The sequence below is a fragment of the Sorangium sp. So ce590 genome (assembly GCF_051521365.1).
Classification (GTDB): Bacteria; Myxococcota_A; Polyangia; order Polyangiales; family Polyangiaceae; genus Sorangium.
The window spans coordinates 5,254,094-5,311,764 of sequence record NZ_CP150346.1; the positions used below are offsets into that span (position 1 = coordinate 5,254,094).

44 protein-coding genes and 3 pseudogenes (2 of these 47 running past the window's edge) are annotated in these 57,671 nt (G+C 71.5%); 19 read left to right on the plus strand and 28 right to left on the minus strand.

Annotated features, from left to right (window positions below):
* Positions 1–1,092: the 5' portion of a radical SAM protein gene (locus WMF28_RS19885; RefSeq protein ID WP_437603832.1), read on the minus strand. Its footprint begins 462 nt before the window's first position; only the first 1,092 of its 1,554 coding nucleotides appear in the window; it begins with the start codon at positions 1,090–1,092; the stop codon falls past the left edge of the window.
* Positions 1,093–1,226: 134 nt separating this feature from the next.
* Here WMF28_RS19885 and WMF28_RS19890 point away from each other — a divergent pair, with 134 nt between their 5' ends.
* The gene (locus WMF28_RS19890; RefSeq protein WP_437603833.1) at positions 1,227–1,628 is read left to right on the plus strand and encodes a PEGA domain-containing protein; all 402 of its coding nucleotides are present in this window, start codon (positions 1,227–1,229) and stop codon (positions 1,626–1,628) included.
* Positions 1,629–1,702: 74 nt separating this feature from the next.
* On the opposite strand, the gene WMF28_RS19895 is transcribed toward WMF28_RS19890, so the two are convergent.
* Entirely contained in the window at positions 1,703–3,757 is a 2,055-nt protein-coding gene (locus WMF28_RS19895; protein WP_437603834.1) for a hypothetical protein, read from the minus strand.
* A gap of 480 nt (positions 3,758–4,237) precedes the next feature.
* On the opposite strand from WMF28_RS19895, the gene WMF28_RS19900 reads away from it, so the two are divergent.
* The gene (locus tag WMF28_RS19900) at positions 4,238–5,158 is read left to right on the plus strand and encodes a transposase (RefSeq protein WP_437603835.1); all 921 of its coding nucleotides are present in this window, start codon (positions 4,238–4,240) and stop codon (positions 5,156–5,158) included.
* Positions 5,159–5,669: 511 nt separating this feature from the next.
* A complete protein-coding gene (locus WMF28_RS19905; protein WP_437604280.1) occupies positions 5,670–6,098 on the plus strand; it encodes a helix-turn-helix domain-containing protein in 429 nt (142 codons plus the stop codon).
* Positions 6,099–6,613: 515 nt separating this feature from the next.
* On the opposite strand, the pseudogene WMF28_RS19910 reads toward WMF28_RS19905, so the two are convergent.
* The 4 genes and pseudogenes from WMF28_RS19910 to WMF28_RS19925 all read right to left on the minus strand — a co-directional run.
* A pseudogene (locus WMF28_RS19910) lies at positions 6,614–6,691 on the minus strand (sigma factor-like helix-turn-helix DNA-binding protein); the annotation flags it as partial.
* Positions 6,685–7,041 (minus strand): sigma factor, encoded by a 357-nt coding sequence (locus WMF28_RS19915; RefSeq protein ID WP_437603836.1) that lies wholly within the window; start codon positions 7,039–7,041, stop codon positions 6,685–6,687. The gene WMF28_RS19915 and the pseudogene WMF28_RS19910, both read right to left, overlap by 7 nt.
* Before the next feature lies 1 nt (position 7,042).
* Positions 7,043–7,474 (minus strand): carboxymuconolactone decarboxylase family protein, encoded by a 432-nt coding sequence (locus WMF28_RS19920; RefSeq protein WP_437603837.1) that lies wholly within the window; start codon positions 7,472–7,474, stop codon positions 7,043–7,045.
* A gap of 171 nt (positions 7,475–7,645) precedes the next feature.
* Positions 7,646–7,960, minus strand: a complete 315-nt coding sequence (locus WMF28_RS19925; RefSeq protein WP_437603838.1) for a hypothetical protein — start codon at positions 7,958–7,960, stop codon at positions 7,646–7,648.
* A gap of 393 nt (positions 7,961–8,353) precedes the next feature.
* On the opposite strand from WMF28_RS19925, the pseudogene WMF28_RS19930 reads away from it, so the two are divergent.
* Positions 8,354–8,873, plus strand: a pseudogene (locus WMF28_RS19930) (NADH:flavin oxidoreductase/NADH oxidase); the annotation flags it as partial.
* A gap of 115 nt (positions 8,874–8,988) precedes the next feature.
* Here the strand turns inward: WMF28_RS19930 and WMF28_RS19935 are convergent.
* Positions 8,989–9,807: a hypothetical protein gene (locus tag WMF28_RS19935; protein WP_437603839.1), complete on the minus strand. Its 819-nt coding sequence runs from the start codon at positions 9,805–9,807 to the stop codon at positions 8,989–8,991.
* Positions 9,808–10,031: 224 nt separating this feature from the next.
* On the opposite strand from WMF28_RS19935, the gene WMF28_RS19940 reads away from it, so the two are divergent.
* Positions 10,032–11,582, plus strand: a complete 1,551-nt coding sequence (locus WMF28_RS19940) for an Hsp70 family protein (protein ID WP_437603840.1) — start codon at positions 10,032–10,034, stop codon at positions 11,580–11,582.
* 60 nt (positions 11,583–11,642) lie between these two features.
* Here WMF28_RS19940 and WMF28_RS19945 read toward each other — a convergent pair whose 3' ends face one another.
* Together WMF28_RS19945 and tkt are read right to left on the minus strand one after the other, a co-directional pair.
* Positions 11,643–12,581: an AEC family transporter gene (locus WMF28_RS19945; protein ID WP_437603841.1), complete on the minus strand. Its 939-nt coding sequence runs from the start codon at positions 12,579–12,581 to the stop codon at positions 11,643–11,645.
* A gap of 155 nt (positions 12,582–12,736) precedes the next feature.
* Positions 12,737–14,725 carry a transketolase gene (gene tkt, locus WMF28_RS19950; RefSeq protein WP_437603842.1) on the minus strand — a complete coding sequence of 663 codons (1,989 nt, stop codon included), beginning with the start codon at positions 14,723–14,725 and terminating at the stop codon, positions 12,737–12,739.
* Between the two features lie 1,040 nt (positions 14,726–15,765).
* Between tkt and WMF28_RS19955 the strand changes: the two genes are divergently transcribed.
* The 3 genes from WMF28_RS19955 (at position 15,766) to WMF28_RS19965 (ending at position 23,972) form a co-directional block, all read left to right on the plus strand.
* Entirely contained in the window at positions 15,766–16,575 is an 810-nt protein-coding gene (locus WMF28_RS19955) for a hypothetical protein (protein ID WP_437603843.1), read from the plus strand.
* 343 nt (positions 16,576–16,918) lie between these two features.
* On the plus strand, positions 16,919–17,905 hold the full coding sequence (locus tag WMF28_RS19960) for a response regulator (RefSeq protein ID WP_437603844.1): 987 nt from the start codon (positions 16,919–16,921) through the stop codon (positions 17,903–17,905).
* Positions 17,906–17,912: 7 nt separating this feature from the next.
* A complete protein-coding gene (locus WMF28_RS19965; RefSeq protein WP_437603845.1) occupies positions 17,913–23,972 on the plus strand; it encodes an AAA family ATPase in 6,060 nt (2,019 codons plus the stop codon).
* A gap of 66 nt (positions 23,973–24,038) precedes the next feature.
* Here the strand turns inward: WMF28_RS19965 and WMF28_RS19970 are convergent, their stop codons facing one another.
* The 6 genes from WMF28_RS19970 to WMF28_RS19995 are packed head-to-tail and all read right to left on the minus strand — an operon-like array spanning position 24,039 to position 28,656.
* The gene (locus tag WMF28_RS19970; RefSeq protein WP_437603846.1) at positions 24,039–24,260 is read right to left on the minus strand and encodes a hypothetical protein; all 222 of its coding nucleotides are present in this window, start codon (positions 24,258–24,260) and stop codon (positions 24,039–24,041) included.
* Positions 24,257–24,616 (minus strand): hypothetical protein, encoded by a 360-nt coding sequence (locus WMF28_RS19975; RefSeq protein WP_437603847.1) that lies wholly within the window; start codon positions 24,614–24,616, stop codon positions 24,257–24,259. Before WMF28_RS19975 ends, WMF28_RS19970 begins: the two co-directional genes overlap by 4 nt.
* A 2-nt stretch (positions 24,617–24,618) precedes the next feature.
* Complete coding sequence (locus tag WMF28_RS19980) at positions 24,619–25,245, minus strand: YdcF family protein (RefSeq protein ID WP_437603848.1); 627 nt, start codon at positions 25,243–25,245, stop codon at positions 24,619–24,621.
* Positions 25,246–25,280: 35 nt separating this feature from the next.
* Positions 25,281–26,447, minus strand: a complete 1,167-nt coding sequence (locus WMF28_RS19985) for a DegT/DnrJ/EryC1/StrS family aminotransferase (RefSeq protein ID WP_437603849.1) — start codon at positions 26,445–26,447, stop codon at positions 25,281–25,283.
* On the minus strand, positions 26,444–27,229 hold the full coding sequence (locus WMF28_RS19990) for a WecB/TagA/CpsF family glycosyltransferase (protein WP_437603850.1): 786 nt from the start codon (positions 27,227–27,229) through the stop codon (positions 26,444–26,446). The genes WMF28_RS19985 and WMF28_RS19990 overlap by 4 nt, the downstream gene beginning before the upstream one ends.
* Positions 27,226–28,656 carry a radical SAM protein gene (locus WMF28_RS19995; RefSeq protein ID WP_437603851.1) on the minus strand — a complete coding sequence of 477 codons (1,431 nt, stop codon included), beginning with the start codon at positions 28,654–28,656 and terminating at the stop codon, positions 27,226–27,228. The genes WMF28_RS19990 and WMF28_RS19995 overlap by 4 nt, the downstream gene beginning before the upstream one ends.
* A gap of 290 nt (positions 28,657–28,946) precedes the next feature.
* Between WMF28_RS19995 and WMF28_RS20000 the strand changes: the two genes are divergently transcribed.
* The gene (locus WMF28_RS20000; RefSeq protein ID WP_437603852.1) at positions 28,947–30,149 is read left to right on the plus strand and encodes an oligosaccharide flippase family protein; all 1,203 of its coding nucleotides are present in this window, start codon (positions 28,947–28,949) and stop codon (positions 30,147–30,149) included.
* 51 nt (positions 30,150–30,200) lie between these two features.
* On the opposite strand, the gene WMF28_RS20005 is transcribed toward WMF28_RS20000, so the two are convergent.
* From WMF28_RS20005 to WMF28_RS20015, 3 genes are all read right to left on the minus strand, one after another.
* The gene (locus WMF28_RS20005; RefSeq protein ID WP_437603853.1) at positions 30,201–31,088 is read right to left on the minus strand and encodes a sugar transferase; all 888 of its coding nucleotides are present in this window, start codon (positions 31,086–31,088) and stop codon (positions 30,201–30,203) included.
* A 73-nt stretch (positions 31,089–31,161) separates the two neighbouring features.
* Positions 31,162–31,962 (minus strand): SDR family NAD(P)-dependent oxidoreductase, encoded by an 801-nt coding sequence (locus WMF28_RS20010; RefSeq protein WP_437603854.1) that lies wholly within the window; start codon positions 31,960–31,962, stop codon positions 31,162–31,164.
* Positions 31,955–32,923, minus strand: coding sequence for a radical SAM/SPASM domain-containing protein (locus tag WMF28_RS20015; RefSeq protein ID WP_437603855.1), 969 nt, complete (start codon positions 32,921–32,923; stop codon positions 31,955–31,957). The genes WMF28_RS20010 and WMF28_RS20015 overlap by 8 nt, the downstream gene beginning before the upstream one ends.
* A 216-nt stretch (positions 32,924–33,139) precedes the next feature.
* Between WMF28_RS20015 and WMF28_RS20020 the strand changes: the two genes are divergently transcribed.
* Complete coding sequence (locus tag WMF28_RS20020) at positions 33,140–34,078, plus strand: UDP-glucuronic acid decarboxylase family protein (protein ID WP_437603856.1); 939 nt, start codon at positions 33,140–33,142, stop codon at positions 34,076–34,078.
* Positions 34,079–34,161: 83 nt separating this feature from the next.
* On the opposite strand, the gene WMF28_RS20025 is transcribed toward WMF28_RS20020, so the two are convergent.
* Entirely contained in the window at positions 34,162–35,109 is a 948-nt protein-coding gene (locus WMF28_RS20025; protein WP_437603857.1) for a glycosyltransferase family 2 protein, read from the minus strand.
* Between the two features lie 217 nt (positions 35,110–35,326).
* Here WMF28_RS20025 and WMF28_RS20030 point away from each other — a divergent pair, with 217 nt between their 5' ends.
* Complete coding sequence (locus tag WMF28_RS20030; protein WP_437603858.1) at positions 35,327–36,034, plus strand: DUF4336 domain-containing protein; 708 nt, start codon at positions 35,327–35,329, stop codon at positions 36,032–36,034.
* Positions 36,035–36,189: 155 nt separating this feature from the next.
* On the opposite strand, the gene WMF28_RS20035 is transcribed toward WMF28_RS20030, so the two are convergent.
* The gene (locus tag WMF28_RS20035) at positions 36,190–38,988 is read right to left on the minus strand and encodes an RICIN domain-containing protein (protein WP_437603859.1); all 2,799 of its coding nucleotides are present in this window, start codon (positions 38,986–38,988) and stop codon (positions 36,190–36,192) included.
* Positions 38,989–39,795: 807 nt separating this feature from the next.
* Here WMF28_RS20035 and WMF28_RS20040 point away from each other — a divergent pair.
* Both WMF28_RS20040 and gstA read left to right on the plus strand, forming a co-directional pair.
* Positions 39,796–40,302, plus strand: a complete 507-nt coding sequence (locus WMF28_RS20040; protein ID WP_437603860.1) for a GNAT family N-acetyltransferase — start codon at positions 39,796–39,798, stop codon at positions 40,300–40,302.
* Between the two features lie 181 nt (positions 40,303–40,483).
* Positions 40,484–41,089, plus strand: a complete 606-nt coding sequence (gstA, locus tag WMF28_RS20045) for a glutathione transferase GstA (protein WP_437603861.1) — start codon at positions 40,484–40,486, stop codon at positions 41,087–41,089.
* A gap of 108 nt (positions 41,090–41,197) precedes the next feature.
* On the opposite strand, the gene WMF28_RS20050 is transcribed toward gstA, so the two are convergent.
* Together WMF28_RS20050 and WMF28_RS20055 are read right to left on the minus strand one after the other, a co-directional pair.
* Positions 41,198–42,682, minus strand: coding sequence for a serine/threonine-protein kinase (locus tag WMF28_RS20050; RefSeq protein WP_437603862.1), 1,485 nt, complete (start codon positions 42,680–42,682; stop codon positions 41,198–41,200).
* Between the two features lie 548 nt (positions 42,683–43,230).
* Positions 43,231–44,130, minus strand: a complete 900-nt coding sequence (locus WMF28_RS20055; protein ID WP_437603863.1) for an S-adenosylmethionine decarboxylase — start codon at positions 44,128–44,130, stop codon at positions 43,231–43,233.
* Between the two features lie 844 nt (positions 44,131–44,974).
* On the opposite strand from WMF28_RS20055, the gene WMF28_RS20060 reads away from it, so the two are divergent.
* Positions 44,975–47,308, plus strand: a complete 2,334-nt coding sequence (locus tag WMF28_RS20060; protein WP_437603864.1) for a response regulator — start codon at positions 44,975–44,977, stop codon at positions 47,306–47,308.
* Positions 47,309–47,383: 75 nt separating this feature from the next.
* On the opposite strand, the gene WMF28_RS20065 is transcribed toward WMF28_RS20060, so the two are convergent.
* Positions 47,384–48,373 (minus strand): zinc-dependent alcohol dehydrogenase family protein, encoded by a 990-nt coding sequence (locus WMF28_RS20065; RefSeq protein WP_437604281.1) that lies wholly within the window; start codon positions 48,371–48,373, stop codon positions 47,384–47,386.
* Positions 48,374–48,528: 155 nt separating this feature from the next.
* On the opposite strand from WMF28_RS20065, the pseudogene WMF28_RS20070 reads away from it, so the two are divergent.
* A pseudogene (locus tag WMF28_RS20070) lies at positions 48,529–48,685 on the plus strand (helix-turn-helix domain-containing protein); the annotation flags it as partial.
* A 570-nt stretch (positions 48,686–49,255) separates the two neighbouring features.
* A complete protein-coding gene (locus WMF28_RS20075) occupies positions 49,256–49,414 on the plus strand; it encodes a hypothetical protein (protein ID WP_437603865.1) in 159 nt (52 codons plus the stop codon).
* Between the two features lie 75 nt (positions 49,415–49,489).
* Here the strand turns inward: WMF28_RS20075 and WMF28_RS20080 are convergent, their stop codons facing one another.
* On the minus strand, positions 49,490–50,017 hold the full coding sequence (locus tag WMF28_RS20080) for a hypothetical protein (protein ID WP_437603866.1): 528 nt from the start codon (positions 50,015–50,017) through the stop codon (positions 49,490–49,492).
* 286 nt (positions 50,018–50,303) lie between these two features.
* Here WMF28_RS20080 and WMF28_RS20085 point away from each other — a divergent pair, with 286 nt between their 5' ends.
* Positions 50,304–50,924 carry a class I SAM-dependent methyltransferase gene (locus WMF28_RS20085; RefSeq protein WP_437603867.1) on the plus strand — a complete coding sequence of 207 codons (621 nt, stop codon included), beginning with the start codon at positions 50,304–50,306 and terminating at the stop codon, positions 50,922–50,924.
* 63 nt (positions 50,925–50,987) lie between these two features.
* On the opposite strand, the gene WMF28_RS20090 is transcribed toward WMF28_RS20085, so the two are convergent.
* Complete coding sequence (locus WMF28_RS20090; RefSeq protein ID WP_437603868.1) at positions 50,988–52,217, minus strand: MFS transporter; 1,230 nt, start codon at positions 52,215–52,217, stop codon at positions 50,988–50,990.
* 196 nt (positions 52,218–52,413) lie between these two features.
* Here WMF28_RS20090 and WMF28_RS20095 point away from each other — a divergent pair, with 196 nt between their 5' ends.
* Positions 52,414–53,214, plus strand: coding sequence for a DeoR/GlpR family DNA-binding transcription regulator (locus WMF28_RS20095; protein WP_437603869.1), 801 nt, complete (start codon positions 52,414–52,416; stop codon positions 53,212–53,214).
* Positions 53,215–53,282: 68 nt separating this feature from the next.
* Here the strand turns inward: WMF28_RS20095 and WMF28_RS20100 are convergent, their stop codons facing one another.
* A complete protein-coding gene (locus WMF28_RS20100; protein WP_437603870.1) occupies positions 53,283–53,603 on the minus strand; it encodes a hypothetical protein in 321 nt (106 codons plus the stop codon).
* 282 nt (positions 53,604–53,885) lie between these two features.
* A complete protein-coding gene (locus tag WMF28_RS20105; RefSeq protein WP_437603871.1) occupies positions 53,886–54,521 on the minus strand; it encodes a cadmium resistance transporter in 636 nt (211 codons plus the stop codon).
* 202 nt (positions 54,522–54,723) lie between these two features.
* Here WMF28_RS20105 and WMF28_RS20110 point away from each other — a divergent pair, with 202 nt between their 5' ends.
* Positions 54,724–57,123, plus strand: a complete 2,400-nt coding sequence (locus WMF28_RS20110) for a heavy metal translocating P-type ATPase (RefSeq protein WP_437603872.1) — start codon at positions 54,724–54,726, stop codon at positions 57,121–57,123.
* 38 nt (positions 57,124–57,161) lie between these two features.
* Here WMF28_RS20110 and WMF28_RS20115 read toward each other — a convergent pair whose 3' ends face one another.
* On the minus strand, positions 57,162–57,671 hold the final stretch of the coding sequence (locus WMF28_RS20115) for a patatin-like phospholipase family protein (RefSeq protein WP_437603873.1). It continues 2,916 nt past the right edge of the window; 510 of the gene's 3,426 nt are visible here — the last part of the coding sequence; the start codon falls outside the window, past its right edge — the gene reads right to left on this strand; its stop codon occupies positions 57,162–57,164.

Genomic DNA, 57,671 nt, shown 5'->3' on the forward strand with positions numbered 1-57,671 from the left:
GAGCAGCTCGAAGAGCTTGTCCCGGCCCATGAAGCGCGCGAACGGGGCGAGGCCGCCGCCGTCGAGCACGAGCAGGTAGCAGATCGAGTAGCAGTGCGGGTGGGCGAGCGGCGAAGGGACGAAGTCGCGCGCGGCGATGGCGCCGCCGGTGTGCTCCTCGAGGAGCCGGTGGAGATCGGGCGTGGTGATGCGCGCGGCGCGGTCGAACCCGGCGCCGCCCTGGCCCGTGAACGTGAGCGTGTGGAGCTCGAGCGAGACGATGTTCGGCTTGCGCATCATCAGGTCGAAGAGCTTGCCGAGGTCCTTGTCGTTCAGGCCGGCCGCGATCGCGGGCAGGAGCGTCGTCGTGACGTCGTGCTCCTCGAGGAGCTCGAGCGCCTCGAGCTTGGCCCGCACGGTGTTGGCGCCGAGCATCCGCTGGTCGATCTCGGGGTCGAAGGTGTCGAGCGACAGCACGATGCGCGCGTCGAGGGCGGCGAGCTCGCGAACGTAGGCCTCGTTCCGCAGCTTGAGCCCGTTGGTCGAGATGGTGAGGCGGCGGATCCCCGCCTCGGACGCCATGCGGAGGAGCTTCGGGAGCTCGGGGTGCATGGTGGGCTCGCCGCCCGTGAAGTTGATGATGTCGAGCTCGTCGTGCTGGGCGCGGAGGTGGCCGAGGATCGCGGCGAACTCGCCCTCGCTCATCTGGTGCGCCCCCTCGTTCTTGTTGACCGTGTAGCAGATGGGACAATCGAGGTTGCACGCCGACGTGATGGGGACGACGGGCATGTACACCTTCTGCTGGTGCGAGGCGCACGGGCCGCAGTCGAAGGGACAGCCGCTCCGCACGGCGTGGATCTCGCCGCGCGGCGGCGTGTGCGGCGCAAGGAAGGAGAGCGCGTCGAGGTACCATTCGACGCTGGAGGCGACGAGCACCCGCTGGTGGCCGTGTTCAGGGCAGAATTTGTCGAAATATACCGCCCCACCAGAAAACTGGATCTTGGCATCGACGGCCTGCTTGCAGGTCTTGCAGAGGCTCTTCGTCGACGAGAAGTAGACGTGCTCCGTCGGCTGTCGCTGGTTTCCCGTTCCGCAGATCGCCACGGTCGACATGGCGACCAGAAGTACCTGGGCTGGTCGGGCAGCGCAACGCCCGGCCTCCCGGCGCTGGCACCGCGCGCGCGCCGCGCAGGCGCGGTGTCGCCGGGCCATTCCCCCGCGCGTGATTCGTGTCTAGCCTCCGCCGCATGCTCCGTGTCGCCGCTCCTCTCCTCGTCATCGCGCTCGCCGGCTGCGGCGGGGCCGCGAGCCCGCCGCCGCCGGTCGAGCCCACGCCTCCGCCGGCCGTCACCCCACCCGAGCCCGAGCCCGAGCCGCCGCTCGACGACGCGCCGATGCTCGACGTCGTGTCGGCGCAGCCCACCGAGATCCTGCTCGACGGCAAGCCGATCGGGACGACGCCGATCTCGGGGCGCAAGGTCGCGCCCGGCACGCACGAGGTGACCTTCGTGGATCCGGAGCGCGGCAACCGCACGATGATGGTGACGCTCGAGCCCGGTGACGCGAAGACGGTCCAGTCGGACCCGCCGCCCTCCATCCGGGAGAACGCTGGCGACGCCAAGGGCGAGAAGCCCGAAGAGAAGAAGTAGCGCCGCGCTCGCGCGGCGTCGCCGGTCCTGCGCAGGCCAGCGCCGCGAGCTCCCGCGATGACGGGCGATCGAGCCTACGGCCCGAGATCGCACAGGACGGCGGCGTTCGCCAGGCCGCCGTAGTGGCGCCGCGCACCCAGGTTGACCGTGGTGGCCACCCAGCGGCCGTCGCTCCAGAGCCGGGAAGGGAGCTCCGTCTCGCTGTTCGACGAGAAATGCATCCAGTCGTGGTTGCGGGTCCACGAGGTGCCGTCCGTCCGGCCGAGGTACTGGTCGAACGGCTCTGCGTTGTGCAAGGAGGCGCTCGCGACGAGCCGCCCGGGCGTGCCCGCGAGATCCTCGATGTGCATCGTGGGAGGCAAGGCGCCGAGCCCCCAGCCGAGGCCATCGCGCACGCGGTACACGCCCAGTCCCTGCGCCTTCTCCCACGCGTAGGCCTCCAGCGCGTCGGGCGGGCCGATCTGCGCGAGGGAGTCTCCGGTCGCGGGCGACTCGGACCAGGCGGCGCCGTCCCATTCCACGAACGACGGTCCCCGGGAGTCGTCCAGCGCGTGCCTGTCGCACAGCGCGACCACGGCTTGCGCGCCCGCGAGCGCGAGGCGCGCCATGATCGGATCCCGCCCGCCGCACGGCGACGCGCCCAGCGACGACCACGCGGCGCCGTCCCAGCGGTGGAGGGTGTTGTCCAGCGCGACGTAGACCTCGGACGACGCTCGCCCCACGATGTTCGAGGTCGACGCGGCCGGCAGCGACAGGTCGCGCGTCCATGCCGCGCCGTCGTGTCGCCAGATCGAGCTCACGCCGGCGTCCATCGCGAGGACGAAGAGCGCGCCGTCCGGCGCCTGCCACGCCGAGCGGCCGCGGATGGCCTCGGAGCCGGCGACCGGCACGCACGTGAAGCCGTCCGCCGAGAGTCGGGCGACGCCGTCGCCGATGGCGTAGAGCTCGTCGCGCGTGCGGCCCGCGAACGACCTCCACGTCGGCGCGGGCGCCTCCACGAGCGATGTCCAGCCGGTCGGATCGAGCCGCTGGATCTGCCCGTCGGCCGCGCTGGCATAGACGACGCCCGCCGGGTCGACCCGGAGGGCCGGGGCGTCGTTCGTGGGCGGTTGCAACGGGATCGGCGCCGGGAGCGCGGGCGTCGCGACCCACGCGCCGCCGCTCCGGAGGAAGACCCGGAACATCAACGCGTCCGAGCTGGCGGCGCGGCATTTCACGCTGAGGGCCAGCGTCCCGCCCCCGGCCGCCAGGTCGGCGTAGGATGTGACGACGGCGCCGTCTCCGCAGTCCGGCGCGGGCTGCTGTACGAGCGAATCGCCCGAGACCAGGTAAAGCTCCTCGGTGGCGGAGACGAACACCTCGGTCCCGCTCCCCGCGATCGCGGCGTAGCGCTGCGGCGCCGGGCCGGAGAGCTCTCGCCAGCTGGAACCGTCCCACCGCCGGACGCCGGTGTCGTAGGTCTCGAAGAGGTCCGCCGGATCGCCCCAGAGCGCGTGCGGATTCCCGGTGCCCGCCGGGAGGATCCGGCGCCAGCCGGTCAACGGGTCGTACAGGTCGATCGTCCCCCCGAACGTGGTGAGCGCCAGGATCCCACCGACGTTGTGGACACGGCCGGTGCCGGCTCCGGGCTCCGGATGAGCGAGGTTGTACCAGGTCCCGCCGCGGCGGTACGGGAGCTGGGTGCTGTCGCTGGTGGAGGTCGCAACCCAGTCCGTCCCGGCAGCGACGTTGTAGAGCGACAGGCGCGGTCCGAAGCCCGTCATCGTCCAGCCGCAGCGCGTGAGATGCAGGACGTGCGAGGAGCTCAGGTACTGGCCGCTGACGATCCACAGGCCTTCGTCCGAGATGGCAGGCGCGGGGTAATCGTAGACGGGCGGGACCTGCGACCAGCCGGTGCACGAGCCCGCGCGCCACGGGGGGCGCTGCTCGTAGGGCGCATCCGGAGGAAAGACCCACGGCGTGGCGCCGACGGGCGGCACCGGGTCCTCGGCGGGCGTCTCCACGACGACGCAGCCCCCGCCCTCGCCGCCCTCGCCGCCGGTGCCGCCGCCGCCGTCCGCACCCCCGTCGCCGCCCTGCGGCGAGCCGCCCCCCGCCGCCCGTGTGGCCGGCGTCGGGAGGCGCGGCACCGCTGGCGGCACCGCTGCCGCCGTCGCCGGCCAGCGGCGAGCCACCGCCGCCGCCCGACGGGGACGACGAGCACGCGGCCCAGGCCCCGATCAGCCCGAGCAGCAGGGCAGTTGTTCGACAGGAGAGATACATCACGGGGCGAGCCATAGGCGGACATTCCAGCAGATGTCCGTCGCCCTCGCCCCCGGCACAACCCGACCCAGGTTGGGAACCGCGGTCAGCAACCCGACCCAGGTTGGGAACCGCAACCGCAGCAACCCGACCCAGGTTAGGCGGGGCAACCCGACCCAGGTTGGGAACGCTGCCGACCCGACCCAGGTTGGGAACCGCCGCCGACCCGACCCAGGTTGGGAACCGCCGCGCCGGCCCAGGGTGGCGGAAACTGGCGGAATCCCGCCGCCGCCACCCTGAGAGCGGAGCAAACCCTTGAAATGATTCACACCGACTCACGGCGCGGCGTTTGTCTCTGCGCTCCGGCCATGAGCCAGCCTCGCGCGATCGCCCCAGGCGCTACTTACCTGCTCACCCGTCGCGTCCTGCGCCGTCACTTCCTGTTGCGCCCCGATGTGGCCATGAACCAGCTGTTGGTCTACGCCCTCGCTGTCTCAGCGCGCCGCTACGGCGTCGAGGTTCACGCTCTTTGCGCGATGTCGACGCATCTGCACCTCGTGGTGACCGATGTGCACGGCGTATTGCCGCGCTTCTTGCAGCTCTTCCACCGCCTCGTCGCGCTGGGCACGAAGGTGCTGCGCAAGTGGGAAGGGCCAGTATGGGACCACGAGGCCACGAGCGTGGTACGGCTGCTGACGCCGGCGGCGGTGGTGGAGAAGATCGCCTACGTGCTCGCAAACCCAGTGGCCGCTGGTCTGGTCCGACATGCGAGGGAATGGCCGGGCGTCAAGGTGGATGTGGGCGAGCTCGGCTGTGGCGTGCTGCGCGCGACACGTCCCTCAGTGTATCTCGATCCGGAGAATCCGCAGTGGGTCGAGGAAGCAACGCTGCCCCTGGCGCTGCCGCCGGGCATCGAACAGGAGAACGCGGAGAGCCTTCGCCATCAGATCGCTGCCGAACTCGAGCGTCTGGAAGCGCAGGCCCGTGCGGAGGCGGAGCGGCAAGGGCTCCGTTTCTTGGGCGCCGAGCGAGTCAGCAGGGTCTCCCCCTACGAGCGAGCCACGAGTTCCGAGGAATTGCGCGGGCGCAATCCGACATTCGCCGTCGGCCGTGACCAGGGTGACTCGTGGCAAACCGCTGCTACCGCTGTACGTGCGTTTCGCGCGTCGTACCGTGCTGCGCTCGAACGATGGCGAGCTGGCGTGCGCAGCGTCCTTTTCCCGGTAGGGACGTGGTGGATGCGCACGTTTCACGGCGCCAGCGTCAATGACGTGGTGCTCACGGGATAGCACCTCGCGCGGGGGCGCGACAGCGAGACGGGCAGGAGGGGACAGCTTCTAGGCGTCGTCATCGGGAACGCCCGTTTGGCGGAGACGGAGCGGATGGCGGATCCGCCATGCTGCGTTGCGTGAATGGATGAGCATGCGTCATGCCGCGCCGAGCGTGCATGACGCGGAGCGAACCACCGCGCCTCTGCTCGGCCGAACGGAACCGTTCAGCCACCAGCCGACGCCCCAGATCGATGGGTCAATCCGGGTCGGGTCGCGCGCGCGCGGATCAACCCGGGTCGCGCGCGCGGATCAACCCGGGTCGGGTCGCGCCGGGTCGCGCGCCGGGTTCGCGGACGTCTGGGCGGAGGACGACGCCAGCACGTCGCTCCTGCGGCAGCTGCCCGCTTCGCTCCTGCGCCGCGCGGCGATGGACATGGGGCGCGACCCCGACACGGCCGGCCTCCATCTGCGCCACAAGCTCCGGGATCCGCAGATCGAGCACATCGCCTGGGCGCTGGACGCCGAGCGCATGGCCGGCCATCCGAACGGCCTCCTCTACGCCGAGAGCCTCGGCCTTGCCCTCGCCGTGCGCCTGCTCGGCCGCTTCGCGGCGCCGAGCCGGCCACCCCCGCGGGCTGTCAGCGCTGCAGCTGCGGCGCCTCACGGCGTACATCGAGGAGCACCTCGACCAGAGCCTGTCCCTGGACCGGCTGGCCGGCGTCGCCGAGATCAGCGCGTCCTACCTCAAGACCAGCGGTCGACGGGTCTACCGGTGCACGAGTACGTCGTCCGGCGCCGGGTGGAGCGCGTGAAGGCGCTGCTCTCGCGCGGCGACCTGCCCGCCAGCCAGGTGGCGATCGAGGCGGGGTTCGCGCACCAGAGCCACATGGCGCGGTGCATGCGCCGCGTCCCCGGCGTGACGCCGACGGCGCTGGCGCGCCGCTCGCCCAGGCGCTGATTCGCCCGGTCACCGCGCCTCGCGCCCGCCCCCTGCCCGCCCCCACCTGCGCCGTCCCTGCCCAGGCGAGCGAGCTTATCGGGGTTGCGCACGATGTAGATGTTCGTCGCCGCGCCGTGCTCGTCGTAGGCGAAGGACACGCAGGCCGCGGCCGAGCCGTCCTTCCACAGGACGACGCCCCGGCCCCCGTTGATGTCCGTCGCCTCGCACGCATAGTCGCCCCAGTACGCGTGCAGCGCGCGGCCGATGAAATCGAGCACCTCGACCTTCCCCTGCAGGACTTCAAGGAGGCTGGACACCTTGTCACCCCCGTCGGCGCAGAGCTCGATCTCGTCCGAGAGCAGCGCCGACAGGTGCTCCGTGCCGCCGCTCGCCACGGCCGTCTGGAAGGCGGCGAGCAGCTGCTCCTGTCGGTGCAGCGGGGTGGTGTGCCGCACCTTCGACTGACCCACGTTGGCGCGCGCCCTCGAGACGAGCTTGCGGCACGTGGTCTCCTGGATGCCGAGCGTCGCCGCGATCTCCGGATAGGAGACGTCGAAGACCTCGTGGAGCAGGTACGCCGCCCGCTCCTTCGGGGTGAGGCGTTCTAGCACCAGCAGAAACGCCGTCTGGAGCGACGCCGCCAGCGACAGCCGCTCGCTCGGCTCCGCTCGCTCGGCTCAACCTCGGTCGGCGCGTGGATGGGCTCTGGCAGGCACGCGCCCACGTAGTCGACCCTGGCGTTGCGGGCGGCCCGCAGCAGATCGATGCACCGGCGCGTGCAGAGGGTCGTGAACCACGAAGCCGGGTTCTCGATCGTGCTCCTGTCGGCGTCCTGCCATTTCAGGTACGTGTCTTGCTCCGCGTCCTCGGCCTCCGCGCGCGAGCCGAGGATGCGGTAGGCGAGGCCGAGGAGCATCGGCCTCGTGGCCTCGAACGGCGAGACGTCGTTCTCTTGCGCCATCTCAGTGCTTCGACACCTGGATGCGGTTCCACAGGTTGATCATGGCGACGGCGGAGGTCAGGACACCGATCTCCTCCTCCGAGAAGTGCTCCCGCAACCGCGCGCGGAGGGCCGCGTAGTCGGTCCGCCGATCGAGGACGGTCAGCGCCTCGGTCCAGGCGAGCGCGGCCCGCTCACGCTCGCTGAAATCGCTGACGTGCTCCCACACGACCACCCGGTCCAGCCGGTCGTTCGTCTCGCCGTCCTGCCGCGCCTCCCTCGTGTGCATCTTCACGCAGAAGGCGCACTGGTTGATCTGCGACGCGCGCAGCTGCACGAGGTGGATGATCTTCCTGTCGAAGCCGTGCCGGTTCATCACCTCGTGCACACCGGCCAGCGCCTGCAGCACATCGGGGATCACCTGCTCGTACTTCACGGGGGATTGCTCGCTCATCGTCGCTCTCCTTGTCATGGGCCCGCGGGCCCCTCCATCTGATGACGATCCAGCCTTCCCGTCTGTGACGCCTGGCCGACGCGCGCGCTCGCGGAGCAAAAAATTCCTCCCTCACGAGAATTTCACGTCGACCCATCGGGAGGTTCAGGGCTACCTCGGTCTCAGGATTGATCATATTTTCCCTTCTTTCTTCGCGGCACTCCAGCCCTGGACGAGGATGCGGAGCTGCTCGTGGCCACGCCCCAAGGTCTGCCAGCCGGGCTCGCCGTTTCTCCGGAGGTGTCCGGCGAGCGCGGCGCTCGCCAGGAAGGCATCGCTGGCCGTGGCGTTCTCGGGGAGCGGCTTGCGGGCGAAGACCCGCAGCATGTCGAGTTGGGTGGGCGTGAGCATGGCGCTCGCCGGCTGCTCTGGAGCGCGCCGGGCCTCGCTGCGCAGCAGCAGCAACTGCCAGGCGATGGGAGCGAAGAGCGCCAGCACGTTGCGCAAGCCGTGCAGGTCTTCGCTCTGGCGCTTTTCGTAGGCGCATCCGGTCTTCGCTCCCAGACGCGTACGACCTGGAGCGAGAGCGTCGCAGGCAGCTCGCGCGGCTGGGATCTCGGTCGTCGTAGCGTCACGCGCGTGCTGCCGAGGGCCAGCCTCGCCAAGCCACCCGCTGCCCCTCCGGTTCGTCCCGGCGAGCGCCAGCGCGGCGCGGGTGGCGCACGCGCACGAAGCAGGCCTGTGCTGCCTCGCGCCGCCCGCGCCGCCGCGCAAGGACATGGGCGTTCAGACCATGATCGAACATGCCAGGAGAGGACCGGCCGATGGCGGAGCGCGCCTCCGCTTGCCCCCGCGCGTCCGGGCGTACGAAGCTGCGCCGCCGTCGGCAAGGAGGTCTTCATGGCCAGGTTGTTCGAGCCGCTTCGCTTGAAGGACGTGACGCTGCGCAACCGCGTGGTCGTCTCTCCCATGTGCCAGTACTCCTCGAAGGACGGGTATGCCACCGACTGGCACCTTGCTCACCTGGGCTCGCTGGCGAGGGGCGGCGTCGGCCTCGCGATCGCGGAGGCGACGGCGGTCTCCCCGGAGGGCCGCATCAGCCCAGGGGACGCCGGCCTCCGGGAAGACGGGCAGATCGCGCCGCTCCGGCGGATCGTCGCGTTCGTCAAGGAGCAGGGCGCGGTCCCGGGGATCCAGCTCGCGCACGCGGGGAGATAAGGCGAGCGCCAACCGGCCCTGGGAGGGCGATGATCACCTGGCGCCGCAGGAGGGCGCGTGGGAGACGCTGGCGCCGTCGGCGAAGGCGTTCGGCGCGAACCTCCCCCAGATGCCGAAGGAGATGACGAAGGCCGATATCGCGCGCGTGAAGGCCAGCTTCGTCGCCGCCGCGCGGCGGGCCCGCGAGGCAGGCTACGCGTGGCGCTCCCGTACGCCGGGCGCATCCGCAAGGAGGCGGGCGTGCCGGTCGCGGGCGGGTGGTCACGGCCGGGATCACGGCGCCGTGAACGACCGGGCGCCTCGCGAGCGACGCCGGCTCACGGGACCTCGGAGAACGCAAGCCAGTAGGCGAACTCGTGGCCCGGCTCCGCGTACTCGAATGAGCGGAGATTGCGGAACGTGTAATCCCCCGCGTGCGCGCCGGTGATGAGGATCGAGGCTTCCTCGCCGGCGTTCAATGTCACGGAGGACGGGCTCGCGTCCGCCATCGAGAACCGCAGGGCATAGACCGGGTTGCCGGCCTCGGTCGAGAAGCAGACGTCCAGGCGCTCCACGGTGAAGGGGTCGAACGCGGCGGTGAGCGCGTTGGGCCCGCCGGTGACGAAGCGCTCGTGCGCCGCCAGCCACACGCGGTCGTCCGTGGCCACCGGGTTGGAGAGGCCGCGCCATTCGGAGAGATTCTCGACGGTAAGGTGCATCGCGGTGTAGTCGTCGTAGTCGCCGTAGCCGCTCCGCTCGCGCTGGGCCTGGAAGTCGAACCGCACGAAGGCGCCCTCCGGGACGAGCACGTCGGGCAACCCACTTGCGGCGAGCGTCAGCGTGGTGAGCGCCTGGTCGCAATCCGCGTCGGGAGAGCATGAGTCGATGGCGATCTCGCCCGGTGCGGAGGAGACGATCTGCCCCTCGATCGAGCGCTGCGCCGGAGGGTCGCCCGCCTCGCCGACCGGATCCTCGGAAGAAAAGGTGGTGCCATCCGCGGTGGTCAGCGACCACGTGATCTGGTCCATCGCGGGAATCGAGCACTCGGCGGCGCCGCCGCCACCGCCCGCGCCGCCGTCGATGACCTCGGAAGCCGTGCAGCCGGCGAGGAGAGAGAGCGAGAGCATGCCCAGAAGAAGGTCGTGTTGAATTGACATGACCTGCAACGGAGCAACCGTTGTACCGCCCGAGGGCTCCCTCCCTCGCCGCGGATGGCGCCGTATTCAGCCATGAGCAACGACGACCGCCCGGCTGTGCCATGGTGTGTCGTGGCACAATATGCCCCTCGGCCTGGCCCCTGTGGCCGCCGGGCCGCCGGGCGCAGCGGAGTTGCACCGGGGGCGGCCGGGTGTGGCAGCATGCGGGCCGGAGGAACTCTACCGTGCGCCTCGGGATCGATTTCGGAACCACGCGGACCGTGGTCGCGTGCTGCGACCGCGGAAACTACCCCGTCATCAGCTTCCTGGATGCGGCGGGGGACACCGTGGACTTTTACCCCTCCGTGGCGGCCGAGCGGCAGGGGGAGCTCCGGTTCGGCTTCGACGCCCTCGCTGTCGCCTCGGACCCGGAGTGGACCGTCCTCCGCTCGTTCAAGCGCGTGCTCTCGGGCCCGCGCGCGTCGCCCGACGTCGAGGTCGAGATCGGCGCGACCAAGCTCCGGGTGCTCGACCTCCTGACCCTGTTCCTGAGGTCGCTCCGCGACGCCGTGCTGCACCGGTCGAACCGGCCGAAGAAGAAGGACGACGACGGGCGCCTCATCTGCGTCGTCGCGACCCCGGCGAACGCGCACGGGACGCAGCGCTTCGTGACGCTCGACGCCTTCCGCCGCGCCGGCTTCGAGGTCATCGCCCTCCTGAACGAGCCCTCGGCCGCCGGCTTCGAGTACACGCACCGCCACCGCAGCACCATCACGTCGAAGCGCGAGCACATCGTCGTGTACGACCTCGGGGGCGGCACCTTCGACGCGTCGCTCGTCCACATGACCGGGCGCAGCCACGACGCCGTGACGACCGCGGGGCTGAACCACCTCGGCGGCGACGACTTCGACGCCGTGCTGGCCTCGACGGCGCTCGCGGCGGCCAAGGTCGAGCGCGAGGAGCTGCCGGCGCGCGCGCTCGCCGCGCTCGCGGACCAGTGCCGCGAGGCGAAGGAGCGGCTCAACCCGAACTCCCGGCGGATCGTGATCGACCTGGAGGCGTGCCTCGGCGACCTTTCGCCTGCCCACGAGGTGACGATCTCGGCCTCCGACTTCTACGACCGGTGCGCGCCGCTCGTGGAGGAGACGATCACCGCGATGCAGCCGGTGATCGCGCGCCTCGACGCCGGCGCGGGCGAGGCGCTGGCCGACATCGCGGGGATCTACGTCGTCGGCGGCGCGAGCTCGTTGCCCGTCGTCGCGCGGACGCTGCGCGAGCGCTTCGGGCGCCGCGTCCATCGCTCCCCCTACCCTTCGGCGGCGATCGCGATGGGCCTCGCCATCGCCGTCGACGAGGACGCGGGCTTCGAGCTCTCCGACCGGCTGTCGCGCCACTTCGGGGTCTTCCGGGAGAGCGGCGGCGGGGACGAGGTGGTGTTCGACCCGATCTTCGACCGGGAGGCGCGCATCCCGTCGAGCCATGAGGCGCCGGTGGTCTCGCGCCGCGTGTACCGGGCGGCGCACAACGTCGGTCGCTACCGGTTCGTCGAGTGCGCCGCGCTCGACCGGCTCGGCGTGCCCCACGGCGACATCACGGCGTTCAACGAGGTCGTGTTCCCCTTCGACCGGCGGCTCCGCGACCGCGCCGCCGAGCTCGCCGCCGTGCCCGTGCAGCGCGTGAGCGACGAGGGGCCGCTGATCGAGGAGCAGTACGCGATCACCTCGCACGGCATCGTCGAGGTGACGATCACCGACGTGGAGGCGGGCTACCAGCGCGTCTATCAGGTCGGGGCGTGAGCGCGCCGGGCGCGGCCTGAATCATCCGCGCTCGGCCGCGGCTGCGCGCGTTCTTCGACGTCACGGGAGGAGCCGGCGCAGCACCTCGATCACGGCCGGCAGGGTCGCCAGCGCCGCGATCGTCGTCACGACCGCGGTGGCCGCGGCGAACTCGCCGTCGCAGCCGTACCGCGCGGCGACGATCACGGACACCATGGAGGTCGGCATGGCGGACTGCAGCACCGCCACCTCCGACACGGGGCGCTTCAGGCCGAGCGCGAGCGCGACGCCGAGCGCGACGGCGGGGGACAGGAGCAGCTTGACCGCGGCGACGGCCGCGAGCGGCCGCATGCGGCCGCGGAGGGAGCGCAGGTCGAGGCTCAGGCCGAGCGCGAGGAACACGAGCGTCGGGGTCGCGCTGCCGAGCGCGTCGAGCGCGCGCTCCACCCACACCGGCAGCGGGATCGGCAGGGCGTGGAGCGCGAGGCCGAGGGCGATCGACATCACGTTGGGTTGCAGGAGCACCGTGAGCAGGCTCCGCGCGTCCACACCACCCCCTCCGCCCATGCGCGCGACGAGCGCGACGCCGAACGTCCAGAGCAGCAGCGTCGTGACGATGCTGTCGACGAGGATCGCCGTCCCCGCCGCGCTGCCGGCGTGGCCGTAGAGGGCCAGCACGACGGGGACGCCGAGGAAGCCGGTGTTGGAGAAGCTGCTGACGACGCCGGCGGCGCCCTGCGCGGCGCGCGGCAGCCCGAGCGCGCGCGCGACCGTGACGCCCGCGAGGGCGCACGCGAAGAGCGCGACCGACGAGGCGGCGACCGCGCCCCAGGCGCCGTGGCCGAGGCCCGAGCGGCGCAGCACGGAGACGATCAGCGCGGGCGTGGTGACGTCGATGACCAGCCGGTGGAGGACGGCGGCGTCCGCCTGGCCGCCGCGGCCGAGCGCGCGCAGCAGCACGCCGACCCCGAGCACCGCGAAGAGGGCGAGGAGCTGCGAGATCAGGTCGCCCGACGGCACGGGCGGCTTCTAGCTCCGCGGCGGGCGGCGTCCAGCGATTAGGAGGAGCACGCGCGCACGCACGAGAGAGGGGGGACCGAAGCGGGAGACGGGGGACGCGGGAGGTGACCGGCGCGGGCGACGCGGCAACCCGCGCCGATCCTCTCCTCGGATGCTCAGGGCACGAGCTCCTGCACCGCCTGCACGATCGCCTGCGGATTCATGCCCAGCCGGTCCAGCACGATGTCGCCGGGAGCGCTCGTGCCGTAGCGATCGATCCCGAGGGCGAGCCCCTTGGAGCCGACCCAGCGGTGCCAGCCGAAGGTGATGCCGGCCTCGAGGGACACGCGCCGCGCACACGCGGCGGGCAGCACGGCCTCCTGGTAGCCGCGGTCCTGGCGCGCGAACCGCTCGACGCAGGGCATCGACACGACGCGGACGCCGGGGCCGAGCCGCTTCGCGGCCTCGACCGCGTGCTGCACCTCGCTGCCCGTCGCGATCACGATCGTCTCGAGCGCCGCCGTCTCCTTGACGAGGACGTAAGCGCCGCGCCGCACGCCCTCGCGCTTCGCGGCGGCGTCGCCCGGCAGCATCGGGACGGCCTGCCTCGTGAGCGCGAGGACCGTCGGGCCGTCGGCGCGCTCCAGCGCGGAGATCCACGCGCCGGCCGTCTCCTCGGCGTCCGCCGGCCGGATGACGTCCAGATCGACGATGGCGCGCAGCCCGGCGACGGTCTCCACGGGCTGGTGCGTCGGCCCGTCCTCGCCCACGCCCACCGAGTCGTGCGTGAAGACGTAGATGACCGGCAGGTGCGACAGCGCCGCCAGGCGGATGCTCGGCCGCAGGTAGTCGGCGAACACGAGGAACGTCGCGCCGCTCGGGCGCAGGCCGCCGTGGTAGGCGATGCCGTTCATGATCGCGCCCATGCCGTGCTCGCGGATGCCGGCGCGGATGTTCCGGCCGCCCGGGTGCTCCGGATCGAAGTCGGTGCTCGACGCGATGTAGTTGAACGTCGAGCCGTAGAGATCCGCGCTCGACCCGATGAGCGCCGGCACCGCCTCGGCGACGGCCTGCAGCACGGTCTCGCCGGCCTTGCGCGTGGCCACCTTGGTGCCGGCGGCGAAGGCGGGGACACGCGCGTCGAGGTCCGCCGGCACCTTCCTCGATGTGCCCTCGTCGAGCTGCCGGGCGAGCTCCGGGTTCTTCGCGCGCCACGCCTGGAACGTCGCCTCCCACGCCCCGCGCACCTTGCCGAGCGCTTCCTTGCGCTTCGCGAAGAACTGCTTGACCTCCTCGCTGACGTAGAAGTGCTCCGGGGGCAGCCCCAGGTTCTTGCGCGCCTGATCCACGAACTTGGCGCCGCCCTCGCCGTGCGCCTTCTGCGTGCCGGCGACCTCGGGGATCCCCTTGCCGATCTGGGTGTGGGCCACGACGAACCTGGGCTTTCCGCTCTTCGACGCCCGCGCCTGGCTGAGCACCCGGTGGACGGCCTCCAGATCGTTGCCCTGGTCGATGTGGAGCACCTCGAAGCCGTAGGCCTCGAAGCGCTTGGCCGTGTCCTCGCTCTGGGTCTTCACGGCCATCGCGTCGAGGGTGACGTCGTTGGCGTCGTAGATGAGGACCAGGTTGTCGAGCTTGAAGTGGCCCGCGAAGGAGGCCGCCTCGGCGGCCACGCCCTCCTGGAGGCAGCCGTCGCCGGCGAGGCAGTAGACGTTCAGATCGAAGATCGTGTGCTCCGGCGTGTTGTAGCGGGCGGCCAGCATCTTGGCGGCCACCGCGTGCCCCACCGCGTTGCCCACGCCCTGGCCGAGCGGGCCCGTCGTCGCCTCGACCCCCTCGGTGTAGTGGTACTCCGGGTGGCCGGGCGTCTTCGACTCCCACTGCCGGAAGCGCCGGATGTCGTCGATGGACACCGGGTAGCCCGAGAGGTGCAGCCAGCCGTACAGGAACATGCTGCCATGGCCGGCGGACAGGATGAAGCGATCGCGGTTCAACCAGTGCGGTTCGCCCGGATCGTGGCGGAGGAGGTCGCCATAGAGAGCGGCTCCGATCTCGGCGGCCCCGAGCGGCAGGCCGAGGTGACCGGACGAGCAGGCGTGGACGGCGTCCATGGCGAGGCCGCGGGCCATCGTGCACGCGGCGGCGAGCTTGACGAAATCAGGCATGGCGCGCACTCTAACCTACTTCGTCACGAAGCGCGCCCTTTCGCGCACCCTCCCCCCCCCGCCCGGACGGCGTCGGGTCTGCCTGGAGAGTGCCCCTCGGCGCGCGCTCGATGTCCACGATTTCTCGAGAGGCGCGAGGATCGCCGGTCGCCGGCTTGGCTGACCGCGACCCGACCCAGGTTGACCGCGACCCGACCCAGGTTGACCGCGACCCGACCCAGGTTGGCCGCGACCCGACCCAGGTTGGCAGGGCCGCGCGGGTGGGTGCTGCGTGGCGAGCTCCGGCCCGGCGTGGCGTGGTGGAAGCTCGCGGGCGCCGGCGGCCGCGACGGCGTAGGCGGCGTCAGCGCCGGCGCCGCCCAGAGCGGCGGACCACAGCGGCAGAGGCGAGCATTGCCCCACGCCATCGCAGTCCTCGTCGGCGTCCGCGGCGCAGTCTTCAGCAGAGGGCGTGTTCTCACCGGTACACGGGCCATCGCCGGATCCGTCTGACAGGCAGGTTTGAGCGCCGGAGGTACAGAGTCCTACCCCTTGCGTCCCCGGGGGCCCCGAATAGCAGCTCAGCTGCGACCCCGGCACGCAAACAGCTGTGCCGCCTCCCTGCCCGCCTCCCCCGGTCGCCGGCTCTCCTCCGCCGCCTCCCTGGCCCCCGCCGCCGCCACCCCCGCTCGTGCAGCCGATGGCCAGCGACATCGCCAGCATCGCGCCCCCTCTGAACCCCTGCCACACTCCGGCGCCTCTGTATCCCATGCGCTCCATCTTTCGTTGACAGGCAACACGTCTCCGAACGCTCCCCTGGTGCTGGACGCGGGGGAGCGCAGACCACGATGTGCTAGATGCCGCGATGCGCGCGCATTCATCCCCTGCTCATCGACCCTGGAGGTTCCGGCTTGCCCATGTCTGAACAGAAGTCTGCTCGGCCTACCCCCTCCGCCGGTCTGCTCGAAGGGACCGCCCCGGCGTGGCGTTCCCGCTGGCTCAGCGCGTCCTGGGGGCTGACGCTCGCGGTCGGCGGGGTCGCGTGTGAGGATCAGCACGTCGTGATCGGCGCATTCGCGCCGGAGCGGCCGCGGTTCGCGGCACCGCAGAAGGTCGCCACGCTCAACGACGACACCGCCAGGGACGAAGACCCGACCCTCACCGGCGATCTGCTCGAGATCCACTTCATGTCCGAGCGCGGCGCGAGCCAGGATATCTGGGTCTCGCGGCGGGCGGACCTGGGTTCGCCCTGGGAGACGCCGACCGTCGACCTCGCGGAGAAGCTCAACAGCGCGGACGACGACGACACGCCTGCCATCTCGAACGACGGGCTCAGGATGTGGTTCCTCCGCAAGAGCGAGCAACAATCAGGCATCTGGATGTCCGAGCGCGCGAGCCGGGGCGACCCCTGGGGCGAGCCCTCCTACGTCGACGCGCTCAACCCCGGCCACGACGATGGCACGCAGGCGATGAGCCCTCACGTCGATCTGCCCGAGCTCCGCGCCGTGGTCGGCCTGAAAGGGCCTGAGACCCAGGGCTGGGACCTCGCCATCGCGTCCCGCGAGAGGCCGGAGGACGACTGGGGCGAGTTCGTTCCGCTCGCCGAGCTGAGCGACGCGGGAGACCAGCTCGCGCCCTTCCTGTTCGACGACGGCCGGCAGATCCTGTTCCGTTCGGGGGATGACCTGTTCTGGGCTCGACGGCCAGGGACGAACGACGCCTTCGAGCCGCCGCAGGCGCTCGACGAGGTGAACGTACCGGATGCGCGCGAGAACGATCCTTACCTGTCGCCGGACGGGTCCATCCTGTTCTTCTCCTCGGAGCGGAGCGGCGGGACCGACATCTACGAGGCCCGCCGCATCGCACCATGAACGGCCGGCGCGTCGAAGCGACCCGATCCGGGTCGGGGTAGCAGCCAGCCGTACGTCGCCCCGCCCGAACCTGGGTCGGGTCGCTTCTTCAGAGCGACGCCGACGACCCGAAGGAGGTAATCATCGACGACCTGTGTGGCGCAGCCCACCCTCCTCTTCCGCCCACAAAACACGTGTAAAAGCCGATCGTCCCGTGATACGAGAGGAAAAGGTCAGGGGGAATGTCCTCTGCGGCAGAGCCGCACTGCTCACAGTGCAGGTGTCTGCTCGCTCGCTGTCCGGCGGGACATGCCGACCGGGCGCGGGAGGCTCGTTCAGGCGTACCCGAGACCGGCAGAGATCGATGCAAGAGCAAGAAACGCCGCCGTCTGGGCTCGTCCTCATCGTGGACGACAGCGCGGACAACCTGAACGTGCTGTCGGACGCGCTGATGTCCGATGGACTGGAGATCGCCGTCGCGCGCGACGGCGAGGAGGCGATCGAGCTCGCCGGCCGGTCTCAGCCGGACCTCATCTTGCTCGACGCGCTGATGCCCGGCCTCGGCGGGTTCGAGGCGTGCCGGCGGATCAAGGCCGATCCGGCGACGCGGAGCATCCCCGTCATCTTCATGACGGCGCTCGCGGAAGCGAAGTTCAGGATCCAGGGCTTTCGCGTGGGCGCCGTGGACTATGTGACCAAGCCGTTCGAGAAGACCGAGCTGCTCGCGCGGGTGCACACCCAGCTCTCGCTCCGGCACGCGACGCGGGCCCTCGAGGAGCAGAATGCGAGGCTCTCGGAGGAGGTCCAGGAGCGCGTCAAGGCGGAGGAGGCGCTGGCGGAGGCCGTGCTGGGGCTGCGCGACGCGAACGCACGGCTCTCGCATCAGCTGACGCAGAACGAGCGCGCCGAAGCGGCCAGGGCGGCGCTGCAGGAGCAGGTCATCGCGGTCCAGCGGGAGCGGCTCCTCGAGCTCTCCGCTCCGCTCATGCCGATCATCGATGGCATCCTCGTGATGCCCCTCGTCGGCGCGGTGGACGTCGAGCGTGCCAGGCAAGCCATCCAGACAGCGCTGCACGGAGCGAGCGAGCGCGGGGCAAACCATCTCATCATCGACATCACCGGTGTCAAGGCGGTGGATGAGACCGTCGCGCGCATGCTCGTCCAGGCGGCGATGGGGCTCTCCCTGCTCGGCACGCGGACGATCGTCACCGGCATCCACGGCGAGGTGGCGCGGACGCTCGTGGGGCTCGACCTGCACCTCGATTGCCTCGTGACGAAGGCCACCCTTCAGGCGGGCGTGGAGCACGCGCTGCGGACGCGCGGTCGTCGCTGGGGCCAGGGCGAGCCCTGAGGACCCGATGAATCCGTCGTTCCCCGGCGTCTCCGCCGGGCTTGAAGAGGAGCTCAACCGGATGGATCCGAGAGACTACGTCGTGGGGGAGGTGCTGCACGAAGGGGCCGAGACCCGCGTGTGCCGCGCGGTCCATCGTCCCTCGGGCGACAGGGTGGTGCTCAAGCTCCCCGCGGCGGCCGCGTCGAGCTCGCGCGTGACGGGGCGCATCCTGCATGAGCATCACATCCTGACGCTGCTCGGGGCGGTGCCAGGGATAGCGCGGGCGCGGGAGCTCGTGCAGCGGGACGGCACGGTCGCGCTGGTGCTCGAGGACCCCGGCTTCCGGTCGCTGGATCGCCTGCTCGCCGAGCGCGGGCGCCTGCCGGTGGAAGCGGGGCTGAGGCTGGGCGCGCTCGTCGCGCGGGTGCTCGAGGCCGTGCACGCGGCGGGCGTGACGCACAAGGATATCAAGCCGCAGAACGTGCTCGTCGATGCGGCGTATACGCAGGTCAAGCTGCTCGACTTCGGCATCGCCTCGTCGCTGCCGCTGGAGGCGACGGCGGCGAGCATCCCCGAGGGGCTCGAGGGGACGCTGGCGTACATGTCACCGGAGCAGACGGGCCGCACCGCGCGGGCGATCGACGCGCGCACCGACCTCTACTCGCTCGGCGTGACGCTCTTCGAGGCGCTGTCAGGGCGGCTGCCGTTCACCGAGCGCGACCCGCTCTCGCTTGTGCACGCGCACCTGGCCAGAGAGCCCCCTCCCCTCGACGAGGTCGCCCCGGGCGTGCCTCCGGGGCTCGCGGCGATCGCGTCCAGGCTCCTGGCGAAGAACCCCGACCGGCGGTACCAGACGGCCAGGGGGGCGGCGGAGGATCTGGAGCAAGCGCTTCGCGCGTGGCGCGAGCGCGGCACGGTGGAGCGCTTCCCGCTCGGGAACAAGGACTTCTCGCGCAAGCTACGGCTGCCGGACGTGCTCGTCGGGCGCGAGCGCGAGCGCGATCTGCTGAGCGCCTCCTTCGCCCGAGCCGCCGAGGGCGCGGTGGAGCTCGTGCTCCTCGGCGGCCCGTCCGGCATCGGCAAGACGGCGCTGGTGCGCACCGTCTACCGGGACATCGCGCGCGCGGGGCGCGGTCTCTTGATCTCGGGCAAGCACGACCAGCTCGCGCGGTCGACGCCCTACGCGGCCATGGCGCAGGCGTTCGGGGCGTTGATGCAGCAGTGGCTGGCGAGCCCGAAGCCTGTGCTCACGGCATGGCAGGAGCGAATCAAGGCGGACGTGGGGGACAACGCGCGGCTCATCGCCGACGTGGTGCCGGAGCTCGATCGGATCATGGGCGAGCTCGCGCCGGTGCCGCCGGTGCACGGCGAGCAGGTGCTCGCCCGCCAGCGGCTGACCTGGCTGAGCTTCGTGCGGGCGGTCACGACGCCGAACGCGCCGCTCGTGATGTTCCTCGACGACATGCAGTGGGCCGACAGCGCCACGCTGGAGATCCTGAAGACGCTGCTGACCGACGCGGAGCGAAGAGAGCTCCTGGTGATCGCGGCGTACCGCGACAACGAGGCGCCGCCGGAGCATCCTCTGTGGCGGCTCGTGGCGTCGGTGGACGAGAGCGGGGCGAAGGTGTCGAGGATGTCGGTGCGCCCCCTGCCGGAAGAGCACGTGCAGGCGTGGGTGGCGCAGACGCTGAGCAGCGAGGCGGCGCGGGTGGAGCCGCTCTCTCGGGTCCTGTGGCAAAAGACGCGAGGAAACCCGTTCTTCATGGAGCAGCTGCTGCTCTCCTTGCACAGGCAGGGCAAGGTGGTCCGGGACCCGGAGAGCGGCGCGTGGCGCTGGGACCCGAGGGAGCTCGCGCAGGTGCAGGTCACGGACAACGTCGTGGCCCTCCTGACGGACAAGGTGCTCGAGATGCCCGAAGCGACCCAGCAGCTCCTGGGGCTCGCGGCGTGCGCGGGGCACACGTTCCACCTCCACGATCTGGAGCGGCTCAGCGGATGGGAGCGCGCCCGGGTGACCGGGGCGCTGTGGCCCGCCCTGCAGGAGGAGCTCCTTGTGCCCGCCGATGGGGCCTACCGGCCCGCGCAGGCGCTGGGACAGGTCGGGGACGGAGCGCTGGACGCGGAATACCGGTTCTTGCACGACCGCGTGCAACAGGCGAGCTACGAGCGGGCCCCGCCCGAGCAGCGCGTCCTGGCGCACCTGGAGATCGGCCGGCGGCTCTGGGCGCGGCACCGGACGCAGGCGGGCACACCGCAGCAGCTCCTCGAGCTGGTGCGGCACCTGAACCTCGGCTCGTCGCGGATGGACGCCGTGGACGAGCGCGAGGCGCTGGCGCGGCTGAACCTCGAGGCCGCGCTCGCCGCGAAGGCGGCGAGCTCGCACCGGCTCATGGCGAGCCTCACCGAGACCGCGCAGGCCCTGCTCGGCGACGACGCCCCCCGCAAGGACGCGGCGCTGTCCGCGCAGCTCGCGCTGGAGCGGCTCGAGGCGGCCTTCCTGATGCGGGAGTTCGACGACGTCGAGGCGCGGTCGGCGCGGCTGCTCGCGACGCCGCTGCCGGCGCTCGCCAGGCTCTCGGTGCAGGAGATCCGCGTCCGCTGCTCCCAGGCGGCAGGCCAGTTCGCGCGAGGGGTCGAGCTGGGGCTCGCCGCGCTCGCCGAGCAGGACATCGTCTTTCCGGACACGGACGAGGCGCGCCGCGCCGCGCTCCTCGAGGAGTCCGCCGAGCTGGATCGATGGTTCGAGCGCGACCCCGACGCGTTCGACCGGATGCCCGCGGATCCATCCCCGGAGCGCGTGCTCGTCGATGCGCTGACGATGCACCTGATGGTGTGCGCGGCGATCGGCGGCCAGCCGATCCTGTCCGGGCTCGTGATAGTCCGCGCCGTGCTGAGGGTGCGACGACAGGGCGTGCTCACGCCGGTCTCTCCCTTCATCATCGTCTGCTTCGCGAACGTGTGGTCGTTGACCACGGGGCTGTATCGCCGCTCCGCGGACTGGGTCGGGCCGGGGGTGCGCGCGGCCGAGCGCGTCGCGTCGCCCTTCCTGGCAGAGTGCCTGTCCTTCCAGGGGCAGTACACGGCCTACGCCCGCCCCGCGGATGAGATGGCGCCCATCTTCGAGCGGACCTGCGCGACCGGGCTGAAGATCGGCTCGTTCCAGGGGACGAGCTGGGGGCTGGAAGGCGACCTGTTCTATTACCGGGTGTGGCGTGGCCAGCCGCTCGGACAGATCGAGGCGCACCGGGCGGCTCGCTCAGGGCTCGTGCAGCGCGCGGGGACCGCGCTCGGGGCCCACTATTTCGAGGCGATCGCCTCGTGGTGCGATCTCCTGATGACGGCGGGCGGCGCGGCGCAGCTCCTCTCGGAGCAGCCCTTCTCACGCGGGTCGCGCTCCCTGCTGGCCGACGGCGATGGGATGGCCGCCGAGCTCGCGCGCATCCTCGAGGCCCACCTGTTCATCGTCGCCGGCGCGTACCCGATGGCGCTCTCGCGGGCTCGGGAGGCCGAGCAGCACCGCATGTCCATCTTCGGCTTTCCCCCGGTGACGGACGTGCCGCTCTGGCTCGCGCTCGCGGCCGCGAGGTGCTGGCCGGGGACAACGGACGCGGAGGAGCGGCAAAGGCTCGGCGAGCACATCGAGCAAGGCCTCGCGCGGCTCTCGTATTTCGCCGAGGGGAGCGCGGACAACTTCCTGCACAAGCTGCGCCTCCTCCAGGCCGAGCACGCCCGCGTGCAAGGCAGGACCGAGGAGGCCATGGCCAGGTACGACGAGGCCATCGACCTTGCCCGCGGGCAGCGCTTCTTGCACATCGAGGCCCTCGCCGCCCAGCTCTGCGCCGAGCTCCACCTCGAGGCGGGCAGGAGCCGTATCGCCGCGATGTACCTGCGCGAGGCGAGGGACGCCTATGTCCGCTGGGACGCGCGCGCGGTGGTGGCCCACCTGGAGGCGAGGTGGCCCGCCCTGCTCCGCGCGCCTGCCCAGCCCGCGACGCCTGCGAGCGCCGAGCGCCGCCTCGCGACGGGCGCCTCCGCGCTGACCACCACGGGCGTCGACGGCGGCGCGCAGCTCGACGTGAACACCGCGGTGCGCGCGGCGCAGGCGCTGTCGAGCGAGCTCGATCCGGAGCGGGTCGTCGGCCGGCTGATGGAGCTCGTGCTGGAGAGCGCCGGGGCGCAGCGCGGCGTCCTCCTGCTGGTCGAAGGAGAAGAGCTCTCGGTCGTGGCGCGGCTCTCGGTGGAGGGGGCCCGCATCGAGACGGGCCTGTCCGAGCCGCTCGCGCAGAGCGACGAGGTGGCGAGGACGGTCGTGCGCTACGTGGCGCGCACGAGCGAGCCGGTCGTGCTGGACGACGCCAGGGCCGACGCCCGCTTCGCGGCCGATCCGTACCTCGCGTCGCACCCCGTCCTCTCGCTCCTCTCGCTTCCCCTTGCGCATCGAGGGCGCCTCCGCGGCGTGCTGTACCTCGAGCACCGCGAGGCGCCTGCGGCGTTCCCCGAGAGGCGGGTAGAGCTCCTGTCGGTGCTCGCCGCGCAGGCCGCCATCGCCGTGGAGAACGCCCTCCTGTACCGGGACCTGGAGGCCAAGGTCAAGGAGCGCACCATCGAGCTTTGCGTCGCCAAGGAGGCGGCGGAGCGCGCCAGCCAGGCCAAGAGCGACTTTCTCTCCAGCATGAGCCACGAGCTGCGCACTCCGCTCAACGGGATCATCGGCTATGCTCAGATCCTGGAGCGAACGCCCGACATCGCGCCGGCGTGGCGGGAAGGGCTGCACGTCATCCAGAAGTCGGGCGAGCATCTGCTCTCGCTCATCAATGACCTGCTGCACCTCGCCAAGATCGAGGCGGGCAAGCTGGACTCTGTCCTGACGGAGTTCCGGTTGCCTGCCCTCGTGCAGATGGTTGTCGACCTGTGCCGGGTGCGCGCCCAGGCGAAGGGGATCGCGTTCGCCCACGAGCTGCGCGGCCCCGCGCTCCGGGCCGTCCACGCCGACGAGAAGCGGCTGATGCAGGTGCTCTTGAACCTCCTCGGCAATGCCATCAAGTTCACCGAGCGGGGGGCCGTATCCCTCCATGTCGAGGCGCTGGAGGAGAGCGTCCCTGCGGGCCGGATGGTGCGCTTCCGCGTCGAGGATACGGGGCCTGGCATCGCCTCGGAGCACCTGTCGCGCATCTTCGAGCCGTTCGAGCAGGTGGGGGAGCAGAGCGCGAGGAGCGAGGGCACGGGGCTTGGGCTCGCCATCACGAAGAAGCTCGTGGAGCAGATGGGTGGAGCGGTCGAGGTGCAGAGCGAGGTCGGCGTGGGCAGCGTCTTCACCGTGACGCTCCCGCTCGCCGAGGTGCAGCCGGCGGCGAGCCCGGGCGATGCCCGGGGGTGGGACACGATCGTCGGCTATCGGGGGGAGCGCCGCACGATCCTCATCGTGGACGACAACGCCGACAATCGCGCGGTGGCGCGCGGGCTCCTCGGCCCGCTCGGCTTCGACCTGTGCGAGGCGGACGGCGGCGAAGCGGCGCTGCGCATGGGCGCGCTGCACGCGCCGGCGCTCGTCCTGATGGACGTGTACATGCGGGGCATGGATGGCTACGAGACAGCGCGCCGCCTCAGGCTCGTGCCCGAGCTCCGGCGGACCGTCATCGTGGCCTCGTCGGCGAGCGTCTCCGAGGCCGAGCGGCAGAAGTGCGCCCGTGCCGGCTGCGATGATTTCCTGCCCAAGCCCATCCAGGCGAGCGCGCTCCTGGACAGGATATCGCGCCTGCTGGGCATCGAGTGGCTCCGCCGCGAAGAGGCCCCCTCTCCGGATTCACCGGCAGAGGTCCCCACGGACGGCGAACCCCTCGCGCCGCCTCCGGCCGAGGAGCTGGCCCTGCTGTCGGCGCTCGCGAACAGGGGGCTCGTCCACAAGATCCTGGCAGAGGCGGAGCGGATGAGGCAGCGCGACCCGCGACTCAGGCCCTGGCTCGATCAGCTCGTGACGCTCGCGCGTGGCTACCAGACCCGGAAGCTGCGGGAGTTTCTCGATGCGTACGGCCCAGGCGGCGCGGTCGGCGCCGACGGCCCCGCGGATCCGCAGGCATCGATGTAGGTAAAACGACGAACGGGTCCGGGGCATCCGGCGAGGGGCGGCGGAGGGTGCGCAGACGCTACAGTCTCACAAGATTCGTTCAATGAAACGGTCGTCTACAGCCTCCGGGTTGAGTTTCAACTCTCCCCGGACCCTCTCGGCAGCCTCCGGCTTGAGTTTCAACTCTCCCCGGACCCTCTCGACAACCTCCGGGTTGAGTTTCAACTCTCCCCGGACCCTCTCGACAGCCTCCGGCTTGAGTTTCAACTCTCCCCGGACCCTCTCGACAGCCTCCGGCTTGAGTTTCAACTCTCCCCGGACCCTCCCGGACCGCCTCCGGCGGTCGGCCGCCCCCGATCGAGGTCGTGCTGGGTGCGCCACGCCTCGAAGATCAGCGCCTGGAACGCGGAGAGGACCAGGACGGACACGTCGGTGTTGACGTAGAGCCAGATGAACCCCAGCCCGAGGCCGCGCACGAGCAGGGCCACCCCCACCCCGACCGCGACGTTGCCGCCCCAGAACAGGAGGCACACGCCCGCAAGCCGGATCGCCCGCCGGACCGCGAGCGGCAGGAGCCCGGCGCGCATCCCTCGGCGGCGCCCCACCGCGTAGGCCGCGCACGACGTGGCCGCGACGACGCCCAGGATGTAGAGCGAGTCCGACATCGCTATACGTCCCCCCGGAGCCAGGAGAGCGCGCGCGCCGCGAGTTCCTGGAGCAGCCCGCCGATCGTCGAGAGGCGCTCGCCCGGGAGGCTCGAGGTCGGCGCCCCCTCGCGCACCGGCGCGGCGAGGACCTCGAAGCCCGCGCGCTCGAAGAGCCGGCGTGCCCGCCAGACGCGGTGCTCGCCGGTGACGAGCAGGATCCTCCTCGCGCCCCTTCCCAGCAGGAGCTCCGCGCTGCGCTGCGCCTCCACCGCCGTCGTCAGCCCCCGCGGCTCCGTGAGGAGGGCCGACGCGGGGACGCCGAGGCCCTGCGCGAGGCGGGCGCGCGACTCGGCCTCGCTGGCCGCCCCGTTGCGGCTGCCGAGCATCAGCACGAGCGGCGCGCGCCCCTGATGGTACAGCGCGACCGCCTCGGCGGCGCGCCGGAGCGAATCCTCCGGCAGCCGCCCGTCCGGGTCGACGTCCGCTCCGAGGACGACCACGGCGTCGGCCTGCCCGGCGTCGGGCGCCGACGCCATCCAGCGATCGAGCGGCGCGGCGGCCGGGGTGAACGCGGCGACGGCGAAGACCGCCAGCCCGACCCCGCCGGCCGCCGTGCTCAGGCGGTCCCACGCTGCTCCCATGCGCATGACGCTGATCCCGGAACCGATCCCTGCGCCGTGCCCTACGTCGTGGCCAGGAGGGCTGGCCTCGAAGGACGCACGGCGAGCCGCGGCGCCTCCAGCTCCTCCGCGACGCCGTGGATGGCGGCCTCGATGCGCTCGAGCGTCTCCTCGCTCATGTGGCTGTGCAGGGGCAGGCAGACCTGGCCCGCGCAGAGCCGGTCCGTGTTCGGCAGCGCGTCGCCCGCCGGGGCGCAGCTCAGCTCGTGCAACGGCGGGTAGAAGTACCGGCGCGCCTCGACGCCGCGCCGGGCGAAGGCGGCGACCGCGTCGTCGATCGGGACGTCGGCCAGCCCGACCCCGAGGTTCTGTCCATTGACGCGCACGCCCGGCGGGATGCGCTGGGTGCGGTACACCTGCGGATGCCGGGACAGGGCCGCGCGCAGCCGCTCGAGGTACGTCCGCCGGCGAGCCAGCGCCTCGGGGAGCCGGCGGAGCGACGCCAGCGCCAGCGCGGCGCGTAGCTCGTCGATCTTGGCGTTCATCCCCGGGACCGACGCCCGCAGCGGCTGCGCGAGCCCGTGGTTGCGCAGCTGGCGCATCGCCGCGCTCACCTCCCGATCCGGGGAGACGACCACGCCGCCCTCCGCGGCCACGAGGATCTTCGTGGCGTGCAGCGAGTAGGTCGTCGCCGTGAGGAGCGCCTCGGCCTCCCGGCTCGCCGTCTCGGTGCCCATGCCGTGCGCGTTGTCGTAGATGACGGCCGCCCCGGCGGCCCGCGCCTGCCGCGCGACGCCGGCCAGGTCGGGCGGGACGCCGAACACGTTGACCGGGAGGACCAGCGTCACGTCGTGCTTCGCGAGCAGGCCGCGCAGGTGCTCCGGATCCAGCGTCCAGGTCTCCGGATCGATGTCGCAGAAGATCGGCTCGAAGCCCGCATGGACCGCGGCGTTGAGCGTCGCGATGAACGTGAAGGCGGGGAGGATCGCCTTGCCCCGCCGCACCGCCGCGGCCTCGATGGCGAGGCTGATCGCGACGGCGCCGTTCGAGACGACCACGGCCTCCTCGACGCCGAGGAACGCCGCGATCGCCCGCTCGAAGCCCTCCGCGAACGGGCCGCCGTTGCTCAGCCGCCCCGAGCGCAGGACCTCGGCGAGCTGCGCCGCGATCGCGTCCGGATCGTCCACCTGCGGCAGGACCATGGGGATCAAGGGGCGCTGATCGCTCATGCTTGTCGCTCCAGAGATAGGCGCTGCAGCGCAACGCGGCCGATGAACTCCGGGATGCCGAGCAGGTACCGCCGCCAGAGCCGCCTCGGCTCGACCACCAGGCGGTAAAGCCAGTGGACGTGATGTCGACGGACCCACTCGGGCGGATAGGCCACCGCCCCGGCCACCTGATCCAGCAGCCCGCCCATGCACCAGGCGGCGTGCACCTGCAGCGCCGCGAGGTGCCGGTCCACCCACAGCTCCTGCTTGGGCGGGCCGAGGCCGACGATGAGCAAGGCCGCGCCCGAGTCGTTGATCTTCCGGACCACCGCCGCCTCCTCCTCGGGGCCGAAGTACCCGTGGTGAGCCCCCGCGATCCGGAGGCCCGGACGCTGCGCGACGAGGCGGCGGGCGACCTCGTCGGCGATCCCGGGCGCCCCCCCGAGCAGGAAGACAGAGGCCCCGCGCTCGGCGCACAGGTCCACGATCCTCCCCAGCTCGACCGGGCCCACGTTGATGCGCTCGGGACACGGTCCGCCCAGCAGGCGAGCCGCCCAGACCACCCCGATGCCGTCGGCGTACACGACGTCGGCGCGGCCGACAGCGTCGCGGTACGACGCCTCGCGCTCCGCCAGCGTGGCGCAGTACGCGTTGACATAGGTGTAGTACGCCGGCCTGCCGCCGGCCTTCGACGACCCGAGCAAGGCGTCGTCCAGATCGAGCAGCAGCTGCTCGAACGTGAGCCGTGCGACGGGGACGCCGAGCACGTCGACCCGGGGCGCCGCGGGCGGGTCCGCGATCATGCAGCACCTCCGGCCGGCGCCACCTTGGCCTGGGTGCCGATGAACGCGCGCGGATCGGTGACCGGCCCGCGATCGAGGACGGGCCGCGCCTCGTCGGTGCCGAACATCGCGACGTAGTCCCCGTGGAACCCGTCGCAGATGTCACGGAGCGCGCAGCTCCGGCATCCGGCGCCCTTCGCGTAGCCGTTGTGCTCGACGCGGTTCAGCGCGTCGCCGCGGTAGGCGGCGTCCTGATCCCCGCGGCGACGGAAGAGCCGGTAGGAGAGCCCTTCCAGCTTCCTCAGCGAGGGGCCGAGCCGCGAGCTCACGTCGGCGCGGAGCAGCCGGCCCCGGAGGTCGAGCGCGTCGGCCAGGCGGAGGAGCGGCTGCCGGAGCGGCCCGAGGCGCGGCCGCGCGCCGAGCGGGACGGGCGGCGACAGGAGACCGCCCCGCATCCGTTGCGGTCCCTTGTTGGTCCAGGTCCAGCTCGCGAAATCCCACTCGTGCGGGTCGTACGGGAGCTGCTGGTAGTCGTAGACCGAGGGCCAGTGGCGCTCGGACACGACGCAGTGAGGCAGGTACCGGACGTTCGCCTCCACGCCGGCGCGCGCGAGCACGTCCAGGGCCTCGTCGAGCGGCTCCCGCAGCTCGGCGTAGCGAGGCACGTTCTCGGCGGTGCGGACCCCCGCGTTGCGCTGATCCGCGAACGGGTTGAAGGCGAGGAAGTTGACGGCGCGCGCGCCCACCTCGACCGAAAGCTTCGCGACCGCCGGGAGCTGGGGCACCGCGCGCTTCGACATCACGCAGTTCACCCGGAACGGCACCTCGAGCGCGATGAGGTGGTTCAGCGCGCGCATCTGGCGCACGTGCGCGCCGTCCGCTCCCACGGCCAGGTCGTGCGCCTTCCCGAGCCCCTGGACGCTGACCAAAAAGTCGGCGACGCCGGAGTCCTTGAACTGCTGCACCTTGTCGCGCTTGTCGAGCACCAGCGCGTTGGTGATGAGCGTCGGCGAGAGGCCGATCCCGACGCAGTACCGGACCAGCGCGTGGATGTCGCGCCAGATGGTCGGCTCGCCGCCCTGGATGTCGATCGCCGTGTTCCCGTAGAAATCGACGAGCGTCCGGCAGATGGCCTGCGCCTTCTCCAGCGACATGAACGGGTGCTCGGGGTGCTCCTTGTCCTCGATCCGATCGAGGAAGTAGCAGAAGTGGCAGCGGAGATTGCATGTCTGCCCGAGCCACAGCACGCCACGGCGCGTGATCCCGCGGCCCTGGGCGTAGAGCGGCGGCGCGGCGGCCGGGCGCGCGTCCGGCACCGCCAGGGCGAGGGCCCGCTCGAGCAGGACCTCCGGCGGCTCGATCTCCACGGGGGCCTGCGGCACCGAGCCCTGCGACCCCTTGCGCTTGAGCTGCACCAATGAACCGTTACCATCCGTGCTGGTCTTCACTTGGGCCTCACCTGGGTTCCATCCTTCACGCGCGGCAACGCGCCGCGCGCTGCGAAGGCGCCGACACGGCTCGGGGGATCGTATCTCGACGGCCGCGACGTGGCGTTGCGCGCCGCGCCCTGCCGCTCGCCGGATCCGCTGACGGGCAGTTGAACTGCTCCGCGATCAGGGCGATAGAGGAGCGCCATGCTCACGCCACGACCCCCGGCGAAGGCGCTCCTCCACCCGTGACGGCGCCGGCCCCGCGCGAGGCCCCCCCGCCTCCGGCGAGGAGGAGCGTCTCCGGCAGCATGGCGCTGAAGACCGCGAGCGATCTCGTCTCGCGCGGCGTCCGCATGCTCCTCGCCGTGGTCGCCGCGCGGCAGCTCGGGCCGGCGGGCTTCGGCGACTACAGCTACGCCTTCGCGGTGGGCTTCCTGCTCGGCGAGCTCGCGGACCTCGGCCTGCACCTCTTCATCGCGCGGGAGGTCGCCCGGGATCCGGGCGCTCCCATCGGCCCGCTCGTGCGCCTCAAGCTCGCGGTGACGCTGGCGGCGGGCGGCGTCGGGCTCGGGGTCGGCCTCCTCGCGGACGCGGCCTCGCCGCGCCGCGCGCTCGTGTGGCTGCTGACCGCCGCGTGGCTGATGGCCTCGTTCGTCGAGATGCTGAACCAGGTGTTCCGCGGGCACCAGCGGATGGAGCGCGAGGTGCTCGTGGCGCTCACCATGGCGATCGCGTCCTTCGGGCTGGGGACGGCGGCGCTGCTCTCGGGTCTGGGCGCGCTCGGCCTCGCGTGGGCCCTCGTCGCGGGCCACCTGCTCGCCCTCGCGCTCGCCGTGGCCCTCGCCGCCCAGCTCCTCGAGCGCCGGCCGGGGTCCGGCGGGGGCGCGATGCTCCCGCGGGGCTTCCTCCGGGAGGCTGCGCCTCTCGCGGTGGTGATGCTCGCCAGCCCCACCTACTTCCAGATCGATCTCCTGATGCTGGGCTGGATGAGCACCCCCGGGGCGGTCGGCGACATGAGCGCCGTCCAGCGCGTCATCGGCGGCGCCATGGTGCTGCCGGGCGTCGTGCGCGCGGCGGTCTTCCCCGCCTTCGTCGCCAGCCGCTCGGCGAGCGTCCGCAGGCGCCTCGCCGCGTCCACCTTCCTCGGCCTCATGGCCGCAGGCGTGCTCCTGAGCGCCGCGGTGTGGTGGCTCGGCGCGCCGCTCGTCCGGCTCGTGTTCGGCGCGGAGTACGCGGGCGCCGTGCTGCCGCTGCAGCTCCTGACGACGGCGCTCGTGTGGATGCTGCCGGAGTTCGCCATCGGCCCGATGCTGTTCGCGACGGGCCAGCAGCGCCCGTACGCCGCCCTCTGGGTGGCGAGCGTGCTCCTCATCGCGGCCGGCAACCTGTGGGCGATCCCGGCGCACGGCGCCGCCGGCGCCGCCCTGGTGAAGCTCGTTGTCACGTTCGGCCTTGTGGCAGGCGAGGTGATCGTCCTCTGGCGCGCCCGGGACCGCCTCGGGGCCCCGTGAGCGGCCGCGGAGCGGGCCTCTCCCGCGCTCGTCGATCGCCCGGCGCACGGGTCAGTAGCTCCCCACGCCGAAGAGCATGCGCAGCGGCGTGAGCGCGATGATCTTCAGGTCGAGCCAGAAGCTGGCGTTGGCCAGGTAATAGATGTCGAGGAGGACGCTCTGGTCGAAGGTGACCTGGTTGCGCGCCGCGACCTGCCACAGGCCGGTGATCCCGGGCCGGCCGTCGCTGCGAAGCCGGTGCCACGCCTTCAGCGCGTCGAACTCCGCCATCGGATAGGGCCTGGGGCCCACGAGGGCCATGTCGCCGGTGAGGACGTGGAGAAGCTGGGGGACCTCGTCGAGGCACAGCCAGCGGAGGACGCCGCCCAGCCGCGTGATGCGCGGATCCCTGGGGTGCTTGGGGATGACGACCCCGTCCTCGCGCACGAAGCCGGGGATGTCGCCGCGGATGACCGAGAGCCGCGCGGCGTCGCCCTCATCCTCGCCGTCCCGGCGCCGCGCCCGCATCGTCCGGTACTTGAAGAAAGCGAACGGCTCCCCGCCCAGCCCTGCGCGCGGGGCGACGTGGAACGCCCCGCCCGGGGACTCGATGCGGATCAGCAGCGCGATCGTGAGCCACAGCGGCGCGCCCCCGAGCAGCACCGACAGGGCCACGAGCTTCTCGACGGCCCGGGTCGCGGCGGCGTCGAGGCCGCTCCGCTCGCCCGAGCCGAATCGGATAACCGGGATCCCCTCCGCGGTCCGCTCGGTGAGGCCGAGGCGCGCCGCGAGCCACTCGAGGTCCCGCGACGCGATCGCGACGGGCCGCGCCTGTCCGCCCGCCCGCCGCAGCACCTCCCCGATGGCGTCGAGGCCCTCGACGGCGATGGGAGCGCTCGGATCCAGCGGAGGAGGCGACGCGGTCTCCCTGCCAGCGAAGGACGTCGGTGCACAGCTCAAGCAAACCTCCTGGGGGTGTCCGGTCCGGCGTCGCGACGGTGCCCCGCGCTGCCGGACGCGCTGCCGTCTCGTCTCAGCCCTCTCTCAGCTGCTCCCCGAACGCCCGGCGTGTTCGCCACCGCGCCCACGCCGGGAAGAGCTCTCCCACCGCGCTGCGGAGGCGGAGCCGCAGCGCGGCGCTCCCGCGCGCCCGCGGCGCGCGCCAGAGCGCGGCCACGCTCTCGGCGACCCGGTCCACCGGGACGCCGCCGTCCTGCGGTCGAGACACCGCCCCCCGGCGCCGCCGCTCGTCCTCGTGCAGGCCCGTATCCACCCAGCCGGGGTGCACCTGCGAGACCCGGATCCCCCGGGGCGCGAGCTCGAGCTCGAGCGCGTCGCTGAGGCCACGGACGGCGAACTTCGTGGCGCAGTAGACGCTCTTCAGCGGCACGGCGCGGAACGAGACCTCGGATCCCACGTTGATGATGTGCCCTCCCCCGCCGCCCATGGCCTGCACCGCGTGCCGGCAGCCGAGGAGGACGCCGACGAGGTTGGTGCGGACGATCGACTCGACCTCCTCGAGAGCCATCTCGTCGAGGCGCCCGTAGCCCTCCCGGGCAGCGTTGTTGACGACGACGTCGATCCCGCCCAGGAAAGCGCGCGCCGCGCCGAAGAAGGCGCCCTGGGAGGCGTCGTCGCCGACGTCCACCGCGCCCGTGCCGAGCCGGCGGCCCGCGTGCTCCGACGCGAAGCGCTGCTGCAGGGCGAGGAGCCCCTCCTCGCCCCGCGCGCCGGCGAAGACCCGGTGTCCCTCCTGCAGCGCGCGCGCCACGACGGCCCGCCCGATCCCGCGCGAGCCGCCGAGCACGACGATGGCGAGGGCGCGCTCAGGCACGCGCGACCCGCGCCAGCAGATCTCGCCCCAGGCTGCGCACGAGGAGCTGTTCGTTGCTCACGAGGTGCTGCTGGTTGAGCCACGGCGCCGCGCACGCGAAGCAGCCATGATCGCTCAGGTGCTCCCACGCGGCCCGGAAGCCGACCTCCAGCACGTTCTTCGCGGGGAAGTCCGAGAGCCGCTGGTTGCACGGATACATGCGTCCATCTCCGTCGATGAACGCATAGTACCGGCCCGCGCTGCACGGGAGGTACGGGAAGCTCGCCCGCCGCGCCTCCTCGGTGACGCGGTCCTCGCCGTGGTGCTCCCACCAGCGCGCCATGTTCTCCCAGACGCGCTCGCGGAAGACCAGGGGCGCCCCCTCGCGCTTGAGGGCGAGCAGGGCGTCGGCCAGGACCTGGCGCTCGCCCGCGTCGAGGGAGTTGTCGCCGTGGATGCGCAGCTGACGGTCGGACTGCGGGGCGTAGCTCATCACGACCTCGAGCCGCGCGTCGAAGCGGGTCGCGAGGTCGAGGAGCCAGGGCACCTGATCCTTGTTCCGGCGGTTCAGCACCGCCTTCACGATGCGCGGGATGCCGCGCGCCTGGCATACCTCCAGCGCCCCGACCGAAACGGCGAAGGTCCCCTCGCCGCGATTCAGATCGTTGATAGGCGCTGGCCCGTCGACGCTCACGACGATCGAGCTCAGATGCACGAGCTCGTCCACGCGCTCCTTGACGCGGAATCCGCTGGTGACCATCCCCACCGAGATCCCTCGGCTCACCGCCCGATCGACGATCCGGCCGATCGATTTGTGCAGCATCGGCTCACCGCCCGTGAGCGTCATGACAGCAGTCCCGAGCTCCGCCGCATCGTCTACAATGGCGCACAGCTGCTCATAGTGAAACTGCCCGATGCTGTCCCGCCGGTGGTGGTAGTCTCCGTAGCAGTACTCGCAGCTCAGGTGGCACCGGTTGGTCACGGAAACGTCCACCCAGACGGGACGCGCTTCGCGGGCGAGCTTGGCGCGAACGAGTGAGCCCAGGTACCGAGGAGAGCGGTGCACGCCCGGCAGTATAGGGAACTGGCACCCGGATGTCATCCACTCTTTATAATTACATTTTCCTATGGTAAAGGTTCGAGGGTTCAAGATGTTCCGGAGCTCTTACCGAGCGGCCGTCAAGGAGGCATTTTTGCGATGAGCGCGAGCAAGCGAATCCTGGTCACTGGTGGGGCAGGTTTCCTCGGGTCGCACCTCTGCGCTCGGCTGCTGGCCGAGGGCAACACCGTGATCTGCGTCGACAGCATGGTGACGGGGCGCGAGGAGAACCTCGCGCCGCTGATCAAGAACCCACGGTTCCAGTGGCATCGCTGCGACGTCAGCGAGCCGTACCATTTCGAGGTCGACCAGATCTACAACATGGCCTGCGCGGCATCACCGCCGAAGTACCGGGCCGATCCGGTGCACACGCTCAACACGAACGTCTTCGGCGCGATCAACGTCCTCCGGCTCGCCGAGAAGCTGGGAGCCCGCGTCCTGCAGGCCTCCACGTCCGAGGTCTATGGCGACGCGCTGGTCCACCCCCAGCACGAGGATTACTGGGGGAACGTCAACCCGATCGGGCCGCGGGCCTGTTACGACGAGAGCAAGCGGGTGGCGGAGACCTACTTCTGGGAGTACCGCCAGACCCGGAACGTCGACACCGTCATCGTCCGCATCTTCAACACCTACGGGCCGAACATGGCCCGGGACGACGGCCGGGTCATCGCCAATTTCGTGGTCAAGGCGCTGCGCGGCGAGGCGCTGGAGCTGTACGGCGGCGGCGATCGCACGCGCTCGTTCTGCTTCGTGAGCGACCTGATCGAGGGGCTGGTTCGCGTGATGAACGCCGGGGACCTGACCGGGCCCGTCAACCTCGGGAATCCGGCCGAGACGACGATGACGGCGCTCGCCGAGCTCATCATCCGCAAGACCGGCGGGCGCGCGAAGCTGACGATGGGCGCTGCCGTGATCGACGACCCCCACCGGCGCAGGCCCGACATTTCCCGGGTCAGCGAGCTCCTCGGCTGGCGTCCGGTCGTGGATCTCGAGTCGGGCCTCGATCGCACGATCGACTGGTTCCGCCCGCGCGTCTGACGTGTCGACCCGGGCGGGCGAGCCTGTCGATGCGCTCGCCCGCCACCCTCCATCGATGGGTCCGCGCTCCGGCCGCGCTGCGCTCAGCCGCCCTTCGAGGGGAGGCGACCGGAGGTGGCCATGACGCGCCCGCCGCGGCCGGCGCGGACGTCCGCCAGGATCCGATCGCGTCGCGCCGTGATCTGCCGTCCGAGCGCGCGGTGGAGCACGGCCCTGAGGGCCATCCCTCCCAGCCCGCGCACGACGGCGCCCGGCCCGGGAGCCGACTTCAACCGTTCCATGAGGATCCGCGGCGCGGTCTGCATCGAGAGCAGGCGGGCGTCGTCACGCCGATAGAGCTCCGGGTAGCTCGAGCGGAGCTGCTCTCTCGCGGCGGCGTTGCGCGCCAGCGCGCGGACGACGTCGGCCATGCTGTCGACCTCGAAATGGATGGGCGCCTCGGGGACCACGACAAGCGTGTCGCCCGCGACGAGCGCGGTGAGCCACGAGTCCTCGGTGACGAGATCGATGGGCAGCCGAGGGAGCGTTCCCTCGCACGGCAGCCCTCGGTCCGCCATCACCGCGCCCAGGCGGTCGCGGTCGATGGCGTAGAGGCGACCGGAGATGTAGTCCTGACCGAGGCTCGTCGTGAGCAGGCGGATGACGGTGCCGAGCGGCGCCGGCGGCACCCCGCGCGGCTGCTCGAACGCCGCGGCGACGGCGGCGCGCGGCGAGCGCTCCAGGGCGCGCAGCAGGGCCGAGATGGCGCCCGGGGTCGGGCGCACGTCCGCGTCCGTGAACACGAGGCGGCTGTTGCGCGCCCGGGTCACAAGGGCGTTCCAGGCGTGGTTCTTGCCAAGGTCGCTCTGGATGACGGCGAGTCGCGGCTCCCGCCCTCGAAAGGCGTCGACGACGCCCTCGGTGCCGTCGGTGCATCCGTTGAGGCAGACGAGGATCTCGTCCACGTCGGGACCGAGCCGCGACAGCTCGGTGAGGGTCGCCTCGATGGTGCAGACTTCGTTGTACGCCGGCAGGCAAACACTGGCTGGCATCGGCTCCGACGCATAGCACCGCGCCGGCTCGGATGTCACGCGGAGCGCGGCCCGCACCGGCGTCTCCCGGGGTGCGTCGGCGAATCGGCAATGACGCCCAGGGGACGACCACCGAATCGGCGATCAGCATCGCCGGTCTACCTGGGGTCGTCGTGTCAGCCGGCCAGTACGACGCTGCCGCCTTGACGACGTGGCCGGGCGCGCCTTGTATGAGCGGATGCTCCGAGCGATCGCCGAGGACGTGTGGGCTTACGAGAGGGACCTGCGGCTGCCGGTCGGCTACCTGCCGTCGCGCGCGACCGTCGTGCGGCGGGCCGATGGCGGGATCGTCATCCATTCGCCGCTCGCGTTCGACGACGCCGCGGCCCGGGCGATCGACGCGCTCGGCGAGGTGCGCGCCATCGTCGCCCCGAGCCGCCTCCACCACCTCTTCGTGAAGGCCGCGACCGAACGCTGGCCGCGCGCGAGCGTGCTCGGGGCGCCCGGGCTGGAGAAGAAGCTGTCCGGCCTTCGCTTCACCCCGCTGTCTCGGTCCGGCGTCATGCCCGAGCTCGGCGACGACCTCGGCGTTCGCCTCGTGGAGGGCGTGCCGTACATCACGGAGCACGTGTTCCTGCACGCGCGCTCGCGGACGCTCATCGTGACGGATCTCCTCTTCAACGTGCACGAGGTCCGCAGCTTCGGCATGAAGGTCTTCCTCTGGCTCGGCGGCGCGTGGAAGAAGACCGCGCAGGACCACGTGTGGCGCGTGCTCATGAGGGACCGCGCCGCGGCCTCGCGGAGCGTCGCCGACGTCCTCGCGTGGGACTTCGAGCGCGTCGTCGTCGCCCACGGCGACGTCGTCGAGGGCGACGCGAAGGACCGGGCGCAGCGGGCGCTCGCCTGGATCGGCGGCGGGGCCACCCCGCTCCTGCCGGCGAGATGAGAGCGCGCGGGCTCTCTCGGCGCCCTTGGCGCTCCTGGCGTTCTTCTTGAGGGGAGCGTCGACGGTGCGACGGTAGGGTCGATATGCCGGACGCGGCACCGGCGCTGCCCGACGAGCCGCCGGGCGGAGGTCGTCAGACAGCGCCTGTCACCGCGCTAGTTGGAGCGGGTCGCCGGGTACCTGTAGAAGTTCTGCGCCCACTCGATGGTCCAGATCGTCGGCTCCACGTACAGGTTCTTGTCCGTGCCGAGGATCATCTCCCGCTTCATCTTCGCCATCGCCGCGAGGAAGACGCGGCGGTCGTCCTCCATCCGCGACCGCATCACGGACGAGGGCGGGTACAGCTCCTTGACCTGCGCCACGACCGCGGGGTCGTCGACCCACCCGTCGACCCCGTGCTCGCCCTTCGGGAGGCGCTCGCCGCCGGCGTCCAGCCAGTCGCGCAGATCGTTGTTGCCGCGGTTCATGCCGTCCGCGTGGCAACCGATGCACGAGCTGCCGGTGTTCAGGCGGCGGTCCTGGGCGGCGAAGCCGAGCGTGCTGTTGATCGCCGCGTCCGAGGCGTTCCGGAGGATGCGCGGATCGCGCACGATGTTGACGAAGGCGTCGACGCGGCGCTGGTTGAAGCCGCCCCACAGGGAGTACCCCTGCAGGCCGTTCGGCAGATCCCAGATGACCTCCTCGGCCGACTGCTGGAGCCCGTCGGTCCCTGTGTAGTAGCGGCAGTTCACGAAGCCGCTGCCACCGTAGCTCGGCGCCGCGTCGCACCCCGGCGGCTCCGTGCCCTGGGGCTGAGCCAGGGTCGCGATGAAGCTGTAGTTGTTCGCCGTGCCGCCGATGCCGGTCCCGCTGATGAACTTCGGGATCGGGTGCGCCCAGAAGGGGAACCGGATCTGCCCCGACTCGTACGCCTGCTCGATCGTGTTCACGCCGTCGAGCTGCCCGGAGAAGACGTCCCACGTCTTCCAGTAGTACCCGCCGCGCCTCGTCTTCGCCCTGAAGTACATGCGGGAGTCGACGGTGATGGCCTGCTTGGTGACCATATACTCGTACGACTTCATCCCCGCGTCCTTGATGACGCCGAGCTCGCTCTCGAGATCCTGAGCGTACCAGGGGATCGCCATGATGGAGTTGTAGACGTCCGGACGGGTCAGCGTGTAGACGAGCTGGCTCGCCTCGATGTAATCCGTCTTGAAGCCGTCGATGTAGGGCGGCAGCACCGCGCTGTCCGTGGCGCCTTCCACGTTGCCGGCGAGGACGCGACCCCAGACCAGGCGCGCGAAGCTCGGATCCCTCTGGACCTCCGAGGTGTACCGGTACTTCTCCCTGAACGTGACATCGGAGCCGACCGGCTCGCCCAGGTAGTTGACGCTGGTCCTCCCGAAAAAGACGTCGTCGTCCGACCCGCCGAAATGGAGCTTCGTGACGCCCTTGTTGTAGCCCCAGTAGTTGCGGGTATCGAAGCGGTAGACGATGCCTTTGCCGTTGATGTCCACCGGGTTCACGATCGTGGGAGCCCAGCGCGCGGTCGAGTTCAGCGCCTTCGACAGCCCGACGCGGGCCACGTTCATCTCCTCCGCCGAGACGCCCTTGTTGTGGATCTCGTGCAGCGAGGCGTACTTGATGAACTCCGCGTCGGCCGCGGGAACGGTGGCCTTGTCCGTCGCGATCCACGACTTGACCGTGGCCTCGGCGACCTGCTCGCCGGCCGCGACGGGGCGCGGGGTCACCGGCAGGGTCGACGAGACGGCGTTTGCCCACGCCTGCACGGCGGAGAGCATCTGCGTGTTCGCGTCCCTGCAGCTCGAGCCGAAGCAGTTGTGCCGGTCGATGCCCATCCGGACAACGAGCTTGGAGTCCGCCGGCTTCTTGAAGTTCACGCGCGTGAGCGCGTACTCGTGGGCCAGCGCCGGATCGACGTCGGCGTGGAGGGGCGCCTGGGCCTTGCCCGTCGAGCTATGGCAGCCCGAGCAGTTGGCGGTCAGCAGCGGATAGACCGTCGTCTTGAAGGCCGCGAGCGACGTGGCCATGTCGAAGTTCATCTCGCTCGGAATGCAGACGGCCTCGACGTTGACGCCGCCCTTGCCGTTCGGGAGCTGGCTATAGCCGAGCCCGCACCCGGACGCCGGGGAAACCCCCGTATCGCCGCCGGTGCCGCCCGTACCGCCGGTGCCGCCCGTACCGCCGGTGCCGCCCGTACCGCCGGTGCCGCCCGTACCGCCGGTGCCGCCCGTACCGCCCGCGCCGCCGGTGCCGCCCGCGCCGCCGGTGCCGCCCGCGCCGCCGGCCCCGCCCGCGCCGCCGGCCCCGCCCGCGCCGGTCCCGGTCGTCGACGAGGAGGTCGTCGATGACGAGGAGGTCGTCGACGACGAGGAGGTCGACGACGAGGTCGAGGAGCCCGCCACGGCCCTCATCGAGAACATCTGGTTCTGTCCGTTGGCCCAGCTCCACTGCTGGAGGCCGGCGCCGTCCGACGTCGAGCGCCCCGCGACGTCGAGCACCTTGTTGCTGTTGCGGTTCGTGAGCCGCTGGTTGGCGCCGACGTCCGCGATAGAAAATTGCTGGCTCGTGGCGTTGCCGCAGCTGGACTGGACGATGGTGGCGCCGTTCGACGTCGACCCTGCGTTGACCCCGAGGCAGAGGCCGCTGTTCACGTTGCGCAGCCGGAAGAAGTTGTTGCCCGCGGACTCCACCCGAAACAGCTGGTTCGTGTTGCCGGTGCTGCAGGTGGCGATCTGCGCGGCCGCCGAGCTCGACCTGCTCGCGCCGCGGATCTCCACGCACTTGTTGCTGTGCACGCCGACGATCGTGTACGCCGCGCTCGGATCGATCGTGAGGCTCTCGTCGAGCTCGCCGCCTTCCTCGCTGTCGTAGTCCTCCGCGAGACCTACGCAGGAGACGGCGAGAAGGCCCGTCGCGGCGGCAAGCAAGGCATGCCTGGATGTGAGTCTCATAGGATTTTCCTCATGATTGTAACCAAGTAAAAAAGCCGATCTGTTTACAGCTCGACGCTGCCCTTCGTTGATCGGACGCGCTCGCCGCGCGGTGAAGGTTAAGGCTGCCGAGATATCGCCGCGGTGGCCGTCCGGTGAAGCTCTCTCGCGAGGTGCACGGAGCAAGTGGGCGCGTTCCGTGCTCGGTCAGGCACTGCGACGAGGGTAGTTATTGTTTCATGTCGACTTGCAGGTCAAGAAGAACCTGTATTTCGAGGTGTTTTGCGAGACGACGTGACTATTCCGAAGTCACGACAACGGCCGTTATGAGGTGACAATTGGTAGCGCAATATCCGACACCGACCGAAGCCTCGGCGGCTTTCGTCCGCGAGTTCGCCCGTGAGACTGAACTGGTTAAGCCGTATTTGAATCGAGCACGCTGCGACTCCCGGGTGGATCCACCAGCGACCAGGTCTTCGCGAGCGCCGACGGCTTCACGAATCCAGGTGGGCCGGTTCTTTTGCGCGGTGACTGGACGGGATGGCACGAGCGGCCGAGGGGCCGGGGCACCAGAACGTCAGGAGAAGAATTTTGACGCACAGGCGTCAAGATGCCAATCGCGCCCGCGAGACAGGAAATTTCGGCACTCCCTGGTGTTTATGCGCCCTGGGCGCTCCTGGCGCTCTCGGCGGATTGATCCAGATTCCTGCGCCAGAGGCCGCCGAGCGCCGCGCCGGCAGCTCGGGGATCATGGTAAAACGCCCGGCCGGGGCGGGCTCGCATCCCAAGCCGCCCTCAGCTCTTGTCTCTTGTTGCTCGGGAGGACCGATGTCCGACATGCTCGTCAATCTGCTCAAGCTGCCGCCGCTCGAACCGGTGATCGAGGCCATGCGGCGGGCCTCCGTCGTCGTGCGGCGGGCGGCGCCATACGAGATCACGCGCGTCCGGCGGTTCGTCGAGCAGCGCTTCACGACGGCCTGGGCCGATGAGATCAGCGTCGGCTACGCGAACAAGCCCATCAGCATCTATCTCGCGATCCGCGACGGCGAGGTGATCGGCTTCTCCGCCTACGAGTGCACCCGCCGCGGCTTCTTCGGCCCGACCGGCGTCGCCGAGAGCGAGCGCGGCCACGGGGTCGGCAAGGCGCTGCTCCTCGCCTCCCTGCACGGCCTCGCGCAGATGGGCTATGCGTACGGCATCATCGGCGGCGTCGGACCTGCCGAGTTCTACGCGCGCACGGTCGGCGCGACGCTCATCCCCGACTCCGCCCCTGGGGTCTACGCCGACCCGCTGAGCAACCCGGCCCAGAGCGACGGCGCGGAGCCGCCGCGCTGACTGGCGTCGGGGCGCAGGGCTGGGACGATAGGGTTCGGCCGATAACGCGCGTCGGGGATGAGCCGCAGCGGTGGACGAGCGGAGTCGGCGAGCGGGACAGCGAGGTTGACCGAGCGGTCCTCTTGACGAAACCGTCGGCGAGGGGAAGGATGCGGCCTCCCGAGCTCCGGTGGAGGCCAAGATGAAGCTCTATTTCAGCCCTCGCGCCTGTTCGCTCTCTCCCCATATCGCGCTGCGCGAGGCTGGCCTGGAGTTCGACCTCGAGCGCGTCCACCTCGGCACGAAGAAGACGAGTTCGGGCGCCGATTTCACCCGGATCAACCCCAAGGGCTACGTCCCCGCGCTCGAGCTCGAGAGCGGTGAGGTGCTCACGGAGGGGGCGGCGATCGTCCAGTATATCGCCGATCGGAAGCCCGAGTCCGGGCTCGCGCCCCCGGCAGGCACCCTCGGTCGCTACCGGCTGCAGGAGTGGCTCAGCTTCATCGGCACCGAGCTGCACAAGCCGTTCGCGCCCCTCTTCAAACCCAGGCTGCCGGAAGAGCAGAAGAGCGCGGCCAGGGCCTACCTGGGCCGGCGCTTCGGTTACGTGGCGCAGCGCCTCGACGGCACCGCGCACCTCCTCGGCGAGCAGTTCACGGTGGCGGACGCCTACCTCTATACCGTGCTCACCTGGACGAAGCTCGCAGGCGTCGATCTCGGCGGCTGGCCTGTCCTCGGCCAGTACAGAGAGCGCGTCGGCGCCCGTCCTGCCGTGCAGGCCGCCGTCGCGGCCGAGCAGCGGATGTAGCGGCCCCTTCCCCCTCCAAGCGCCTCGACGGACCGCGATCACGAGCTTGCCGACGTGCTCGCCCCGGGCGCTCGCCCTGCCGCTGACGATCAGGAGCGGCGCGAGGGGCTACCTGTGCATCGCGATGTCGTTGCGGGGGAACGGCTTGATGCGCCGGGTGAGCCTCCCCGCGGACGGGGTCGACGGGGTGGGCTTCACCCGCCCTGGGGACCGCGCGGGGCGCGCGGTGGGCTTCTTCTTCGCGCCTGGCCGGGTCGCCTCGCTCCCAGGCGTGTTCTCGGGCCGCTCCGGCGTGGCGCCGGCCTGGACGGGCTCCGGGAGCTCCGGCGCGAGCAGCAGCCGCGGCGTATCCACGACGCTGGCGAGGAGCATCGCCTCGGTCGAGCCGGTCAACCCGGCGCCGCGGGAGGCGACGGCCGCGAGCGCGGCGCCGTCGGCGGGGGACGCGATGTGCCGGACGCCGAGGAACAGGCCGACGCCTGCGACCACGGCGCCGACGGCGACGATCGTGGCGAGCCGCACCGAGGGCCTGAGCTTCTTGCGGCTCGAGGTCGCCATCAGGACCGTCGTCGAGCGATCGGGGGCGTCTGCCTCGCAGGGATCCGTCTCCGTCAGCGCGAACGTCCGGGGCCCCGGCGCGGGGTGGCGCCGGGTGACCGCGCTGTCCTGCTCGCTCGTGATCCGGGACGTGGGCAGGATCTCCGCGCCGGCGTCTCGGGCTGCGGGGTCCCACGACTCGGCGCTCCGCTTGCGCGAAGAGAGCGCCCGCTCCAGCGCGTCGGCCATCTCCCTGGCGGATCCGAAGCGCGCGCTCGGGTCGAACTGCAGGGCCTTGCGCATCCAGTCGTCGAGGGCGGGCGGCGCCTCGGGCCGGAGCGCGCTCGGCGGCCTGAACTTGCCCGTGTGCACGGAGAGCGTGAGCGCCACCAGCGTATCCCCGCCGAACGGGGCCTGCCCGGTGATCGCGTGGTAAGCCACGACGCCGAGCGCCCAGAGATCCGCGCGAAAATCGAGGTCCTGCGAGCTGATGAGCTGCTCGGGGCTCATGTAGAGCGGCGTCCCCACGACGTTCCCCGTCGAGGTGACGCCCAGGTCCCGGGCCCGCTTTGCGATGCCGAAGTCGAGCACCTTGACGAAGGTCTCCCCGTCCACCTCGGTCAGGAACAGGTTGTCCGGCTTGATGTCGCGGTGGACGATGCCGAGCCGGTGCGCCTGCCCCAGCGCCTTGGCCGTCTGCGCCACGATGCGCGCCACCTCGCCGAGCGGCAGCCGGCCCAGGCGGCGGATGCGGGCCCTGAGGTCCTCGCCGCGGAGGAGCTCCATCGCGATGTACGGCATGCCCTCCGCCGTCAGCCCGTGATCGAGGACCTGGGCCACGTGCGGGCTCGTGATCTGCGCCGCCGCGACCGCCTCTCGCCGGAATCGCTCCACGTAGCCCGGATCGTCCGCGAACTCGGGCGACATGAACTTCACGGCCACCTGCGCCTTCAGCGAAAGGCGATCGGCGACCCATATGCTCCCCATCCCGCCCCGCCGGAGAATGCGTACGAGCCGCAGCGCAGGGGTCACCATCTGTCCGGTGTGCAGGGGCATACCTCTGCTACTCCTTCTCGAAGAGGCCCGAGCCGGTGGTTCGTGTCGGCTCTAGCCGATAACTCGCGTAATTAGATCATTACGACGCCTTCATTGCCCCTGCAAGAGAAACAAGTGTTCTCCGCAACGTCGTGATGTCGCATTGTTGAGATTCCCACTTCCCACGACCGCACGGATCCCGCGGAGGGTCCACGCGTGATACCGCCGGGCTCACGGCATGGACGGACACCTGGAATGCACCGATGTCGGCGCACAGGCGCACAGGCGCACAAATATCATCCAATCGGTCGAGTCCACGTGACGACACGCACGATGTAAGGAGATTCCGGAGCCGCGCTCCGCCGCGCGCCGCACCGGTGGCCTGACGGAGCGAGAGGCGGGTCGTGCCACACGGCGGGTCGCCCCTCGCCCTGGGAGCGGAGGCGGCCGTGAAGATCAGCGTTGAACGCGAGGATGGGGAGAGACGCAGAGACGCCCAGCGACAGAATGCGAACGGGCGAGGACGAGATAGCCGGGATCGGCGAGCGGCGCGCCGCGCGCTCTCGAGCTCAACCCTTGGAGGGCTTCGGCCCGAGCGGGCCCCCGTCGCCCGGCATCCGCTCGTAGACGCCGGGGTGCGAGGCGGCGAGCCACTGGTTCACGTGGCTCATCACCTGCGGGCGCTCGGTCCTGAGCTGCAGGTAGCGCTGGCCGCGCGGGACGAGCACCTGCTCGGTCAGGTTGCCGCCGAACTGCTCCGCCAGCACCTGCACGACCGACGCCACATCGAAGAACTTGCAGCTGAACAGATCGAAGAACGCCTCTTCGCTGTCGGGGAAGATGTGCAGCGTGATGTGCGACTCCGCGATCATCACCATCGCGCTGATCACCGGGGCCCCATCGCGCGTCGCCGTCTTCACCACGAAGGGGCGCATGATCGGGGTCATCCCGATCTTCGACGGCAGGCTATCGAAGATGTCGAAGAGCGTGTCGAGCGAGGTGGGCCCGCGGTACGGGCTGAACTGCAGGAAGAGGTGGGGGCCGAAATCGGCATCGGGGCTCACCACCTCGTGCCCCCTGCGCTCCTGGAGATCGCCGCCGTCGCCGCGATCGACCGTCTGCGTGAACACGCTGCGGCAGGGGAGCGTCGTCTGGAGCATCAGCTGAACGCGCTGGGGATCGAACGCCCCCGGGTACACGAGATCCGCGAAGAAGCACTCGCGGAAGCTGAAGGTGTGGATGGTGAGATGGCCGCCGAGCAGCAGCACGAAGGCGCTGATGCCGCAGTCCTCGGCCACGACGCCGTTGTAGTACGGGAGGATGAACGGAGGCATCACCGGCTTCAGCCGAAGCACGCCGGGCACCTCCTCCAGGAGCTCCTGCGCCAGCTTCACATCGTCAAAACGGCTGCGGAAGCCGTGGAAGCCATCCATCGTGAAATGGGTGAGGTTCTTGCGTGCCTTATCCATGTTGCCCCTTCGTCGATGAGTTGAGCGATGCTACTCCACGCGGAGCAGGCGCGAGCGGAGAAATTTCGCGAGCTGCCTTTCATCCGCACATTCGTGTGCGCCATCCGATGATCAGGTGGGGAAGCTGGATACAAGCATGGCTGTCGTGCGGCCATGGCCCGCGATCCGCCGCCGCTTCGCCCATCGGCTCACCTCGCCGTGCACGATGAGCTCGCCGGGACGGCGCACGATACGGCAGCGCTCGCCCGCCGCCGGGCTCCCCCTCTTGGAACGGTCGCCGCCCCCGCTGCGCAGCGGGGGCGGCGAGGCCCGCGGGAAGGCAGGAGACGCTTGACTTCAAAAAAAGTCTTTCATTTCGCTTCCAGGCGGCGTGATGACTGGCTTCCAGCCCACGCGCCGAGTCGCTTCCGGACCACGCGACCGGCGGCGCGCATGTCGGTCAGGCAGCGCAGGAGTCGTGGAACTGGACGATATCGATGGGACGCTCGGCGTCCAAGGCGGGCCTGTCTTGCGCGCCGCGCGCGGGGCGCTCGAAGCCCCCTTTGCGGCGCCCCGAGGCCGTTTCCCCGCTCCCCAGCGCGGCGCGGCGCGCGCGCTCCCCCCGGGGATCACGCGCTGCGACAGGCGGGTTGGCCCCGGAAGCGAGCCAGAACCTCTCTCGCTTTCGGGATGCCGGCACACTGAAAGAGTCCACGAGGACGGCCCGGACGCCCTCGGGGGCGCGCGTTGCGCCGGCGGAGGAAATCCACCTGTTGTGGATCAGGTGGCGGGGTGCGATAAAAATTGAAGCCCAGGTGTCATCCATCGTTGCCCCGACGCGCGCACGCGTAGAATCGCTGGAGCCATGACCCGATCCCCCTCCGACAAGGACGCGCACAAGAAGGCACCGGTCAGCCCCGTGTCGTCGCGAGGGACCCCGCCGGAGACGATCCCGGCGCGCGGCAACACCATCGGCAGCTACGTGCCTCCGGCGCCGCACCCGGCGCGCAACAACAACAGCAGCGGCCTGCCGCCGGGGCCGGCATCGAACCGCGGCGGCAGCACCCTCCCTCCCCCGCAGGCCGCGCCGCCCGCGGCGCGCGGCAGCCACTTCCCGACCGACGCGCGCGTGCGGCGAGAGCGGCCGAGCGCCTCGAACGCGCTGCACGGCAGCCACCCCGCGCAGGACGCGCGCTGGCGCGAGCGGTCGATCGGCGCGGGCGGCGCGGGCGGCGCGGGCGGCGCGGGCGGCGCGGGCGGCGCGGGCGCGGCGCGCGGCGGCCAGGCGCTGCAGGATCCGTTCGATCGATGGGACCCGCCGGAGGGGCCGCTCGCGATGCCCGCGACCGAGCCGCCGAGCTCGCGGGCGCCGGAGATGTCGCGCCACGACGACGCGGGCCGCGGCCACGCGCCGGCCTCGGCGCCGGGCAGGCGCGCCTCGCCCGTCGGCCCGCCCTCGGCGCACCAGCCGTCGGCCCGCCCGTCGGCGGGGCGCGAGCCGCAGCGGCTCCACGAGCCGCACGGCGGGGGGCACGACCCGTACACGCCCATCAACCAGATCCTCGGCTACACGCGCCTGCTCGTGGCGTCGCTGCAGGGCAAGGTCGCGCCGCAGCACATCGAGGACATCCGCAACATCGAGCTCGCCTCGCGCAAGCTGCTCGGCATCGTGCAGGCGATGGAGAACGGCGATGAGGACGCGCCCTCGAGCGTGAACCTCAACGTCGCCGCCCCGCGCGAGGAGCCCGCGCTCCAGGCCGAGATCGAGGGCGGCGGGCGCGGCGCGATCCTCGTGGTCGACGACAGCCGCGGCAACCGCGACGTGCTCTGCCGCGTGCTGCAGAACAACGGCTTCCGCGCGGTCGCCGCCGAGGACGGCCCCCGCGCGCTCGGGCTCGCCGCGCGCGAGCGGTTCGACGCCGTGCTGCTCGACGTGAACATGCCCGGCATCAGCGGCCTCGGCGTGCTCTCCGCGCTGCGCCAGAGCCGGTCGCAGGCGGAGCTGCCCGTGATCATGGTGACCACGCGGGGCGCGAGCGAGGACGTCGTCGAGTCGCTCAAGCTCGGCGCCAACGACCACGTGACGAAGCCCATCGACTTCGACATCCTGCTCGGGCGCCTCGACACGCAGCTCACGCTGAAGCGATCGCGCGAGCAGCTCTCGCAGCTCGCCGGGGAGCTGTCGGTCAAGAGCGAGTTCATCCGCAAGACGTTCGGCCGCTACCTGAGCGAGGACGTGGTGAACCGCCTGCTCTCCTCGCCCGAGGCCCAGCTCCTCGGCGGCGAGGAGCGCGTGGTCACCATCATGATGACCGACCTGCGCAGCTTCACCACGATGACCGAGAACATGCCGCCCGAGGTCGTCATGCGCCTCTTGAACGGCTACCTCGGCGAGATGGCGCGCATCATCGTCTCGCGCGGCGGCACCATCATCGAGTTCATCGGCGACGCGATCCTCGCGCTCTTCGGCGCGCCGTTCGCCACGGGCGACGACACCCGCCGGGCGGTCGCGTGCGCGCTCGAGATGCAGATCGCGATGGACGTGGTGAACGAGAAGAACAGCGCGGAGGGCCTGCCGACGCTCCAGATGGGCGTCGCGCTCAACACCGGCCCGGTGATCGTCGGCAACATCGGCTCCGAGGCGCGCACGAAATACGGGGTGGTCGGCTCGCAGGTCAACCTGACGTCCCGCATCGAGTCGTGCACGGTGGGCCGTCAGATCCTCATCGCGGACACCACGCGCCGCGCCGCCGGCGCCGGCATCCTGCTCGGTCAGAGCCACGCGCTGGCCGTCAAGGGGTTCTCGCACCGCGTGCTGGTCCACGAGGTGCTGGGCCTCGACAACCCCGAGCGGCTCTACCTGCCCGAGCGGCGCGTCGAGATCCTCGCGCTCTCGTCGCCGCTGCCGGTCGTGTGCGCGCGCCTCGCGGGCAAGCGGGTGGAGGGCGAGCCGCAGTCCGCCTTCATCCTCGGGCTCTCCCCGTTCGGGGCGGTGCTGCGCTTGCACCCCCGCCCTGCGCCGTTCACCAACCTCCAGCTCCACCCGTCCGTGGCGCTCGCGGAGCAGCTCGGCGGCGAGCTGCACGCGAAGGTGATCGAGCTCGACCCGCGCGCCGAGGACGTGGTGCGCATCCACTTCACCTCGTCGCCGCCGGGGCTCGCCGCGCTCGTGCAGGAGCTCCACCGCGCCGAGGCCTAGCGCCTCGGCGCACAGAGAAGCTCGTTGCCGGGTGTACCGCACGTGTTGCCGGGCCGCCCGGCCGCCTGGTTCCCATCATCCTGCTGCGATCTCGATCACGATCCTGCCGGCGGCGGTGCGCGCCGCGATCGCCTCATGGGCATCGCTCGCGGTCTCCAGGGTGAAGCGCCGCGGATCCAGCCGCGGCCTCAGCGCGCCGGCCTCGGCGAGCCCGGTCGCCTGACGCAGGATGTCGCCGTGATGGGCCCGCCCCTTCCCGGTCAGCAGCGGCATCAGCGTGAAGACGCCCGAGTAGGTCGCGCCGCGGAACGACAGCGGCGCGAGCGAATGGGCCCCCCATCCCAGGCAGCTGACGACGTGACCATGATAGGGGCGCACCGCATGGAATGAGGCATCCAGGACGGCGCCGCCCACCGTGTCGTAGACGATGTCAAAGCCTTCACCGTCCGTGTGGGCAGCGACGTAATCCTCCACCGAGCTCTTGGCGTGGTCGATCGCCGTCGCACCGAGCTTCGAGATGAGCGCTGTCCTGTCCGCGGAGCCTGTCGCGAACACCTCCGCTCCGCGCGCTCGGGCGAGCTGGACGGCGACGTGGCCGACGCCGCCAGCCCCGCCATGAATGAGCACCTTCTGGCCGGCGCGGACATGGGCCCGATCCACAAGGCCTTCCCAGGCGGTGATGAACACCAGCGGAAGCGCGGCGGCTTCGCGCCAGGTCAGGTTGGCCGGCTTGATCGCCAGGAGGTCGGCGTCCACCGCGGCGAAATCGGCGAGGGAGCCCTGCAGCCCGCCGACACCGCCTGTCATCCCGTAGACCTCATCACCCGGCTTGAAACGGTCGACATCCGGCCCCACCGCCTCGACGACCCCGGCGAGATCGATGCCCAGCACGGCCGGCAGCGGCATCCTCGCGTGCGCCGCCTGTCCGGCGCGGATCTTGAGATCGAGCGGATTGACCCCGCTCGCCTTGATCCGCACAAGCACCTGGCCCTTGCCAGCAACGGGGCGGGCGATGTCGGTCCGCTGGAAGGGGGAGCCGAAGCTCTCCAGAACGAGCGCCTGCATCAAGGAGGTGTTCACGGTCGTCATGACGATGTTCCTCGCGGTGGGTGGAGCTGACGCCTGCAGGATGGATCGAGCGGAAGTGAACGAAAACGGACGATCTTGCACGTGCGCCGTACAGGAATATATCGTGCAGCAGGGTCATGGAGTAGAGCGACATCAGGATCTTTCTTGCGGTCGCGCGGGCCGGGACGCTGGGCGGCGCGGCAGCTCGGCCAGAGCCATCCGACCATGGGACGACGCCTCCGCGCGCTCGGGGAGGCTGTTGGACACCCCCTCTTCCAGCGCACGAGCGACGGCTTCGTGCTGACCGAGCCGCCCGAGCGCGACGTCTGGATCGGCTATCACCATGACCTGCGGGGGCTGGCTCGGCTGCGCGCGCTGCTCGACGCGACGTTCTCGCGCTTTGCATGACGGGCATCTCGCCTGCGCTCCAGGTGGTGAAGGAGCGCATTGCGCACACCGGGCCTCGGTCAGGCGCGGCCAGCGCCCCGGCCTCGGCCGCACGGGAGTGCCCAGGCAGGACCGTACGGCGCGATCAAGGCATTCCTTGTTGACGGCGAACCCGAGAGAAATCATGACGCGTGGAAGAAGAGGAGATAATGACCATGATCAATAGGCCTTGGATTATCGTTCTCGCCTCGCTTTCCCCCGTCATGGGCTGCACCAGCGAGCCGGAGGGCACGAATCCTCGGGTCGAGGCCCCCGAGGCGGGACCGACGTTCCACAAGGACGTGGCGCCCATCCTGCAGAAGCGCTGTCAGGGCTGCCACTCGCCCGGCGAGATCGCGCCCTTTGGCCTGACCGACTACGCCGACGTGAAGCAGGTCTCGAGCCGGATCTGCGCCGATCGAGGAGCTCCCTGTCCTGAAGACCGGCGATATCATGAGCGCGCGTTGCCTCTACGACAACACGATGGACAATCCCTTCGTGAGGAGGGCGCTCCAAGAGGAGCACCTCACCGCTCCGAGGGATATCGTCCTCGGCGAGAGCTCGCTCGACGAGATGTGCATCGGCCTCTTCAACGGGCTCGTCAAGAACTGACGGGCGCTCGGCCCGCCCGCTCTATCGCCGGGCCTCGGCGGCCTACGCCGGCGGCGGCCTCTCATGGCCGCTCGGTCAGCTGAAGCGCGCCCGGATCGGCGCCGGGCTCTCGCAGATCGGGCACGCGTCCGCGCGTTCGGCGATCTTGCCGCAATCCTTGCAGTCGACGCGGTAGCCGTGGAACCCGGGGTCGTGCAGCTCGACGCTCGTCTGCGCCTTGTTCGCGCGCTTTCCTTCGTACTTCACGCGCGCTGGCACGAACGCGATGAAGCGCACCTCGATGTGCTCGCACCGCGGGCACCGCTCCGGCGCCGCGTACGCGTTGGTCGTCGCGAGCCCGCGCGCGAGGCCGCCTTCGTCGTGGCACCGCGGGCAGCGATCGTCCTTGAACAGGAGGTGCCGGCACGCGCCGCACGCGATCTCGTACAGCCCGTCGACGAACATCTCGCCCTTGTAGACCCACTTGACCGGGCCGACGGGCTCGCTCTCCATGAGCGGCACGAGCCCGTCCACGTAGGAGCGCAGGTTGAGCTGTCGTCCCCCGCACGAGGGACACCCCGCCTCGACCATCTCGGCAAACGCGCGCTCGGAGAGCCTGCTCATGTGCGCCGCCTTCTAGCACGGCTCGGCGGCGCGCGTGCCCCCGGAGGAGGCCGTGAGCGTCGCGAGGCGCGATCCCGGGCACATCGACAAGTCATCCATGCATCGACCCGCCCCGCGACTTCACGCAGATCCCGGCGGAGGTCCAGGCGCAGCACTTCCCGCCCTACCTCGCTCGACGCCGCGTGAGGGAGCGCGCGCAGGCGGGCCGGGCGGTGGCCCCACCGCGCCGCGCCGCGAGCGCCTCCGGGTCCTTTTCGGCCGGGCGTTTCCGGCCCACACTGCCGCCATGCGCGACGACGACAGCTCCCGGCTCACCGCGAGGACCCTGGCTCACTACGAGGATCACGCCCTGTCGTTCTGGGAGGGCACGCGCGACCACGACGTCTCGCAGAACCGCGCCGCGCTGATCGCGGCGCTGGAGGGGGCGGGCCCGTTCACGATCCTCGATCTCGGCTGCGGCCCCGGGCGCGATCTCGCGGCCTTCCGCGCGGCGGGGCACCTCCCGATCGGGCTCGACGGGTCGGCGCAGTTCGTCGAGATGGCGCGGCGGCACGCCGGGTGCGAGGTGCTCCACCAGGACTTCCTGCACCTCGATCTCGGGGCCGAGCGCTTCGATGGGGTCTTCGCCAACGCGTCGCTGTTCCACGTGCCGGGCCGCGAGCTGCCGCGCGTGCTCCGCGAGCTCCACGCGGCGCTGCGCCCGCGCGGCGTCCTCTTCAGCTCGAACCCGCGCGGCGACGATCGAGAGGGGTGGTCCGGCGATCGGTACGGCTCCTACTGGTCGCTCGAGCGGTGGCGCGAGCACGTGACCGCCGCCGGGTTCGAGGAGATCGAGCACTACTACCGTCCGGCAGGCCGGCCGCGCGAGCAGCAGCCGTGGCTGGCGTCGGTGTGGCGCAAGCGCTGAGAGAGCGGCGGTATCGTCGAGCCGCGGCCCGGCACGCCGGCTCCACGGCAACGGCGCCGGCGGTCAGTGCGCCCTGATCGCGTGCGGGCGCGCCGCGGGCGGGCGCGCGGCAGGCGCGCCGGCGGCGGATCCGCGAGCCACCGCCGGGGCCAGGACGACGATCACGAGGACCAGCGCCACGACCAGGACGAGCCCGCCGCGCAGGGTGAGGTGGTCGGCGATGAGGCCGATGACCGGCGGCCCGACGAGGAAGCCGCCGTAGGACATGGTGGCGAGCGTCGCCAGCGCCCTTCCAGGTGCGACGCCTGGGGCGCTCGCCCCCGCGCGGAAGACAAGCGGCACAACGATGGACAGGCCGGCGCCCACGCACGCGAAGCCCAGCAACATGGCGGCGGGCACGTTGGCGATCAGCGCCGCGCCGAGCCCGCCCGCGACAAGGAGCCCGGCCGCGCGCACGAGCCGCTCGGCGCCGAAGCGCTGCGTCAGCCCGTCCCCGGAGAACCGCCCGAGGAGCATCGCCAGCGAGAACACGGCGTAGCCGGTCGCCGCCACGGCCGCGGTGGTGTGGAGCTCGTCGCGGAGGTAGACGGCCGACCAGTTGGCCATCGCGCCCTCGCCGATGGAGGAGCAGAACGCGATGAGGCCGAGCAGGACGAGCCGGGTCGAGCGGCCCTCCCCGGAGGCGCCCGCGGCCGCCGCGGCCGGGGCCTCGGGGCGCGCATCGGCCGAGAGCGCACCGCCCTCGGCGGTGACCGCCGCGGCGAGGACGGCGGCGACGGCGAGGAGGTGCGCCGCGGGCGACAGCGCCCGGTCGGCCGCGAGCGCGCCGAGGGCCGCGCCGATCAGGCCGCCGAGGCTGAACATGCCGTGGAACGAGGCGAGGATCGGCCGGCCGTGGCGCCGCTCGACCTCGACGGCCTGCGCGTTCATGGCGACGTCCATGAGGCCGTTGCTCACGCCGAGCAGCAGGAGCGCGGCGACGAGCGCGGCGAAGGAGGGCGCGAGCGCGGGCACGGGCAGCGCCGCGCAGAGGAGCACGGCCGAGACGCGGGTGACGCCCCGGCTCCCGAAGCGGGCGATGAGCGGCCCGGCAGCGCGGAAGGCGAGGATCGCGCCGCAGGCGATGCCCAGCAGGGCGAGGCCGAGCGCGCCGTCGCTCAGCCCGAGCCGCTCGCGGACCGCGGGGACGCGCGCAGCCCACGACGCGAAGGCGATGCCGTTCGCCACGAACATGACCGAGACGGCACGCCGGGCGCGCGCGACGTCGTCGACGGGCGCCGGAGGCGCGCGCATCACGGCACCCCCCGCGCCGGGCCGGACGAGGCGCCGGTGCCGGGCGGACCGGGGAGAACCGTCCAGCGGACGGTATGGAAGGCAGGAAAGGCAGGGAGCCTCCCCGAATCTTCGTGCATTATCGTGAACATCAAGGAAGAATCATGCAGTCGCACGCGGCCGAATCAAGTAATTACCTGCATAAACAGGAACAAACGTGCAAAATAGCGCAGACACCTCCGGCCTCATGGTCGCCGAGCGGCGGCGGCATATTCTTGCGACACTGGAACGCGACGGAAAGGTTGTGGCGGCCGAGCTGAGCCGCGCCTTCGGCGTCTCGGAGGACACGGTCCGGCGCGATCTGCGCGAGATGGCGAACGAGGGGCTGCTGCAGCGGGTGCACGGCGGCGGCCTGCCGCTCGCCCGGGTGAGCCCGAGCTTCCCTGCGCGCGAGCGGCAGCAGCCCCGCGTGAAGGAAGAGCTCGCGCGGGCGGCGGCCACGTTGATCAAGAAGGGTCAGGTCGTGTTCATCGACAGCGGCACCACCAACGTGGCTGTCGCGCGCCACCTCCCGCGCGATCTCGAGGCGACGATCGTGACCAACAGCCCCCCTGTCGCGATCGCGCTGTCCGAGCACCCGCGCGTGGAGGTGGTGCTGCTCGGCGGGCGCATGCGCAAGGATCCGCTGGCCGCGGCCGACGCGGTGACCATCGCGGGCGTGCGCCAGATCCGGGCGGACCTCTGCTATCTCGGCGTGTGCACGCTGGATCCGACGTTCGGCATCACCACGGTGGACCTGGACGAGTCGTACGTGAAGCGGGCGATGGTCGAGGCCTCGGCCGAGGTGATCGCGCTGGCCACCGCGGACAAGCTAGGCACGGTGTCGCCTTACGTCGTCGCCCCGCTGGACGAGCTCACGTGGCTCTTCACCGAGCCCGGAGTGTCGAAGGAGGCGCTCGCGCCCTACCGGGAAGCGGGAGTCACGATCACACAGGCGCTCGAGGCGGATCCGGCTTAGCCACTCTCGCAGAGGTGCAACTCGTCACGTGAGCGCTTTCCGGGAAAGCCCGACCCCCTGCCATCGCCCTACAGCAACCCAGGGAGCAGCCCCAGGACATCGCACGTCAGGCCCCCCGAGGAGAGCGCGACGAGGGGCTCCAGGCTCGACGCGATCGACTCCGGGTAAACGCCGCTCCCGGAGGCGCGGCAGGTCGGCGCGCCCGCGCGGTCCCGGGTGCAGACCGCATCCCAGCGGCCGAGGAGGGTGAGCCTGCACGTGGGCGACTGCCCGCAGATCCGCTCGAAGGTCTTCACGCTCAGGGCCACGCCGCAGTCGTCGATCAGCGAGTTGTCGGCGCAAGCGCTCGGCCAGGTGCCTGCCCTGCCCGGTCCGGAGGAGCACCGCACCCGACCGCGAGCAAGCAGAAGCAGCTCAACCCGGCAGCGTAGTTCCGTGAGCGAAGCATCCGCCGTCCTCCAGTTCAGGCGCACATGTGTGCGCCTCACACCGGCTTGTGAGCGACTCTTGTTGGCTGTCAGCAAATGGTAGCAATCCCGATCCGCAGCCGCAGCCGCGTCCGCCGGTCGCCGCGCCCGGCGACCGAGCCCCTCCTGCGCCCGGGTCGCTGGCTGCAGCAGGCGGCACGTGCTGGCTGGAGAAGGCAGCGAGCGCCCGCGCCAGTCGGCCGGTCACCGCCCCGCGCTCGCTGGACGGGCGAGCGCGATGGCGTCGGACAGGATCCAGAGCCCCACGCCGATCAAGACGAACGGCAGCGCCGCGCGACCGTGGCGCCGGATGCGGCTGCCCAGGATCGGGTGGTGGACGAGGTGGTGGCCGAGCGCGCAGAAGGCGCCGGTCAGGACCGCGAACACGGCCGCGTGGAGCGGGACGTGCCCGGGGGTGCTGGAGAACAGCGGGATGTAGACGCCGAGGTTGTCGCCGCCGTTCGCGACGGTCACGCTCGCCACGGCGAGCGCCTTGAAGCGCGCCGCGCCGCCGCGCGGCTCCTCGGCGTCGTCGTCCCCGGCGTCGTCCGCTTTCGCGGGGCCGGTGCCGCGCCGGAGCGCCCAGAGGCCCCGCACGCCGAGCGCGAGGGGCACCAGGCCGAGCAAGCCGATCCACCCGTCCGGCACGCGGACGGCGAGCAGCGCGCACGCGACGCTGGCCATCACGAGCGCCCCCATGCCGAGGAGCTGACCGGCGACGACCTGGCGCGGGGTGAAGCCAGGATCCGCGAAGAAGGCCGAGATCAGGAGGAGGTCATCGATGTTCGTGGAGATAAAAACGACCACGCTCACCCCGAGAGCCGGAAGGATCTGCTCCATGACGCGCCCGCGGACGTAGCACCTCCCGCTGCCCGCGACCGCTCGACGTGGGCGCGACCGCGGTCAGGGTCGGCGCCGCGTCGGCCTGCGCCTGCGGGAGCGCCGTCGGTCGCTCCGGGGTAGACCCTCGTGGCCACCGGAGCGGACCGCGCCTGTGCAGGGCGACGGGCGACGAGCCGCGCGCTCGTGTAATGGAGAGGCCATGGCGACGATTCCCCAGCCCGTGGAGCCGACCAGGGCGACGGCCGCGCCGGCTGCGACGGCCGCGTCCGCCACGCAGAGCGCCCGGACGGACCTCTCGGTGCAGGGCATGACCTGCGCGGCGTGCGTGCGCCGTGTGGAGAAGGCGCTGCGCGCGACGCCCGGCGTCCAGGAGGCGACCGTCAACCTCGTGACCCAGCGAGCGACGGTCGCCTACGACGCGCAGGCGACCACGCCGGCCGCGCTCGCCCGCGCCATCGTGGAGGCAGGCTACGAGGTGCCCGAGGTGCCCGAGGCCCCCGCCGTCGACGGCCCCCGTGCGGCCCCCGACGCGACCGTGCGCTCCGCGGTCGCCCCGCCGCCGCGCCCTCATCCGGCCGCGTCCGAGCGCGCCGCCGCCATGGACGCGGCCGAGCAGAAGGAGCAGCGGGCGCTCCGGCGCGACGTCGCGATCGCCGCCGTGTTCACGGCCCCCCTGCTCGTCGTGGCCATGTCCCACGGCGCCATCCCGGCGCTCGAAGGCAGCTTCGGGCGCTGGCTCTCGCTCGCCCTCGCGACGGTCGTGGTCATCGGGCCGGGACGCCGGTTCTTCCGCCTGGCCGCGAGCGCGCTCCGGCACCGCGCCGCGGACATGAACACCCTCGTGAGCCTCGGCACCGGCGCCGCCTGGCTCTACTCGACCACCGCCGTCGTGGCGCCCGGCCTCTTCCCGCACGCCGAGCACGGCCACCTGCCGCCCGTCTACTTCGAGGCCGCGGCCGCGATCGTCACCTTCGTGCTGATCGGCAAGCTCCTCGAGACGCGCGCGCGGAAGCGGCTCGCCGACGCCGTGCGCGGGCTCGTGGCGCTGCAGCCGAAGACCGCGCGGCGCATCCGCGGCGACATCGAAGACGAGGTGCCCGCCGCAGCGCTCGCGCCCGGCGACCTCGTGCTGACGCGGCCGGGCGAGCGCATCGCGACCGACGGAGAGGTGGTCCGCGGCGCGTCGGCGGTCGACGAGTCGATGCTCACCGGCGAGAGCATGCCCGTCGACAAGACGACGGGCTCCGCCGTGCTCGGCGGGACGCTCAACCAGAGCGGCGCCCTCACCTTCCGCGTCACGAAGACCGGCGCGGACACCGCGCTCGCGCGCATCGTCGAGGCCGTCGAGCAGGCGCAGGGGTCGCGCGCGCCGATCGCCCGCCTCGCCGACGTGGTGAGCGGCATCTTCGTCCCCATCGTCGTCTCCGTCGCGTCGCTCACCTTCGTCGTGTGGCTCGCGGTCGACCCGACCGCCGCGGGCCTCGCCACGGCGATCGAGCGGTTCGTCGCGGTGCTCGTGATCGCCTGCCCGTGCGCGCTCGGCCTGGCCACGCCGGCGGCCGTGGCCGTCGGGACGGGGCGCGGCGCGGAGCTCGGCGTCCTCGTCAAGGGCGGCGCGGCGCTCGAGGCGGCGAGCCGCGTCGATACGGTGCTGCTCGACAAGACCGGGACGCTCACCTCGGGGCGACCCGAGCTCACGGACGTCGTCGCCCACGCGGGCCTCGGCGAGGCGGAGCTCCTCGGCCTCGTGGCGGCCGCGGAGCACGAGAGCGAGCACCCGGTGGCGCGGGCGATCGTCGAGGGCGCGCGCGGCCGCGGCGTCGGCCTCCCGCGGGCCTCGGCGTTCCGCGCGGAGATCGGCCACGGCATCGAGGCGCGCGTCTCGGGCCGCCTCGTGCGGGTCGGCACCGCGGCGTGGCTGCGCCGGGCGGGCATCGACACGGACGCGCTGGAGGCCGAGGCCGAGCGCCTCGCCGCGCAGGGCCGCACACCGTCGTTCGTGGCCATCGACGAGGGGCTCGCGGGGCTCGTGGCGGTCGCCGACCGGCCGACCGAGGAGGCGCGGCGCGCCGTCGCGGCCATGAGGCAGCTCGGCGTCGACGTGGCCATGGTGACCGGCGATCGCGCGGGCGCCGCGCGCGCCGTCGCCGAGGAGCTCGGCATCCGCGTCGTGTTCGCGGAGGTGAGGCCGGAGGACAAGGCGAGGATCGTCCGCGAGCAGCGGGCCGCCGGCCGCCGGGTGGCCATGGTCGGCGACGGCATCAACGACGCGCCCGCGCTCGCCGGCGCGGACGTCGGGATCGCCCTTGGCAGCGGCGCGGACATCGCTGTCGCGTCCGCCGACGTGGCGCTGCTCCGCGGCGGGATCGCCGGCCTGCCGGTGGCGCTCGGGCTCGCGCGCGCCACGCTGCGCACGATCCGCCAGAACCTCTTCTGGGCGTTCGTCTACAACGTGCTCGGCATCCCCATCGCGGCGGGCCTCCTGTACCCGTTGACCGGGTGGCTCCTCTCCCCCGTCCTCGCGAGCGCGGCGATGTCGCTGTCGAGCGTGTCGGTGCTCGCCAACTCCCTCAGGCTGCGCGCGTTCGGTCGCGGCTAGCCGGGAGGCCCCGCGGCGCCCGCGCGCCCTCTCGCCTGCTACCGCTGGCGGAGCCGCCAGTGCAGCTTCCAGTCGGACGGCGCGAGCTCCGCGCCGACGGTGTCGCAGCACCGCTCGTACACCCCGCGCGTCCGCGCGTCCTCGAAGAAGGGGCACCGCCGTCGCTCCCGCTCCCCGGTCGACGCCTGTTGCCGGAACACGCAGAGCCCCCTCTTCCGCCGGGGATCCTCGCGCCGCCCGTCCTCCTCGTCCTTCCGGATCATCTCCATGAACCCGTCCCGGTGCTCGTCGCGCCGCCCCGGCCGCTGCTCCTGGTAGCTCCGCCACTCCATCGCGATCCGGGTGCGGCGGCAGCCCGACGCGATCATCTCCCCCTGCTTGCGCTCCTCGAAGCCGAGGTACGACTTGAACGCGAAGGGGTGCTCGTAGATCGTGTACGTCGGCGAGATCAGATCCATGTCCGCGAGGATGGCCTGCGGCCGCCCCGCGCTGCGCAGGATCGGGTTCGCGGCCTCGGCCAGCGCGTTGATGTGCTGCTGCGCGATGAG

Excerpts from the sequence above, each read along its gene's own strand:
- WMF28_RS19890 (WP_437603833.1), top strand. The coding sequence starts at position 1,227 with ATGCTCCGTGTCGCCGCTCCTCTCCTCGTCATCGCGCTCGCCGGCTGC.
- WMF28_RS19900 (WP_437603835.1), top strand. The coding sequence starts at position 4,238 with ATGAGCCAGCCTCGCGCGATCGCCCCAGGCGCTACTTACCTGCTCACC.
- WMF28_RS19905 (WP_437604280.1), top strand. The coding sequence starts at position 5,670 with ATGGCCGGCCATCCGAACGGCCTCCTCTACGCCGAGAGCCTCGGCCTT.
- WMF28_RS19915 (WP_437603836.1), bottom strand. The coding sequence starts at position 7,041 with ATGGCGCAAGAGAACGACGTCTCGCCGTTCGAGGCCACGAGGCCGATG.
- WMF28_RS19920 (WP_437603837.1), bottom strand. The coding sequence starts at position 7,474 with ATGAGCGAGCAATCCCCCGTGAAGTACGAGCAGGTGATCCCCGATGTG.
- WMF28_RS19935 (WP_437603839.1), bottom strand. The coding sequence starts at position 9,807 with ATGTCAATTCAACACGACCTTCTTCTGGGCATGCTCTCGCTCTCTCTC.
- tkt (WP_437603842.1), bottom strand. The coding sequence starts at position 14,725 with ATGCCTGATTTCGTCAAGCTCGCCGCCGCGTGCACGATGGCCCGCGGC.
- WMF28_RS19960 (WP_437603844.1), top strand. The coding sequence starts at position 16,919 with ATGCAAGAGCAAGAAACGCCGCCGTCTGGGCTCGTCCTCATCGTGGAC.
- WMF28_RS19965 (WP_437603845.1), top strand. The coding sequence starts at position 17,913 with ATGAATCCGTCGTTCCCCGGCGTCTCCGCCGGGCTTGAAGAGGAGCTC.
- WMF28_RS19975 (WP_437603847.1), bottom strand. The coding sequence starts at position 24,616 with ATGTCGGACTCGCTCTACATCCTGGGCGTCGTCGCGGCCACGTCGTGC.
- WMF28_RS19980 (WP_437603848.1), bottom strand. The coding sequence starts at position 25,245 with ATGCGCATGGGAGCAGCGTGGGACCGCCTGAGCACGGCGGCCGGCGGG.
- WMF28_RS19985 (WP_437603849.1), bottom strand. The coding sequence starts at position 26,447 with ATGAGCGATCAGCGCCCCTTGATCCCCATGGTCCTGCCGCAGGTGGAC.
- WMF28_RS19990 (WP_437603850.1), bottom strand. The coding sequence starts at position 27,229 with ATGATCGCGGACCCGCCCGCGGCGCCCCGGGTCGACGTGCTCGGCGTC.
- WMF28_RS20000 (WP_437603852.1), top strand. The coding sequence starts at position 28,947 with ATGGCGCTGAAGACCGCGAGCGATCTCGTCTCGCGCGGCGTCCGCATG.
- WMF28_RS20020 (WP_437603856.1), top strand. The coding sequence starts at position 33,140 with ATGAGCGCGAGCAAGCGAATCCTGGTCACTGGTGGGGCAGGTTTCCTC.
- WMF28_RS20025 (WP_437603857.1), bottom strand. The coding sequence starts at position 35,109 with ATGCCAGCCAGTGTTTGCCTGCCGGCGTACAACGAAGTCTGCACCATC.
- WMF28_RS20030 (WP_437603858.1), top strand. The coding sequence starts at position 35,327 with ATGCTCCGAGCGATCGCCGAGGACGTGTGGGCTTACGAGAGGGACCTG.
- WMF28_RS20035 (WP_437603859.1), bottom strand. The coding sequence starts at position 38,988 with ATGAGACTCACATCCAGGCATGCCTTGCTTGCCGCCGCGACGGGCCTT.
- WMF28_RS20040 (WP_437603860.1), top strand. The coding sequence starts at position 39,796 with ATGTCCGACATGCTCGTCAATCTGCTCAAGCTGCCGCCGCTCGAACCG.
- gstA (WP_437603861.1), top strand. The coding sequence starts at position 40,484 with ATGAAGCTCTATTTCAGCCCTCGCGCCTGTTCGCTCTCTCCCCATATC.
- WMF28_RS20050 (WP_437603862.1), bottom strand. The coding sequence starts at position 42,682 with ATGCCCCTGCACACCGGACAGATGGTGACCCCTGCGCTGCGGCTCGTA.
- WMF28_RS20055 (WP_437603863.1), bottom strand. The coding sequence starts at position 44,130 with ATGGATAAGGCACGCAAGAACCTCACCCATTTCACGATGGATGGCTTC.
- WMF28_RS20060 (WP_437603864.1), top strand. The coding sequence starts at position 44,975 with ATGACCCGATCCCCCTCCGACAAGGACGCGCACAAGAAGGCACCGGTC.
- WMF28_RS20065 (WP_437604281.1), bottom strand. The coding sequence starts at position 48,373 with ATGCAGGCGCTCGTTCTGGAGAGCTTCGGCTCCCCCTTCCAGCGGACC.
- WMF28_RS20075 (WP_437603865.1), top strand. The coding sequence starts at position 49,256 with ATGAGCGCGCGTTGCCTCTACGACAACACGATGGACAATCCCTTCGTG.
- WMF28_RS20080 (WP_437603866.1), bottom strand. The coding sequence starts at position 50,017 with ATGAGCAGGCTCTCCGAGCGCGCGTTTGCCGAGATGGTCGAGGCGGGG.
- WMF28_RS20085 (WP_437603867.1), top strand. The coding sequence starts at position 50,304 with ATGCGCGACGACGACAGCTCCCGGCTCACCGCGAGGACCCTGGCTCAC.
- WMF28_RS20090 (WP_437603868.1), bottom strand. The coding sequence starts at position 52,217 with ATGCGCGCGCCTCCGGCGCCCGTCGACGACGTCGCGCGCGCCCGGCGT.
- WMF28_RS20105 (WP_437603871.1), bottom strand. The coding sequence starts at position 54,521 with ATGGAGCAGATCCTTCCGGCTCTCGGGGTGAGCGTGGTCGTTTTTATC.
- WMF28_RS20110 (WP_437603872.1), top strand. The coding sequence starts at position 54,724 with ATGGCGACGATTCCCCAGCCCGTGGAGCCGACCAGGGCGACGGCCGCG.